Raw genomic sequence first — 55,670 nt, 5'->3', positions numbered from 1 at the left:
GCGGAATTCGTTGAGGTCCTGAAACCGCCGATACACCGAAGCGAAGCGGATGTAGGCGACCTCGTCGAGCTTTTGCAACTCGGCCATTACCAACTCGCCCACGATCAATGATTTGACCTCGCGCTCGCCGGTCGCCCGCAGCTTGCTTTTGATATGCGCCAGTGCAGCTTCCAGACGCTCGACGCTGACAGGGCGCTTCTCCAGCGCACGCTGCATGCCTGCGCGCAGCTTCTCCTCGTCGAAAGGTTGGCGGCTGCCGTCCTGTTTGATCAGACGGGGCAGCACCAGCTCAGCGGTTTCAAAAGTGGTGAAACGCTCACCGCAGGCCACGCACTCGCGACGGCGGCGGACCTGATCGCCTTCGGCAACGAGGCGCGAATCGATGACTTTGGTGTCGTTGGCACCGCAGAAGGGACAGTGCATGGTGGCAGGCAACAAAAAAAGGGAGGGCCATGGTAGCGCATCCCGCTCGCAAGACAAGTATCGACCTTTGAGGTATATAGACGCCCATTCGCGCAGCGAAAGCGCTTCATCTCGGCGATACTGCGCCTGCCCCCCGTTTTTTCGTTTCTTGCCGGAGCCATTCATGACGCTACGTTTGCTTGCCGTATTCAGCCTGGTCGGCCTGCTCGCCGCCTGTAGCACCCCTGAAGCGCCTAAAGCGTCGGCGCCTGCCAAACCCGCGCCCAACGCAATAAAACTGCCCGCCGGCCCGGGCCCTTTGCCTGCTTATCAGCGGGAAATCAGCGGCCAACTGCTCGGTGTGCCTGCGGGTGCGGAAGTGGAGCTGGCCGTGCTGGTGATCGATGAGCGTAATCGTCCTCAGAAACTGCTGAGCAGCACCAAGTTGACGGGCAACAACCAGTCGCTGCCCTTTCAGTTGCGCTTCAATCCCGAAGCATTCCCCGTCGGCGCACGGGTCGAGCTGCGTGGCCGGGCTAGCCAATCCGGCCAGTTGATCCTGCACCTGCCCTCAGTGCTGATTGCCAGCCCCGACACCCAATCCGTCGGGCAGCTACAGTTCGTCGCCGCCCCATGACGCCACCGTCCGCTCTGCAAAGGACACTGAGCGAACTGCTGGGCGATGCGAAACTGGTGGCCGAACCGCTGCCCGGAACCGACCTGAAGCTGTGGTTGATCGATGCGGCGAACATGGACCGCGCGTTCAGCCCCGAAGAAACACGGCGCATCCTCGACGAGCCACCCTACTGGAGCTTTTGCTGGGCCAGCGGCCTGGCGCTGGCGCGATTCCTGGCCGAGCACCCGCAGTGGGTCGAAGGCAAGCGCGTGCTGGATTTCGGTGCCGGTTCCGGCGTCGCAGGCATTGCCGCGTCGAAGGCGGGGGCGTTGGAAGTGGTGGCCTGTGACATTGATCCAGCGGCGCTCGCCTCCTGTGCGGCCAATGCGCAACTCAACGATGTCACGCTCGGCTACTCGACGGACTTCTTCGCCGAACAGGACCGCTTCGATCTGATTTTGGTCGCCGACGTGCTGTACGACCGCGCCAATCTGCCGCTGTTGGATCACTTTCTTACCCGCGGTAAAGAGGCCCTGGTAGCGGATTCGCGGGTACGCGATTTTCAGCACCCGGCCTATCGCCGACTGGGCATTTTCGAAGCGCTGACCCTGCCGGATCTGGCAGAGCCCTGGGAGTTTCGCAACGTCAGCCTGTACCACGCCAAGCGATAGCCCCCCGTACGCCGGGCTCAGCCTCCGATCGCCACGCTTCCGACATTGCCCTCAGCCCTTTATAGTTGGCGCCATTGAGCCTTTTTTCGAGACGTCTGATGAGCCAGGAAACGAAGTACATCTTCGATGCGACCACCGCCACCTTCGATCAGCTGGTCATCGAGAATTCCTTTCACAAACCCGTGCTGGTGGACTTCTGGGCCGAGTGGTGCGCACCGTGCAAGGTGCTGATGCCGCTGCTCAAGCAGATCGCCGAGAGCTACCAAGGTGAGTTGCTGCTGGCCAAGGTCGACTGCGATGCCGAGCAGGAAATCGTGGGGCGCTTCGGAATCCGCAGCCTGCCGACCGTCGTGCTGTTCAAGGACGGTCAGCCGGTCGACGGCTTTGCCGGGGCGCAACCTGAATCAGAAATCCGCAAACTGCTCGAGCCCCACGTGAAGCTGCCGCCACCCGCCGCAGCCGATCCGCTGCAGACCGCTCAGGCGATGTTCGCTGACAGCCATTTCGCGGAAGCTGAGGCCGTCCTGCAGACGATTCTGGCCGAAGACAACACCAATGCCGCCGCCCTGATTCTCTATGCACGGTGCCTGGCCGAACGTGGCGAGTTGACCGAAGCCCGCGCCGTCCTCGACGCCGTGAAAGGCGATGACCATAAGGCCGCGCTGGCAGGTGCCAAGGCGCAGCTGACATTCCTCGGTGAAGCATCGGCACTCCCCGATGCTGCCGAGCTGAAATCGCGCCTGGCGCAAAACCCGCAGGACGACGAAGCAGCCTATCAATTGGCGATACAGCAGTTGTCCCGTCAGCAATACGAAGGCGCGCTGGACGGCTTGCTCAAGCTGTTCACCCGTAACCGCAGCTACAACGAAGGCCTGCCACACAAGACCCTGCTGCAAGTGTTCGACCTGCTGGGCAACGACCATCCGTTGGTCACGACCTACCGGCGCAAACTGTTCGCAGCGCTCTATTGAGTCGCTGTTCTCGGTGGCAGTACGGCCGTATTGCCACCGCATCGTCTTCAGGATTCGACCCAGAAATATTCCGGCGCATCGCCATGGCTTTCGACCCTGACGTTGGCGCTGTGGCGCATGCGCACCATGAGGCGCTTGCCCGCCGCAGTGCTGCCCGCCAGCCCCTCCAGTTGCCCGAGCAATTCCGGGCCGCTCAGATGCCCAGCCTTGCGTAACAGTTCCTGTGCGATGTCCCACACCGCATCATTACGGTTAGGGGGTGGTTTAGAGGCTGCGGCAGGCTGAGCGTCAACGTTTGCGGGCTGGGTGCCCCACTGCATTCCCAGCCTGGCCCAATCGTCCTCATCCATTTCCACAGTGAGGTCCACTGGCAGCGCGCCAATGGTTCCACGGATTCGCAACATAATGTCTTCCTCTAAGCGGCGCGGTTGCAGGGTCCCAACGGCGCCTGGGGGCTGCATCATAACCGCTGCGAGGCAATCGAGGCCGCGCTCATCAGGGCCGACGCGTTCATATCGCACCCTCATGATGGAAAAAGTTAAGAACCGATGCACAACATTGTTATAAGATCACATAACAATTCGTAACCCTGTCGGAGCTCCCCCATGCGTCGTCTGCTACTTGCCTTGCCTTTCGCGCTGCTTCCCCTCGCCATCGCCCATGCCGCCGACGAACATGATCACGATCACGAGCACGGCAGCCTGGGGGCACATGTGCACGGCGTGGCGCGGCTGGACATGGCGCTGGACGGTCATACCCTGGAGCTCGAACTGGACTCGCCGGCCATGAACATCGTCGGTTTCGAGCACGCTGCTACGACCGATGCCGACAAGATGAAACTCGCCCTGGCCCGGGAAACCCTGCTCAAGCCTCACGGCCTGTTCAGCATTCCAGAGGGTGCGGGGTGTTCTGCCGTGAAGGCGAAGCTGGAAAGCCCCCTGTTCGGTGACAAGGATGACGACCATGACGACGGGGACGCGGATGAACACGAACATGAACACAGCGAAATCCATGGCCACTATCAGTTCACCTGCACTTCGCCCGCCGTCCTCAACCAACTGGATCTGACTCAACTGTTCAACAGTTTTCCGGCCACCCAGACGATCCAGGTCCAATTGGTGACGCCGAAACGCCAGATGGGCGCAGAAGTGCGTCCGAGCAACCCCGTCGTCAAATTCTGACCATGACCCAAGCGCTCATCGAACTCTCCGACCTCGGTTTCGCCTGGCCGGGCCATGGGCCGTTGCTGGACATTCCGGCCTTCCGGCTTGAGACAGGCGAAACCCTGTTCCTCAAGGGGCCCAGTGGCAGCGGTAAAACGACCCTGCTGGGGTTGCTGGGCGGTGTGCAAAAACCGGATCGGGGCACCATCCGGCTGCTCGGCCAGGAGCTGACTCAGCTTTCGGCCAGCGCCCGCGACCGCTTTCGAGTCGACCACACGGGCTACATCTTTCAACAATTCAATCTGTTGCCATTTCTGTCGGTGAGAGAAAACGTCGAACTGCCGTGTCACTTCTCGAAGCTGCGCACCGCACGGGCGACGCAGCGCCATGGCAGTGTCGAGCAGGCTGCAGTGACCCTGCTCGCTCACCTTGGGCTCAAAGATTCGCCGTTGCTGGAGCGACGCGCAGATTCGCTCTCCATCGGCCAGCAACAGCGAGTCGCTGCGGCGCGTGCCTTGATCGGTCAGCCTGAGCTCGTGATCGCTGACGAACCGACGTCGGCACTGGACGCCGACGCCCGGGAAGCTTTCATCCGGTTATTGTTCGCCGAATGCAGGGAAGCCGGGGCCAGCCTGCTGTTCGTCAGCCATGATCAGAGCCTGGCACCGCTGTTCGACCGCAATCTGTCATTGGCCGAGCTCAATCGCGCCGCCGTCGTCACCGAGGTTTGACATGTATCTTCTTCGCCTGGCGCTGGCCAGCCTCGCCAATCGCCGTTTCACGGCCTTTTTAACGGCGTTTGCCATCGCCCTCTCCGTTTGCCTGCTGCTGGCGGTGGAGCGGGTGCGTACCGAGGCTCGCGCCAGTTTCGCCAGCACCATCAGCGGTACGGACCTGATCGTCGGTGCCCGCTCGGGTTCGGTGAATCTGCTGCTGTATTCCGTGTTCCGCATCGGTAACGCCACGAACAATATTCGCTGGGACAGTTTCGAGCACTTTGCCAACAGCAAGCAGGTGAAATGGGCCATCCCGATTTCCTTGGGTGACAGTCATCGCGGCTATCGCGTGATGGGCACCAACTCGTCCTATTTCGAGCATTACCAGTACGGTCGGCAGCAGCATCTGGAAATCGCCGATGGCCGCCCCTTCGCCACCGATCCGTTCGAGGTGGTGCTGGGTGCCGAGGTCGCTGAGGCGCTGCATTACACACTCGGCGACAAGCTGGTACTGGCCCATGGCGTGGCGACGGTGAGCTTGGTCAAGCATGACGACAAGCCCTTTACGGTGGTCGGTATCCTCAAGCGCACAGGCACGCCGGTGGACCGCACGCTGCACATCAGCCTGGGCGGCATGGAAGCGATCCATATCGACTGGCACAACGGTGTGCCCGCGCAAGGCGCCGGCCGAATCAGCGCCGATCAGGCGCGTAACATGGACCTGACGCCGACCCAGATCACCGCGTTTCTGCTGGGCCTGAACAGCAAGATTTCCACCTTCGCATTGCAGCGGGAGATCAACGAATTCCGTGGCGAGCCGATGCTGGCGATCCTGCCGGGTGTGGCACTGCAAGAGCTATGGAGCCTGATGGGCACGGCGGAGAAAGCTCTGTTCGTGATCTCGCTGTTCGTGGTGCTGACCGGCCTGATCGGCATGCTGACGGCGATCCTTACCAGCCTCAATGAGCGCCGCCGGGAGATGGCCATCCTGCGTTCGGTGGGCGCGCGGCCGTGGCATGTTGCCAGCCTTCTGGTTCTCGAAGCCTTCGCACTGGCATTGGCTGGAGCAGTCAGCGGCCTGGCGTTGCTGTATGTCGGCATTGCTGCGGCTCAGGGCTACGTCCAGGCCAATTACGGGCTGTACTTGCCCCTGTCGCTGCCGAGCGCTTATGAGTGGACGTTGCTGGGCGGCATCCTCGCCGCGGCTCTGCTGATGGGCACGGTGCCCGCGTGGCGGGCGTACCGTCAGTCGCTGGCCGACGGCCTGTCGATCCGTTTATGAGGGTGTGATGATGCGTAAAGGGTGGCTGGTGTGGTCGTTGTTGTTCGCAAGCGCGTCGTGGGCACAAGACCTGCGGGTGCTGACATGGGAGGAGATGATCCCGCCCGATGCGCCCCCTGTGAAACTGATCACGGCACCGATACACGACCTCTCGAAAATGGCCGACACCCTTTCGGTGGAGTCCGCCCCTGCCGCCCATCAACTCGCGCCAGACGCGCCGGTAGTCAAGGCCCTCGACGGGCAGACGGTCCGCCTGCCCGGCTACATCGTGCCGCTGGAAGTCAGCGAAGAAGGCCGGGTGACGGACTTCCTGCTGGTCCCTTATTTCGGGGCCTGCATCCACGTGCCGCCACCACCGCCCAACCAGATTGTCCACGTCACCAGCGAACTGGGCGTCAAGGTCGACGAGCTGTACCAGCCCTATTGGATCGAAGGCCCCATGCAGGTCAAGTCCACCCGCACTGACCTGGCCGATGCGGGGTACCAAATGGAAGCGGACAAGATTTTGGTCTATGAGCTTCCAGATCAGTAATCGAAGGGCTTATGCCGCGAATGGAGGTGCTCCTGAAGGCGTCCACCCGATGGGATGGCGCTTGAAGACGATAGAAATGGCTGCATCCCCCCCTCGAGTGAGTTTCATCGCAGTCGAATTAAATGACCTTCCATTGAGCTGAATCAAAAAGCCCGCGCCACCCGCTCCGTACCATTAAGGCATCCCTTTCAAACGCCCTTACGGAGCCTTCCATGAACAAATACCTGCTTGGCGCGTCGTGCCTTGCGCTCGCCCTCGGCATTCCCGTTGTCGCCGAAGCCCACCAGGCTGGAGACATCATTGTGCGTGCCGGAGCCGCGACGACCGCTCCGAACGAGGACAGCGGCAACCTCAAGCTCGACGGCGCCAAGGCACCCGGTACCAAAGCCACGCTGGACAGCGACACCCAATTGGGCCTGACCTTCGCCTACATGCTGACTGACCACGTTGGCGTCGAGCTGCTGGCCGCGACGCCCTTTCAGCACACCGTCGGGGTAAAGGGCCTCGGCCCGGGCCTGGATGGCAAGTTGGCGGACGTCAAGCAATTGCCGCCGACGCTGTCCTTGCAGTACTACCCGCTGGACGCCAACTCCAGGCTCCAGCCGTATGCGGGCGTTGGGGTCAACTACACCTGGTTTTATGACGAGAACCTGAGCAGCAACCGTAAAGCCCAGGGGATGAACAACCTGAGCCTGAAAAACTCCTGCGGTTGGGCCGGTCAAGTGGGCATGGATTACATGCTGACCGACAAGATCATGATCAACGCCGCCGTCTGGTATGTCGATATCGACACCCAGGCCACTCTGGACGGCCCATCCGCCTTGGGCGTCGGCCGCACCAAGGTCAGTGTGGACGTGGACCCGTGGGTCTACATGGTCGGTTTCGGCTACAAGTTCTAAACGCTCTTGCCCCCAGCCAGACTGCCTGGGGAGCGTCAGAAAAGGCTCCGCTCACCGGAGCCTTTTTGCGTTTATGGGCTCAGCGCCCCAACAGGCGGGCCAACCCGGCGTTCAGCGGGGTCGGCTCTGGGACCTTGAAGCGCGCGAGCAAGCGGCGGTTGTCGGCTCGCGAATGTTTGATGTCGCCCGACCGCGCGGGCAGATAGGTCACCGGCGGAAGATCGCCCACGACTTGGCCGAACGCAGCCAGCAACTCATTCAACGAAGTGGTGGCATTGAGACCCACATTGACCGCCCCTTCTTCGATGCCCGGCATTTCCAGCCCTTGCACCACGATGTCGACGAGGTCTTCGACGTAGAAAAAGTCCCGAGTCTGTTCGCCATCGCCGAACACCGAAATCGGCAGCCCCTTCTCGGCCCGCTCGGCGAAGATGCTAATCACGCCAGAGTATGGCGAGGAAGGATCCTGCCGGGGCCCGAAAATATTGAAGAAGCGGAAGATCACCGGTTCCAGCGCGTGCTGACGCCGGTAGAAATCCAGATAGTGCTCGCTGGCCAGTTTGTCCGCAGCGTAAGGCGTCAGCGGGGCTTTGGGGGTGTCTTCGGTAATCGCCTCACCTTCGCCATTGTTGCCGTAGACGGCAGCGCTGGAAGCGAAAACGACACGCTGGATCCCGGCCAGGCGCATGGCCTCACAGACATTCAACGTGCCGACGAAATTGCTCTGGTGCGTTCTTACCGGGTCATCCACGGACGCCTGAACCGATGCCACCGCCGCCAGATGCGCCACCGCCCGACAACCTTTGGCAGCGTGCGCGACCAATGCGGCATCGGCAACGTCGCCCTCGATCAATTCGACCCGCGGGTTGTCCAGTGGCAGGTTGCTGCGTTTACCGGCAGACAGGTCATCCAGCACGCGCACCGCGTACCCCTTGGCCAACAAGGCGTCCACCAGATGCGAGCCGATGAAACCGGCGCCGCCGGTGATGAGAACAGGTGCGTCAGACATGACGGTAATAGCGGTCCAATAAGCTGGGCAAACCGGCACGCCATGCGCGGGGCTTGATACCAAAGGTGTGAAGGATTTTCTTGCAGGTGAGCACCGCGTTCTGCGGCTCTTCGGCAGCATCAGGGCTCGCGGCATGGGCTTGAGCGGTGGGTGCTTCGATTGCCAGCTCACGCATCAGTCGCGCTTCGGTCAGCACGGCCTGACCCAACGCCAGCGGCGTGGTGGCTTCGTGACCGGCGTAATGGTAGGTGCCCCACAAAGGCGCTGCGCAGTCGAGCTGTTTGAGCACCGAGATGATCACACGAGCCGCGTCATCGACGGGCGTCGGGTTGCCGCGGCGGTCGTCAGCGAGCAACAACTCGCCCGCCGTCTCGGCCCGGGTCAGGAAGCGACCGAGCACGCCATCGGCGCTGTCGTCCAGCAGCCAGCCGAAACGCACCAGCACATGCTGAGGGCACGCTGCGCGAACGCTCTGTTCGATACGCCACAATGCCTGGCCCCTGACGCCGAGCGGCATGGGTTCGTCTTTTTCACTGTAAGCCGTCGCCCGCGAGCCATCGAACACGCGATAGCTCGACGGCTGGACAAGAATGATATTGTGATGCTGGCACAGCTCGGCCAGACGCTCGACAGCACGCTCCTGGCCCTCCAGGCGTTCAGCACTCACGCTCTGCGACTGAAACCAGTCGTAGTAGTAGGCCAGGTTGATCAAGGCATCCGGGCGGGTGTCATCGAGCAGTTGCGTCAGGCTTGCCGCATCCCATCCGTCTTGCGGTGGACGCGGTGCGAGGAAGCCAATGTCCTCCTCGGCACCCAGACGAATCAACGCCTGCCCAAGGGCATTCCCACCGCCCAACAGCATAAGGCGCATTCGCATAGAGTCAGCAGGCTCGGTCTTGGATTCAATTGAAAAAGAAGTGAAAAACGGTCGCAAACATAACACGTACCAGGGACAAGCCCCAAGAGGTGCACGGGCTGCAATGCAATGGCGCCCCTTCTGTGCAGGCATTTGCCCATCGCTTGCCGTCCACGGCGAGAGGGGTGCAAGCGCCGATCGCCGGGCCTTGCATCTGCGGCCCGGCGCCCGCATAAAGCTCTCATGAATTTTCTCAAGTCCCCGGACCCGGTGCTTGACGCTTTTCACCCGGCGGTCAGCGACTGGTTCACGCACACCTTTGCCGCCGTCACCACGGCGCAGGCCCAGGCGTGGCCGCTGATCAAGCAGCGCCAATCCACCTTGATCGCAGCCCCTACGGGCTCGGGCAAAACCCTGACGGCGTTCCTTGCGGTAATCGACGATTTGGTTCACCAAGGCCTGGCCATGGGCGGGCAATTGCCTGACCAGACCTTCGTCGTGTATGTCTCCCCCCTCAAGGCGCTGTCAAACGACATCCAGATCAACCTTCAGCACCCGCTGGCCGGCATCACGGAGCAGCTCGAAAAGCAGGGCCTGCCGGGATTGCGGATCAGCACTGCCGTGCGCACCGGCGACACCCCGCAGAAAGAGCGCAACGCCATGCGCAAGTCCGCGCCACACATTCTGGTGACCACCCCCGAATCGCTTTACGTGCTGCTGGGTTCTGAATCGGGGCGACGCATGCTGTCGGGTACCCAAACAGTCATCGTCGATGAGATCCACGCGATCGCCGCCAGCAAACGCGGCAGCCACTTGGCACTCAGCCTGGAGCGTCTGCAGGCGCTGTGCGCCGAACCCTTGCTGCGGATCGGACTTTCAGCCACGCAAAAACCCATCGAGCGGGTGTCGCGCTTTCTGGTGGGGGCCGACCCGGTCAGCAGGCCCTGCGCCATTGTCGACATCGGCCATGCTCGCCCTCGCGATCTGGCCATTGAAGTCCCTCCCGTCCCGCTGAGCGCCGTGATGGCCAACGACGTCTGGCAACTGGTGTATGACCGTCTGGCCGAACTGACGCGCGAGCACCGGACCACGCTGATTTTCGTCAACACGCGGCGGCTGGCCGAACGCATGGCACGCCATCTGAGTGAGCGCTTGGGCAAGGAAGCCGTGGCGGCCCACCACGGCAGCCTGGCCAAGGAGCAGCGCCTGGACGCCGAGCAACGGCTCAAGCGCGGTGAATTGCAGGTCCTGATCGCCACGGCTTCACTGGAACTGGGGATCGATATCGGCGATGTCGACCTGGTGTGCCAGATCAGTTCCCCACGTTCCATCGCCGCCTTTCTACAACGCGTCGGACGTTCGGGCCACCATGTCGGCGGAACCCCCAAGGGGCGACTGTTTGCCATCTCTCGCGACGACCTGATCGAGTGCGCGGCCCTGCTGGACTGCGTACGCCGGGGCGAACTTGACACGCTGTCGATTCCGAAGGCTCCGCTGGATGTGCTGGCCCAGCAAATCATCGCCGAGGTCAGCTGCCAGGAGTGGGAAGAGCAGGCGCTGCTGGCGATGTTTCGCAAAGCGTTCCCCTACGCAGAAGTAGACGAAGGCCACTACCAAGCGCTGCTGGCCATGCTCGCCGAAGGCTACAGTGGCCGTCAGGGCGTGCGGGCCGCCTACCTGCACCGTGACGCCGTCACTCGCACGCTGCGGGGGCGCCGAGGCAGCAAGCTCACGGCAGTGACCAGCGGCGGGACGATTCCGGACAATGCCGACTACAGCGTGATCCTTGAGCCACAGGCTTTGAACATCGGCACGGTCAATGAAGATTTCGCAGTGGAAAGCATCGCTGGAGACATCTTCCAGTTGGGCAACACGTCGTACCGGATCTTGCGTGTCGAATCGGGCCGCGTACGGGTCGAAGACGCCCAAGGCGCACCGCCGAACATTCCATTCTGGCTCGGAGAAGCGCCTGGGCGCAGCGATGAACTCTCATTTGCCGTGGCGCGCTTGCAGGCGGCGATCGATCATCGACTCGGCGAGAGTTCCGGCCAGCCCGGCCCCTGCGTCGAATGGCTGATGAGCACCTTGGGCCTGGGCAACGACAGCGCCGAGCAATTGGTGGAGTACCTGGCGCGGGCGTACAACGTTCTGGGCGCGCTGCCCTCCCAGGACACGCTGGTCATGGAGCGCTTTTTCGACGAATCCGGCGGCACTCAACTGGTGATTCATACCCCATTCGGCAGCCGCATCAACCGCGCCTGGGGCCTGGCGCTGCGCAAACGCTTTTGTCGCACCTTCAACTTCGAACTCCAGGCGGCGGCCAGCGAAGACACCATCGTACTGTCGCTGTCTACCACCCACAGTTTTCCGCTGGACGAGGTCTGGCGTTACTTGCATTCCAACACTGCCGAGCACACGCTGACCCAGGCAGTGCTCGATGCACCGTTGTTCGGCGTGCGCTGGCGCTGGAATGCCGGTGTGGCGTTGGCCTTGCCGCGTTACGCAGGCGGGCGCAAGGTCGCACCGCAATTGCAACGGATGAAAAGCGAAGACCTGATCGCGACGGTCTTTCCCGACCAGATCGCCTGCCTGGAAAACCTGGTGGGCGAGCGTGAAGTCCCTGACCATCCCCTTGTCGAGCAGACCCTTGACGATTGCCTTCACGAAGCGATGGACGCCGAAGGCTGGCTGACGGTGTTGCGGCGCATGGAAACGGGTGAGGTCCGGCTGATCAGCCGTGACCTGCCGGCCCCTTCCCCGCTCGCCGCCGAGATCCTGAATGCCAAACCTTACACGTTCCTCGACGACGCACCGTTGGAGGAACGGCGCACCCAAGCCGTCCTCAGCAGACGCTGGAGCGACCCAGAATCGACCGACGACTTGGGCGCGCTGGACGATGAAGCCATACGTGCCGTGGCCGAGGAAGCCTGGCCACAGCCGCAGGGCGCTGATGAGATGCACGAAGCCTTGATGAGCCTGGGCTGTATCAGTGGCACCGAGGCCCGAGATCAAACCGGCTGGATGTCGTGGCTGGAAAGCCTTGCTCGTTCGGGCCACGCGACCCGGTTGCAGGTGACGCCCGATCAGGCCGTGTGGATTGCCTTGGAGCGCCTGGCATGTGTGCAGGCGGTCTATCCCTGCGCGGAAATGCATCCCACACTGGCCGCACTGCCTGGCTTCGATGAAACGTGGAACGAAGACGAAGCCAGGGTCGAACTGGTGCGTGCACGGCTCAGCGGGTTTGGTCCTCTGACGGTCCGCGCCATTGCCGAACCTTTGGCGTTATCGACCAGCGACATTGTTCAGGTGCTGACCCGTCTGGAAAGCGAAGGCTACGTCTTGCGAGGTCGCTTCAGCCCCGGTGCCGACGAAGAGCAATGGTGCGAGCGGCATCTGCTGTCCCGTATCCATCGCTACACCGTCAAGCGGCTGCGCCGGGAAATCGAACCGGTGTCGCTGCAAGACCTCGTGCGTTTCCTTTTCGACTGGCAGCATGTGTCGCGCGCGGCGCAAAGTCAGGGCAAAGCCGCGCTGCCAGAAGTGGTCGGCCAATTGGAAGGGTTTTCCGCAGCCGCCAGCGCATGGGACAGCGACATTCTCCCCGCGCGTCTGAAGGACTACTCCGCCCATTGGCTGGATGAACTGTGCCGCTCCGGCAAAGTGGTATGGATGCGTCTCACCAGCCGCAACAAGGTGAGCAGCGCCGCACTGAAAAGCACGCCTATTGTCCTGCTGCCCCGCCCACAGGTGCGACTGTGGAGCGCTCTTACCGAGCAACCGGCTCCCACCGAGTTGTCCCTGCGGGCACAGCGGGTGCATGAGGTGCTGTCGACTCAGGGCGCCATGTTCTTCGATGAACTCAGTGCCGAGGCGCACTTGCTGCGTACCGAATTGGAGAACGCTTTACAGGAGCTGGTGGGCGCAGGCCTGGTCAACGCTGACAGCTTCGCCGGCTTGCGCGCGCTCATTGCGCCCGCCAGCCGACGTACAGTGCCGTCCCATCGGCGCAATCGAGGGGCATTCATCGGCGGGATGGACGATGCAGGGCGTTGGGCATTGTTGCGGCGCGCGCCCGGTGGTCCGTCTCCGAAACCGGATAGCGATACCCTTGAACACATTGCCATGACGCTGCTGCGACGGTACGGCGTGGTGTTTTGGCGCCTGCTGGAACGCGAAGCGGACTGGCTGCCAAGCTGGCGCGAGCTGCTGCGTACCTTCCATCGCCTGGAGGCTCGTGGCGTGATTCGGGGCGGCCGATTCGTCGCCGGGCTCGCGGGGGAGCAGTTCGCGTTGCCCGAAGCGATTCCGGTGTTGCGAGAAGTGCGCAAACGGCCCTTGGACGGCAGCCTGATCGGTGTGAGTGGCGTCGATCCGCTCAACTTGGCGGGCACGCTGCTGCCAGGCGTCAAGGTCCCCGCGGTGGTCGGAAATCGATTGGTGTACTGCGACGGCGTACCCATTGCCGCCGTGATCGCCGGCAAGCCCCAATATTGGGGCGAGCTAGACGCCGAATTGATGCTGCAGGTGCGGGAACGGCTTTTCAGATGACCTCCACAACGCCTGAGTGATCGCCCCCCGGTTCGGCATCTTCCGGGGAGCGCACTGCCTCTAAGAGGCCATTCACACGAAGGGCCGTCAGATGGGGCTTTCCGAACCATCCTTGTTAACCACCGTGGCTTTGCCGGGCACAAGTGCTTGGCCGCTCCCCTCTTCCTGTGGGGGCTGAGGATTGTGCGGGCTCATCACGAGCTGTGGATAGGTCTGCGCGAAGCGGACGTCAGGCGCCTTGTCCACCAGACGCTTGAGTCGATCGTTGAAGGCACGGCTCACTGCATATTGCCCGCCCGATGAAGTCCGGAACTGGGCCGTGATCACGATACCGTTCATGTCCATGCGGTCCAGACCGAACACCTCCAATGGCCCCTGAAGTTTGCTCGACAGCAGGAAGTCATCGCTGATCGCCTGCCCGGCCTCACGGATGAGCGAGGTGGCCGAATCGATGTCCGAGTCGTACGTGAACTGGAACGAGAAGAAGGCATAGGCAAATTGTCGGGATTGGTTGGTCACTGCCTTGATTTGGCCAAAGGGCACCGAATGAACGAACCCTTTGCCGTCGCGCAACCGCAGCGTGCGGATGGTCAGGCTTTCCACAGTGCCGGCGTGCCCCGAATCCAGCACTACCCAGTCGCCGATAGAAATCGTGTCTTCAATGATGATGAACAGCCCGGTAATCACATCTTGCACCAATTGCTGCGAGCCGAAACCGATGGCCAGACCGACCACCCCTGCACCCGCCAGCAGAGGGGCAACGTTGATGCCGAGGTTGGCCATTGTGGTGATGGTGCAGATCACCACCAAAATGATTTTTATGGCATTGCGCAGCAGCGGCAGGATGGTCTTGACTCGGGTGCTGGGCTGACGCGCGGAACGGCCATTGGTGGGCGGCTTGAGCGCCTCCTGAATGGCCGTGTCCATGACGACCCACAGCAGCCAGGTCACCAGGAGGATCAGGCCGATACTGCTCAGTGAGTCACTGATGACCTTGCCCAAGGCGTTGCGCTGAGCAAACTCGAACAGCGAAAAACCCCAGATCCGTCCCAACAGCTCGATGAAGCCGATGGCCAGTCCGATTCGCAATACCGCATGCAGCAAACTGAGCAGCCGCTCCTTATAGACACGCCCTGTGCGAGCTTCCACCGGCTTGAACATGTGCTGGAAAAGCGTGCTGAGAAACACCGTCCCGATCAGCAGAATCGTAGTGAGGATCGCGCAGCGCAAAGCTTCCTGGCTGTCTTCTCCAGCGCCAATCAGACTTACCGCAGAGACCAGAATCATCAGCAAGATAGGCAAGTGCCACAGGCTCGAAAATATCTTTAGCGTTTGTTGCAATGCCGGCTGAGAAAGGCGGGCGCTCAATGGCCGGTTTCTGATCAGGTGCGCGACGGGGCGACGCATCCGAATCACTACGATGCAGAACATGATCGAGGCCATCAGCCCGGTAAATGCCGCAACACTTGTGGTGACATTGCCGCCAATCTGCCGAGAAATCTGCGGGCTGGTCAGTGCGTCGCTCAGGGCCGCAAAGAACCCGACAATGAATAGCGGGTGCGGCGCGTAGCCTCGAATGACCCGAACCGCCGGACGCTTGTGCCCAGCGTTGAACAGCATGATGACCGACATCAGCACCGACGTTGAGAAGATACCGCTGCTGGTGGAGTAGGCCAGGCACAGCGCCAGCGCGCGCCCGATCGACACTGGCATGAAGTGACTCACATACAGCGTGAGCGGAAGGCAAATCAGTGCCGGGATCATGTACGGCAACACGTAACTCAATACGCCATTGACCCGCTCACGCCTTTGAAGAAACCGATGCCGCGCCAAACGGCTGGCGGCAAACCTGCCGATCCAGTTCAGCAGGAGAAAAGCCCCAATCCAGACCGTCGACAGGATGAGGAAATCCCCCACCATTGCCCAACGTGAACGGGAGGAAGGTTTGTTGACCAGCACGCCCAATTCGTCGGCCGCACGATCGGCCCGCAATCGCCAGGAATCCAGCAGATGCTTGTCCAAATCAAGCTTGTCTTGGACGCTGTCAATGCTCGAACTGAGCGCCCCCAGCAGGCCGCCTTCGACCAGAATCTCCGGTTTTTCGGGCTCGGCCGGGGCATCTGCGGGCGCGCTCGATTGGGCCGTGGCTGCAGCGGGCGGATCTGCCGCCTGCACATTGAAGCTGCCGAAACCGAAGACGAGGAACAGAAACAGAACGGATTTGAAAAGATTCGACAAAACGCAGGTCACTCCCTGTCAGTCATGAGGACGGCAAAATCAAAGCCCTCAGGAACTGATCGAAATTTACCCTGCAAGTTCGGCGGTTTCAGCAAGCTTCATCTGCCGACTTCGGCCAACGATCTTGCAAAGCAGGAAATTTTCAAAAGCCGCTTGACCAAGGAGAACGATCGTTCTACCTTTAATTCCATGAACGCACCCCTGACTGATACACGCGAAAGAATTCTCGCGACGGCGGAACAACTCATTTATCGAAACGGGATTCATGCCACTGGCATGGACCTGCTGGTAAAGACATCCGGCGTGGCCAGAAAAAGTATTTACCGCTACTTCGCAACCAAGGATGAAGTCGCCGCCGCCGCGCTTAATGCCCGCGATGTGCGCTGGATGAACTGGTTCAGGACAGAATCCGATAAGGCCGACACCCCGCAAGGCCGCATCCTCAATATGTTTACGGTGCTCAAAGGCTGGTTCGAATCGGAAGGCTTCCACGGCTGCGCATTCATCAACACCGCGGGGGAAGTGGGCGATCCAAACGACCCAATCCGGCTGATCGCCAAGTTGCACAAGCAGAAACTGCTCGACTACACCCAGGAACTGACCGAGCAACTGAACATCGCGCAACCGGCAGTGCTGGCCAAACAGCTGCTGGTGCTCATGGAGGGCGCGATCACAACCGCCCGCGTCATGGGTGATTACGACGCCGCAGACAGCGCAAGGGATGTTGCGCAGTTATTACTGAAACAGGCCACTCCGCCATAGGGCCTGAGCTCCAAGAACGCTCCAATGACCGCTGTATCCAATTTCCCCTGGAGGCTCTGCCATGTCCAACGCTCAGACTCGCCCGCCACTTCCCCCTTTCACTCGTGAATCGGCCATCGAAAAAGTTCGACTTGCCGAAGACGGCTGGAACAGCCGTGATCCGGAAAAAGTATCGCTGGCCTATACCCTCGACACTCAATGGCGTAACCGCGCCGAGTTCGCCACCAACCGCGAGGAAGCCAAGGCCTTTCTGACGCGTAAATGGAAAAAGGAACTCGACTACCGCCTGATCAAAGAACTCTGGGCATTCACCGACAACCGCATTGCGGTGCGCTACGCCTACGAATGGCACGACGACTCCGGAAACTGGTTCCGCTCTTACGGCAACGAGAACTGGGAGTTCAACGAAGACGGCTTGATGCACCGCCGCTTCGCTTGCATCAACGACATGCCCATCAAAGAATCGGAGCGCAAATTCCATTGGCCACTGGGGCGACGTCCTGACACTCATCCTGGCCTGTCAGAACTGGGGCTGTAACGCCTGCCGCAAGGTTCGAGCACGGCACTTCGGTATGGGTGCCCCATTAAAAAGCCCCCGTGCAGCTAGGCTGTGCGGGGGCTTTTTTGATGCGTCAGCGCCGATAGGACGGTTCCTCAGAACGGAATGTCATCATCGAAACTGTCGAAATCAGGTGCAGGCTGAGGCGCTTGCTGTGGGGCCGGGCGCGACTCACGCTGCGGCTGTGGTGCCGATTGCGGGCGCGATTGCTGCGGACGAGGTGCGGAATTCTGATAGCCACCGCCACCCTGGCCCTGCTGCGCATCACCTTGAGGACGGCCGCCCAGCAGTTGCATGGTGCCCTGCATGTCGACAATGATCTCGGTGGTGTAGCGCTTAATGCCGTCTTTTTCCCACTCACGCGTCTGCAATTTACCTTCGATGTAGACTTGGGAGCCTTTGCGCAGGTACTCACCCGCGATTTCGGCGACCTTGCCGAACATCGAGACGCGATGCCATTCGGTCCGTTCGACTTTCTGGCCCGTCTGTTTGTCGGTCCATTGCTCGCTGGTCGCCAGACTCAGATTCGTCACGGCATTCCCGTTAGGCAGATAGCGAACTTCAGGATCCTGGCCGCATGTACCGACCAATATGACTTTGTTAACCCCACGGGCCATAACGTTCTCCTAGGCTTCACACGTTTCCGACGCTGGATTGACCACTTCGTCGAAAGACGCCCGATCCAACTGTTCTTTGTCAAATTTGATATAGATGGCGCCTTCGTCGACCACCACCACTGCATCTGTTACCCCACGCACCGCCAGTACACGATCGGCAAGCCCTGTATCGCGTTGAGCCTCGGGCGACAACGGCAGGCGAAGGCTGGTGACATAGGGGGGGTCACGCATGGTAACAGCAAATGCCAGCCAAATGGCGGCGAGCGCTGCGCCCCCCAGGAACACCCCATCCAACCCCCCATGCTGAAACAACCACCCGCCGAGAATGCCTCCCGCTGCCGACCCCAGAAACTGGCTAGTGGAGTAAATCCCCATCGCCGTGCCCTTGCCGCCTGCCGGAGAAACTTTGCTGATCAGCGAAGGCAGCGACGCCTCCAGCAGATTGAAGGCGGTGAAGAACACAACCGTACCGATCACCAGGGCCCGAAGGGTATTACCGAACTCCCAGAAAAACAGTTCGGTGAGCATCAGCACCACGACGGCACCGAGCAGGATACGCTTCATTTGGCGCTTCTTTTCGCCGTAGATGATGAACGGAATCATCGCGAAGAAAGAAATCAGCAACGCCGTGAGGTAAACCCACCAATGCTGCTCTTTCGGCAGCCCCGCCTTCTGGACCAATGCGAGCGGTAACGCCACGAAGCTGGACATCAGCATCGCATGCAGCGCGAAAATGCCCAGGTCGAGACGCAGCAAGTCTGGATGACGAAGCGTAGCGCCGAGGGCTTGCCTGGCCAGCCCGGACTCGCGATGTTGCAGCGTAACGGTGGACTTGGGCACCACGAACGCAACAATGAGGATACCGATCAACGCCATGGCGCCGGTGGCCAGAAATAGCCCGGACAAGCCGAATGCGCTGGTCAGGACCGGCCCCACCACCATCGCCACCGCAAACGAAACGCCGATGGTCATGCCGATCATGGCCATGGCTTTTGTCCGGTGCTGTTCGCGGGTCAAGTCGGACAGCAATGCCATGACGGCTGCGGAAATCGCGCCAGCTCCCTGGAGGATGCGCCCGGCGATGACTCCCCAGATCGAGGTCGATTGGGCTGCCAATACACTGCCCAGCGCGAACACCACCAGCCCGAGATAGATGATCGGGCGGCGACCGATACGATCGGAAATGATGCCGAACGGAATTTGCAGAACCGCTTGAGTCAGGCCATAGGCGCCAATCGCCAGGCCAATGAGCGCTGGGCTAGCGCCAGCCAGGTCCATGCCGTAGGTGGCCAGAACCGGCAGCACCATGAACATGCCAAGCATACGGAACGCGAACACCAGTGCCAGCCCGCCCGCCGCGCGGGTTTCGCTGCCACTCATGCGCTCGCTGTGAGAATCGTGCATGGAAGAACCTCATGTGAACCGGCGGCGATTCTACCAGTCCCATCGAGGGACAGCACATACGACGCTTTGCCGCGTATCGCAGGAATCTTCTTTTTTCCCGGTACGGCATCAAGCCCCTCAATAGTGTGCATCCATCCAGTATTTGGCCGTATACTCCTGCGTTTTACGCCCGCCGTGCGAGGCCACCTTGGACAAGATCCTGATTCGTGGGGCTCGAACCCACAACCTGAAGAACATCGACCTGACCCTGCCGCGCGACAAATTGATCGTGATTACCGGGCTTTCTGGATCCGGTAAGTCGTCGCTGGCGTTCGACACCCTGTATGCCGAAGGTCAACGCCGCTACGTCGAATCATTGTCGGCCTATGCGCGGCAATTCCTTTCCATGATGGAGAAACCGGACGTCGACACCATTGAAGGCCTGTCGCCCGCGATTTCCATCGAACAGAAATCAACGTCTCACAACCCACGCTCAACAGTCGGAACGATCACGGAAATTTACGACTACCTGCGCCTGTTGTATGCCCGCGTAGGAACCCCTCGTTGTCCGGATCACGATATCCCGCTCGAAGCCCAGACGGTCAGCCAAATGGTCGATCTCGTGCTGGCGGAGCCCGAGGGCCGCAAGCTGATGCTGTTGGCGCCGGTAGTGCGCGAGCGCAAAGGTGAGCACCTCGCAATTTTCGAAGAACTGCGCGCCCAAGGTTTCGTTCGTGCCCGAGTCGACGGCAAACTCTGCGAACTCGACGAGTTACCAAAGCTGGACAAACAGAAGAAGCATTCCATTGACGTCGTCGTCGACCGGTTCAAGGTTCGCTCAGATCTGCAGCAGCGCTTGGCCGAGTCTTTCGAAACTGCGTTGAAGCTGGCAGATGGCATCGCATTGGTCGCACCGATGGACGACGAGCCGGGTGAAGAGATGATTTTCTCCGCCCGCTTCGCCTGCCCTATCTGCGGTCATGCCATCAGCGAACTTGAACCCAAGCTTTTCTCGTTCAACAACCCAGCGGGCGCCTGTCCGACCTGTGACGGCTTGGGCGTCAAGCAATTCTTCGACGCGAAGCGGCTGGTAAACGGCGATCTGACATTGGCCGAGGGCGCCATTCGCGGGTGGGATCGGCGTAACGTCTATTACTTCCAAATGCTGGGCTCGTTGGCGCAACACTATGGCTTCAGCCTGGAGGTCCCGTTCAAGGAGCTGCCTGCTGACCAGCAGAAAGCCCTTCTGAATGGCAGCGGTACGCAAAACGTCGATTTCCGCTACCTGAACGACCGTGGCGACATCGTGAAGCGTGCGCACCCCTTCGAAGGGATCGTGCCCAATCTCGAACGTCGTTATCGCGAAACAGAATCCGTCACGGTTCGCGAAGAATTGGCAAAATTCCTCAGCACCCAGCCTTGCCCTGACTGCCGTGGCACCCGTCTGCGCCGCGAAGCACGCCATGTTTGGGTTGGCGACAAGACATTGCCCGCAGTAACCAGCTTGCCGATTGGCGACGCCACTGATTATTTCGGCGCGTTGAAACTTACGGGAAGGCGCGGAGAAATCGCCGACAAGATCCTCAAGGAAATCCGTGAGCGGCTGCAGTTCCTGGTAAACGTAGGCCTCGATTACCTGACGCTGGATCGCAGCGCCGATACGCTTTCCGGCGGGGAAGCACAGCGCATCCGCCTGGCGAGTCAGATCGGTGCAGGTCTCGTGGGCGTCATGTACATTCTCGACGAGCCGTCCATCGGCCTGCACCAGCGGGACAACGATCGGCTGCTCGACACCCTTCGTCATCTGCGCGATATCGGTAATACCGTGATCGTCGTCGAGCACGACGAAGATGCGATTCGCCTGGCCGATTACGTAGTGGACATCGGCCCGGGGGCTGGCGTGCACGGTGGCAGCATCGTGGCGGAAGGCACTCCACAGGATGTCATGGCGCACCCGGAATCGCTGACCGGTAAATACCTGTCAGGGCGCGTGAAGATCCAAGTGCCTGCCGAACGTACCCCACGCAACAAGAAACTCTCGCTCAAGATCAAGGGTGCGCGCGGCAACAACCTGCGTAACGTGGATCTCGAGATTCCTATCGGGCTGCTGACGTGCGTGACCGGGGTTTCGGGCTCGGGCAAATCGACGCTGATCAACAACACTCTATTTCCCTTGAGCGCCACGGCGCTGAATGGCGCGACCACGCTTGAAGCCGCAGCGCACGACAGCATCGATGGCTTGCAGCACTTGGACAAGGTCGTGGACATCGACCAGAGCCCAATCGGACGCACGCCACGCTCCAACCCGGCTACCTACACGGGGTTGTTCACGCCTATCCGCGAACTGTTTGCAGGCGTACCGGAATCCCGCTCACGCGGTTATGGCCCAGGCCGGTTCTCCTTCAATGTCAAAGGCGGCCGGTGCGAGGCGTGCCAAGGCGACGGGCTGATCAAGGTGGAAATGCACTTTCTGCCCGACATCTACGTGCCATGCGACGTCTGTAAGAGCAAGCGCTACAACCGCGAGACCCTTGAGATCAAATACAAGGGAAAAAGCATCCATGAAGTGCTCGAAATGACCATCGAAGAAGCTCGAGCGTTCTTTGACGCGGTGCCCGCATTGGCGCGCAAACTACAGACGTTGATGGACGTCGGGCTGTCCTACATCAAACTGGGGCAATCGGCGACGACGCTCTCAGGCGGCGAAGCGCAGCGTGTGAAGTTGTCTCGAGAGCTATCTAAGCGGGACACAGGGAAAACGCTGTACATCCTCGACGAGCCGACAACCGGGTTGCACTTCGCCGACATCCAGCAATTGCTCGACGTGTTGCACCGTTTACGTGATCACGGGAATACCGTGGTGGTGATCGAACACAACCTGGACGTGATCAAGACGGCGGACTGGCTGGTGGATCTGGGTCCCGAAGGCGGGTCGAAAGGCGGGCAAATCATCGCCACCGGCACACCGGAACAAGTGGCGGCAATGAAACAATCCTATACGGGGCACTACCTGAAACCGCTACTTGAGCGTGACCGCGCTTGATGGCGTGATTCGGAGGGAAACGAAAAAGCCCCTGCCAATGATTACCATGGCAGGGGCTTTTTTTTTTGCACAAATCAGAACTGGGATTGCAGGTAATTTTCCAGGCCAATGGATTTGATGAGGCCCAGCTGCTTTTCGAGCCAGTAGGTGTGATCTTCTTCAGTGTCGGCCAACTGCAGGCGAAGGATGTCGCGGCTGACATAGTCCTTATGCTGCTCGCACAGCGCGATGCCTTTACAAAGCGCAGCGCGCACCTTGTATTCCAGGCGAAGGTCGCTGGCAAGCATCTCAGGCACCGTCGTACCCACATCCAGATCATCAGGGCGCATCCGCGGCGTGCCCTCGAGCATCAGGATTCGGCGCATTAGCGCATCAGCGTGTTGCGCCTCTTCCTCCATCTCGTGATTGATGCGCTCATACAACTTGCTGAAACCCCAATCCTCGTACATCCGAGAATGAATGAAATACTGGTCGCGCGCAGCCAATTCGCCGGTCAGCAGCGTGTTGAGGTAGTCGATGACGTCCGGGTGGCCTTGCATCGCCGAGGATCTCCTTCATGAAAGACCATAGTGTGAACCAACATCCGTGCGAGGTCATCTCTCCATGGGCGAGAAAATGAAGAAAAATCGCGAATATTTGATATTTAGTGCCGAAAATGCCGATAAATGAGGAGAGTTCTCTTTATCACTAGCGATTAGCGCAATAACCTTTCTGCCAGAAGATAATGCGTTGTGTTTAACCCTAAACGCTGAAAACAAAAAACCGGGCACTGGGCCCGGTTTTTAGTAACGACTGACGTCTTACTCAGCAGCTTCTACAACGCCACCGACTGGACGATCGACCAGCTCGACATAGGCCATAGGCGCATTGTCGCCAGCGCGGAAACCGCACTTCAGGATACGCAGATAGCCACCTTCACGGCTCGCATAGCGCTTGCCCAGATCGTTGAACAGCTTACCAACGGCTTCTTTCGAACGAGTACGGTCGAAAGCCAGACGACGGTTAGCAACGCTGTCGTTCTTGGCCAAAGTGATCAGCGGCTCGGCAACGCGACGCAGCTCTTTGGCTTTTGGCAGAGTAGTTTTGATCAGCTCGTGCTCGAACAGCGACACCGCCATGTTTTGAAACATGGCTTTGCGGTGAGAGCTGGTACGGCTCAGGTGACGTCCACTTTTACGATGACGCATGGTTCATTCCTTACCAAACACAACGTTCGGTGATTACGACGATCAGGCAGTCGCCTTGTCGTCCTTCTTAAGACTTGCAGGCGGCCAGTTGTCGAGGCGCATGCCGAGGGAGAGACCACGAGAAGCCAGGACGTCCTTGATTTCAGTCAAGGACTTCTTGCCCAGGTTCGGAGTCTTCAACAGCTCTACTTCAGTGCGCTGAATCAGGTCACCGATGTAATAGATGTTCTCCGCCTTAAGGCAGTTGGCCGAACGTACGGTCAGTTCCAAATCGTCAACCGGACGAAGCAGGATTGGATCAATCTCGTCTTCCTGCTCGACTACAACCGGTTCGCTGTCACCTTTGAGGTCGACGAAGGCAGCCAACTGCTGTTGCAGGATGGTGGCTGCGCGACGGATGGCCTCTTCAGGGTCCAGGGTACCGTTGGTTTCCAGATCAATAACCAGTTTGTCCAGGTTGGTCCGCTGCTCGACACGGGCGTTTTCCACCACGTATGCGATGCGACGAACCGGGCTGAACGAAGAATCGAGCTGCAAGCGACCGATGCTGCGGCTTTCATCCTCATCGCTTTGACGCGAGTCTGCTGGCTCATAACCGCGACCACGAGCTACCACGAGCTTCATGTTCAGGGCGCCGTTGGACGCCAGGTTAGCGATTACGTGATCGGGGTTAACGATCTCGACATCATGATCCAGCTGAATATCGGCAGCGGTAACCACCCCCGAACCCTTCTTCGACAAGGTCAGCGTAACTTCGTCTCGACCGTGCAGCTTGATAGCCAGACCTTTCAGGTTCAACAGGATTTCAATGACGTCTTCCTGTACACCTTCGATCGCGCTGTACTCATGGAGTACACCGTCAATCTCGGCCTCGACTACTGCACAGCCGGGCATGGAGGACAACAGGATGCGGCGCAGCGCGTTGCCCAGGGTATGGCCGAAACCACGCTCGAGAGGCTCGAGCGTGATCTTGGCGCGGGTTGGACTGACAACCTGCACATCGATGTGGCGGGGTGTCAGAAACTCATTTACCGAAATCTGCATGGATGCACCTATTTTCTAGCCCTTACTTGGAGTAGAGCTCGACAATCAGGCTTTCGTTGATGTCGGCGGACAGATCACTGCGAGCTGGAACGTTTTTGAAGACGCCCGATTTCTTCTCAGTGTCTACTTCTACCCATTCTACGCGGCCACGTTGGGCACACAGATCGAGAGCCTGGACAATACGCAGTTGGTTCTTCGCCTTTTCGCGAATCGCCACGACGTCACCAGCACGAACCTGGTAGGAAGGAACGTTAACGGTTTTGCCGTTTACGCTAACCGACTTGTGCGATACCAGCTGACGCGATTCGGCACGAGTCGAACCAAAGCCCATACGGTATACAACGTTGTCCAGACGGCATTCGAGTAGTTGCAGCAGGTTCTCACCAGTAGCGCCTTTCTTGCTGGCAGCTTGCTTGTAGTAACCGCTGAACTGACGCTCGAGAACGCCATAAATACGACGGACCTTTTGCTTTTCACGCAATTGGGTACCGTAGTCGGACTGGCGACCGCGGCGTTGGCCGTGGATACCAGGTGCTGCTTCAATGTTGCACTTCGATTCGATAGCGCGCACGCCGCTCTTCAGGAAGAGATCGGTGCCTTCGCGACGAGCGAGTTTGCATTTTGGACCAATGTAACGAGCCATTCTTTACAATCTCCTGGATTACACGCGGCGCTTCTTCGGCGGACGGCACCCGTTATGCGGGATTGGCGTCACGTCGGTGATGCTGGCGATCTTGTAGCCACAGCCGTTCAAAGCACGGACAGCGGATTCACGACCTGGACCTGGGCCCTTGACGTTGACGTCGAGGTTCTTCAGGCCATATTCCAGCGCAGCTTGACCAGCACGCTCTGCAGCAACTTGAGCTGCGAACGGGGTGGACTTACGGGAACCGCGGAAACCCGAACCACCGGAGGTTGCCCAGGAAAGAGCGTTACCTTGACGGTCGGTAATGGTCACGATGGTGTTGTTAAAAGATGCATGGATGTGGGCGATGCCATCAACCACTGTCTTTTTAACTTTTTTACGAGGACGAGCAGCAGGTTTTGCCATGATTTAATTCCTGTCGATTCGCTGGCGCGATTACTTGCGGATCGGCTTACGCGGACCTTTACGGGTACGCGCGTTGGTCTTGGTACGCTGACCGCGTACTGGCAGACCACGACGATGACGCAGACCGCGATAGCAACCGAGGTCCATCAAGCGCTTGATTTTCATGTTGATTTCGCGACGCAGGTCACCTTCAGTGGTGAACTTCGCGACTTCGCCACGCAGCTGTTCAATTTGCTCGTCGCTCAGATCTTTGATCTTTGCTGCCGGGTTTACCCCGGTCACGGCACAGATTTTCTGTGCAGTCGTGCGACCAACACCATAGATGTAGGTCAGCGAGATAACAGTATGCTTGTTATCTGGAATGTTAACGCCTGCAATACGGGCCATTCAGTGGGACTCCAATTGACAGCTACCTACGCCCCGGAAGCCAAGAAATAGGGCGCGAGATAATATCGCTGTAATAACAAATAATCAACCCAGCAGCGCACTAGCTGCTGGGCTTATAGCACAGATCACAATCAGCCTTGGCGCTGCTTGTGACGTGGTTCCGCGCTGCAAATTACTCGAACGACACCTTCGCGGCGAATAATCTTGCAGTTACGGCACAGTTTTTTCACCGATGCACGAACTTTCATCACCAACTCCTCGAACCTTATGGGTGCTTCAGCGCAGCATTCCGCTGCCGTAGCCCTTCAGGTTGGCTTTCTTCATCAGGGATTCATACTGGTGCGAAACGAGGTGAGATTGCACTTGGGACATGAAGTCCATCACAACCACGACCACGATCAGCAACGAAGTCCCGCCAAGGTAGAACGGCACGTTTGCAGCCACGACCAGGAACTGGGGCAACAAGCATACGGCCATCATATAGAGAGCACCGAACATGGTCAGACGGGTCAGAACGCCATCGATATAGCGCGCAGACTGCTCACCAGGACGAATGCCCGGAATAAAGGCACCGGACTTCTTCAGGTTTTCCGCTACGTCTTTCGGATTGAACATCAACGCCGTGTAGAAGAAGCAGAAGAAAATGATCCCTGCACTAAACAGCAGAATATTCAACGGCTGACCAGGAGCGATCGACTGCGAGATATCCTGAAGCCAGCCCATACCCTCGGACTGACCAAACCAGGCACCCAGCGAAGCCGGGAACAGCAGAATGCTGCTTGCGAAAATGGCTGGAATAACACCAGCCATGTTCACCTTCAACGGCAGGTGGCTCGTCTGCGCCGCAAAGACCTTGCGGCCTTGCTGACGCTTGGCGTAATGGACAGCGATACGACGCTGACCACGCTCGATGAACACCACGAAACCGATGATCGCTACTGCCAACAAACCGATTGCGACCAAAGCGAAAATGTTGATATCACCCTGACGGGCAGACTCGAAAGACTGTCCGATCGCTCTCGGAAGACCGGCGACGATACCCGAAAAAATCAACATCGAGATACCGTTACCAACACCGCGCTCGGTAATCTGCTCGCCAAGCCACATCATGAAGAGTGCACCGGCCACAAAGGTGGTGACTGCCACGAAGTGGAAGCCGATATCAGCAGAGAAAGCAACGCCCTGACCGGCCAAGCCAATGGACATGCCAATAGCTTGAACCAGCGCCAGGACGACGGTGCCATAGCGGGTGTACTGGCTGATCTTGCGACGACCAGCCTCACCTTCCTTCTTCAACTGCTCCAGTTGCGGGCTGACAGCGGTCATGAGCTGCATGATGATCGATGCCGAGATGTACGGCATGATCCCCAGTGCAAAGATGCTCATGCGCTCCAGCGCACCACCGGAAAACATGTTGAACAGGCTAAGAATAGTCCCCTCATTCTGTCGAAACAGGTCAGCCAAGCGGTCAGGATTGATACCTGGAACTGGGATATGCGCACCGATCCGATAGACGATAATCGCCAGGAACAGGAAACGCAGACGAGCCCAGAGTTCGGACAACCCGCCGCTTTTGCTGAGCGCTGAGAGAGCACCTTGCTTAGCCATTTATTCCTCGAATTTGCCGCCAGCTGCTTCGATAGCCGCACGCGCACCTTTGGTGGCTGCGATACCTTTGAGGGTGACCGCGCGAGTAACCTCACCGGACAGCATGATTTTCACACGCTGTACGTTTTGGTTGATCACGTTGGCATCCTTCAGGGACTGCAAAGTGACGACGCCTTCAACCTTGGCCAGCTCGGAGGTGCGGACTTCTGCACGATCCATCGCTTTCAAGGAGACGAAGCCAAACTTAGGCAGACGACGATGCAAAGGCTGTTGACCGCCTTCGAAACCCGGAGCAATGGTGCCACCGGAGCGGGAGGTTTGACCTTTGTGGCCACGGCCACCGGTCTTACCCAAACCGCTACCGATACCACGGCCCGGACGATGCTTCTCGCGGCGGGAACCCGGCGCAGGACTCAGATCATTGAGTTTCATCGATTAACCCTCGACGCGCAGCATGTAGTAAGCCTTATTGATCATCCCTCGATTTTCCGGGGTGTCAGCGACTTCTACAGTGTGACCGATGCGACGCAGACCCAGACCCTTAACGCACAATTTGTGGCTAGGGATGCGGCCGCTGACGCTCTTGACCAGCGTTACTTTTACGGTAGCCATGATCAGATGATCTCCTCAACGTTCAGGCCGCGCTTGGCAGCGATGGACTCAGGAGACTGCATGGACTTCAAACCCTTGAACGTTGCGTGAACAACGTTGACCGGATTGGTCGAACCGTAGCACTTAGCCAGGACGTTCTGAACACCTGCCACTTCCAGAACAGCACGCATGGCGCCGCCGGCGATGATACCGGTACCTTCAGAAGCAGGCTGCATGTAAACCTTCGAAGCACCGTGAGCGGACTTCATGGCGTACTGCAGCGTGGTACCGTTCAGATCGACTTGGATCATGTTGCGGCGGGCAGCTTCCATGGCCTTCTGAATTGCAGCAGGCACTTCACGGGATTTGCCACGGCCGAAGCCAACACGACCTTTACCATCACCCACCACGGTCAACGCGGTGAAAGTGAAGATACGGCCGCCTTTTACGGTTTTTGCTACGCGATTAACCTGAACCAGCTTCTCGATGTAGCCTTCGTCGCGTTTTTGGTCGTTATTTGCCATAACTTAGAACTCCAGCCCGCCTTCACGAGCAGCATCAGCCAGCGCCTTGACGCGACCGTGGTACTTGAAGCCAGAACGATCAAAAGCCACTTGAGATACACCAGCGGCTTTCGCGCGCTCAGCGATCAGCTGGCCAACTTTAGTGGCCGCGTCGATGTTGCCAGTGGCCCCATCACGCAGTTCTTTGTCCAAAGTCGAAGCGTTTGCCAGGACTTTGCTGCCGTCGGCCGAGATGACCTGGGCATAAATGTGCTGCGAAGAGCGGTACACGCAGAGACGCACGACTTCGAGTTCGTGCATTTTCAGGCGTGCTTTGCGAGCGCGACGCAGTCGGGTAACTTTTTTGACGGTCATTTGCTATGCCCTACTTCTTCTTGGCTTCTTTACGACGGACAACTTCGTCCGCGTAACGCACGCCTTTGCCTTTGTACGGCTCTGGACGACGGAAATCGCGGATTTCCGCGGCCACTTGACCAACCAGTTGCTTGTCGATGCCCTTGATCAGGATATCGGTCTGGCTTGGAGTCTCAGCGGTAACGCCTTCCGGCAGTTCGTAATCCACTGGGTGCGAGAAGCCGAGAGCCAGGTTCAGGATTTTGCCTTTAGCCTGGGCCTTGTAACCAACACCGACCAGCTGGAGCTTACGCTCAAAGCCTTGGCTTACGCCCTGGACCATGTTGTTGACCAATGCACGAGTGGTACCGGCCATTGCGCGAGTCTGTTGATCGCCGTTGCGAGCAGCAAAACGCAGCTCACCGGACTCTTCAACGATTTCGACGGACGAATGAACGTTCAGGTCGAGAGTGCCCTTGGCACCCTTCACCGACAGTTGCTGGCCGACGAGCTTGACTTCGACGCCTGCTGGCAACTTAACGGGGTTCTTAGCTACGCGTGACATGCTTATCCCCCCTTAGAACACAGTGCAAAGCACTTCGCCGCCAACACCGGCAGCGCGCGCAGCACGATCAGTCATCACACCTTTGTTGGTGGAGACGATAGACACACCGAGACCGCCACGAACTTTTGGCAGATCATCGACGGACTTGTACTGGCGCAGGCCTGGACGGCTGACGCGCTTGACTTCTTCGATGACTGGACGGCCTTCGAAGTATTTCAGCTCGATGGACAGCAGTGGCTTGGTTTCGCTGCTGATCTGATAACCCGCAATGTAACCTTCGTCTTTCAAGACTTTGGCCACAGCCACCTTCAACGAGGAGGATGGCATGCTTACGACGGACTTTTCAGCCATCTGGGCATTACGGATACGAGTTAGCATGTCCGCTAACGGGTCCTGCATACTCATGGGCTAGACGCTCCTGATACAAAAAAATTGAGCCTTGCGGCTACAGCTATCGCCTCAATATTCCGGGCACGTAAAAAACACGGACTCTGGCGAGCCGGCAATTCTAGACGTACCCCAGAAACGAATCAAGCCCCAAAAGGGGCTTGATCAGCTTCAAGTGTCGCGCTGGTCGGAAACAAATGCCCCTCGCAGCGTGAAACGAGAAATGCGAATTACCAGCTGGCTTTAACCAGGCCTGGTACGTCACCGCGCATGGCAGCTTCACGCAGCTTGTTACGGGCGAGGCCGAACTTGCGGTAAACACCGTGCGGACGACCAGTCAGGCGGCAACGGTTACGCATGCGCGAAGCGCTTGCGTCACGTGGTTGCTTCTGCAGCGCAACGGTGGCTTCCCAACGTGCTTCTGGACTTGCGTTCAGATCCACGATGATAGCTTTCAGTGCTGCACGCTTGGTGGCGTACTTGGCAACGGTGAGCTGACGCTTCAGCTCACGATTTTTCATGCTCTTCTTGGCCATGGTCCTACTCCAATCAGTTGCGGAACGGGAACTTGAAAGCACGCAGCAGTGCGCGACCTTCGTCGTCCGAACGAGCAGTGGTGGTCAGGGTAATATCCAGACCGCGCAGGGCATCGATCTTGTCGTAATCGATTTCCGGGAAGATGATCTGCTCTTTCACGCCCATGCTGTAGTTGCCACGACCATCGAAGGACTTGGCATTCAGGCCGCGGAAGTCGCGAACCCGAGGCAGGGAGATCGACAGCAGACGGTCCAGGAACTCGTACATACGGTCGCGGCGCAGGGTCACTTTGACACCGATCGGCCAACCTTCGCGGACTTTGAAGCCTGCGATGGATTTGCGAGCGTGAGTCACAACGACTTTCTGGCCGGTGATCTTTTCAAGGTCAGCAACTGCGTGCTCGATGACTTTTTTGTCGCCGATCGCTTCGCCCAGACCCATGTTCAGGGTGATCTTGGTAATGCGTGGAACTTCCATCACGTTCGACAGCTTAAGTTCGTCCTTAAGCTTCGGTGCGATTTCCTTCCAGTAAAGCTCTTTCAGTCGTGCCATGGTCTTCTACCTAGCAGTGTTCAAGCATCAACCGCTTTTTGGGTCGACTTGAAGACACGAATTTTTTTGCCGTCTTCAACTTTGAAACCAACACGGTCAGCCTTGTTGGTTGCGCTGTTGAAAATGGCGACGTTGGAAGCGTGCAGTGGCGCTTCTTTCTCGACGATACCGCCCTGTACGCCCGACATCGGGTTAGGCTTGGTATGACGCTTCACCAGGTTGATCCCACCAACGACCAGACGGTCGTCAGCGAGAACCTTGAGCACCTTACCGCGCTTACCTTTGTCTTTGCCGGCGATCACGATGATCTCGTCGTCACGACGAATCTTTTGCATGTCGGATCTCCTTACAGCACTTCTGGGGCGAGCGAGACGATCTTCATGAACTTCTCAGAACGAAGTTCACGGGTCACTGGCCCAAAGATACGGGTGCCGATCGGCTCTTGCTTGTTGTTCAACAGAACAGCAGCGTTGCCGTCAAAGCGGATGATGGAGCCGTCTGCACGACGAACACCGTGGCGAGTGCGGACTACAACAGCAGTCATCACCTGGCCTTTTTTCACCTTACCGCGCGGAATCGCTTCCTTGACGGTCACTTTGATGATGTCACCGATACCAGCGTAACGACGATGAGAGCCACCAAGCACCTTGATGCACATAACGCGGCGAGCGCCGCTGTTATCGGCCACATCGAGCATGGATTGAGTCTGAATCATATAATTTCTCCGACCCCTAGCCCTTAGACTTCCACAGCGCGTTCGATAACATCAACCAGCGCCCAAGACTTGGTCTTGGCCATCGGACGAGTTTCACGAATAGTGACCTTGTCGCCGATGTGGCACTGATTGGTTTCGTCGTGCGCGTGCAGCTTAGTCGAACGCTTAACGTATTTACCGTAGATAGGGTGCTTGACGCGACGCTCGATCAATACGGTGATGGTCTTGTCCATCTTGTCGCTGACAACACGGCCAGTCAGCGTACGGACGGTTTTTTCGGCTTCAGCCATGATTACTTACCTGCCTGCTGGTTGAGCACAGTCTTCACGCGAGCGATGTCACGCTTAACTTGCGAGAGCAGGTGAGACTGCCCCAACTGGCCAGTTGCCTTCTGCATACGCAGATTGAACTGGTCGCGCAGCAAGCCGAGCAGTTGCTCGTTCAGTTGCTGTGCTGATTTTTCACGAAGTTCATTCGCTTTCATCACATCACCGTCCGCTTAACAAAGGAGGTGGCGAGCGGCAGCTTTGCAGCAGCCAGGGCGAAAGCCTCGCGCGCCAACTCTTCGGAAACACCCTCGATCTCGTACAGGACTTTGCCTGGTTGGATCTGGGCAACCCAGTATTCCACGTTACCCTTACCTTTACCCATCCGAACCTCGAGAGGCTTTTTGGAAATCGGCTTGTCCGGGAATACACGGATCCAGATCTTGCCGCCACGTTTTACGTGACGGGTCAGAGCACGACGCGCTGACTCGATCTGACGAGCGGTGAGACGACCACGAGCAACAGACTTCAGCGCGAACTCGCCGAAGCTGACTTTGCTACCGCGCAATGCCAAGCCACGGTTGTGGCCAGTCATCTGCTTGCGGAACTTCGTACGCTTTGGTTGCAACATTTGGCGTACCCCTTACTTGGCAGCTTTTTTACGAGGCGCTGGTGCTTGAGGCTTCAGCTCTTCTTGGCGACCACCAATTACTTCGCCTTTGAAGATCCAAACCTTGACACCGATCACACCGTATGTGGTGTGCGCTTCGTAGGTGGCATAGTCGATATCGGCACGCAGGGTGTGCAGTGGCACACGACCTTCGCGATACCATTCAGTCCGTGCGATTTCAGCACCGCCGAGACGACCGCTCACTTGGATTTTGATGCCTTTGGCACCAATGCGCATGGCGTTCTGTACGGCGCGCTTCATGGCGCGACGGAACATCACACGACGCTCCAGCTGCTGAGCTACGCTCTGAGCAACCAGCATACCGTCAAGCTCCGGCTTGCGGATCTCTTCGATATTGATGTGCACAGGCACACCCATTTGCTTGGTCAGGTCCTGACGCAGTTTCTCAACATCTTCACCCTTCTTCCCGATAACGATACCTGGACGAGCGGTGTGGATGGTGATGCGTGCAGTTTGAGCCGGACGATGAATATCGATACGGCTAACGGACGCGCTTTTTAATTTGTCTTGGAGATACTCACGCACATTCAGATCTGCGAGCAAATAGTCCGCATAAGTCCGACCGTCTGCGTACCAGACGGAGGTGTGCTCCTTGACGATTCCCAGGCGAATGCCAATGGGATGTACTTTCTGACCCATCTCTTCGACTCCGTTACTTGTCAGCAACCTTGACAGTGATATGGCAAGACCGCTTGACGATGCGATCAGCACGGCCTTTGGCACGTGGCATGATGCGCTTCAGCGAACGCCCTTCGTTGACGAAAACAGTAGAGACTTTCAGGTCATCTACGTCTGCGCCTTCGTTGTGCTCGGCGTTGGCTACGGCCGACTCCAGCACTTTTTTCATGATCTCGGCGGCTTTCTTACTGCTGAAAGCCAGCAGGTTGAGCGCTTCGCCCACCTTCTTCCCGCGGATCTGGTCGGCGACCAAGCGGGCTTTCTGGGCGGAGATTCGAGCGCCCGACAACTTAGCGGCTACTTCCATTTCCTTACCCCTTAACGCTTGGCTTTCTTGTCAGCCACGTGCCCACGATAAGTGCGGGTACCGGCGAACTCGCCCAGTTTGTGGCCGACCATGTCTTCGTTCACGAGAACGGGAACATGCTGACGACCGTTATGCACAGCAATGGTCAGACCGACCATTTGTGGCAGGATCATCGAACGGCGCGACCAGGTCTTAACTGGTTTGCGATCGTTCTTTTCCGCCGCCACTTCGATCTTCTTCAGTAGGTGAAGATCAATAAAAGGACCTTTTTTCAGAGAACGTGGCACTGTCGTATCCCTCTATTTACTTGCGACGACGGACGATCATTTTGTCGGTACGCTTATTACCACGGGTCTTCGCGCCCTTAGTCGGGAAGCCCCACGGCGATACCGGATGACGACCACCAGAGGTACGACCTTCACCACCACCGTGTGGGTGATCAACCGGGTTCATGGCAACACCACGAACGGTTGGGCGAACGCCACGCCAGCGCTTGGCACCAGCTTTACCCAGCGAGCGCAGACTGTGCTCGGAGTTCGAAACCTCACCCAGAGTTGCGCGGCACTCTGCCAGAACTTTACGCATCTCACCCGAACGAAGGCGCAAGGTAACGTAGACACCCTCACGAGCGACCAACTGAGCCGAGGCACCAGCCGAACGTGCGATCTGGGCACCCTTACCTGGCTTAAGCTCGATGCCGTGAACGGTGCTACCAACTGGAATGTTGCGCAGTTGCAGCGAGTTACCCGGCTTGATTGGAGCCAGCGCACCAGAGATCAACTGATCGCCCGCGCTCACACCTTTCGGCGCAATGATGTAACGGCGCTCGCCGTCGACATACAGCAACAGTGCGATGTGAGCGGTACGGTTTGGATCGTATTCGATACGCTCGACGGTAGCAGCGATGCCATCTTTGTCGTTGCGACGGAAATCAACCAAACGGTAATGCTGCTTATGACCACCACCAACGTGACGTGTAGTGATGCGGCCATTGTTGTTACGACCACCAGACTTCGATTTTTTCTCGAGCAGCGGTGCGTGAGGAGCGCCTTTGTGCAGCTCCTGGTTGACCACCTTGACCACGAAACGGCGGCCTGCGGAGGTCGGTTTGCATTTAACGATTGCCATGATGCACCCCTTCCTTACTCAGCACTGCTGCTGAAATCGAGATCTTGGCCTGGCTGAAGGGAGATAACTGCCTTCTTCCAGTCATTACGCTTGCCCAGACCGCGAGCAGTGCGCTTGGATTTACCCAGAACGTTCAGGGTAGTCACGCGCTCAACTTTCACGCTGAACAGGCTTTCGACGGCCTTCTTGATTTCCAGCTTGGTCGCATCGGTTGCAACCTTGAAAACGAACTGACCTTTTTTGTCTGCCAGAACCGTAGCCTTCTCGGAAACGTGCGGGCCAAGCAGAACTTTAAATACGCGTTCCTGGTTCATCCCAGCAGCTCCTCGAATTTCTTCACGGCCGACACAGTGATCAACACTTTGTCGTATGCGATCAGACTGACCGGATCGGAACCCTGCACGTCACGAACATCGACGTGTGGCAGGTTACGAGCAGCCAGGTACAGGTTCTGGTCAACAGCGTCCGACACGATCAAAACGTCGGTCAGGCTCATGTTGTTCAGTTTGCCCAGCAGATCTTTGGTTTTCGGAGTTTCAACAGCAAAGTCCTGAACCACGACCAGACGGTCGGTGCGAACGAGCTCGGCGAGGATGGAGCGCAACGCTGCGCGATACATCTTCTTGTTGAGCTTCTGCGAGTGGTCCTGAGGACGCGCTGCGAAAGTGGTGCCGCCGCCGCGCCAGATTGGGCTACGGATAGTACCGGCACGAGCACGACCAGTACCCTTCTGACGCCATGGGCGCTTACCGCCGCCTGCCACGTCGGAACGGGTCTTCTGCTGCTTGGTGCCTTGACGGCCGCCAGCCATGTAGGCCACGACTGCTTGGTGAACCAGCGTCTCGTTGAATTCGCCGCCGAAAGTCAGTTCGGAAACTTCGATCGCTTGAGCGCCATTTACGTTTAATTGCATGTCAGCTTCCCCTTAACCGCGAGCCTTGGCTGCTGGACGTACAACCACGTTGCCGCCAGTAGCGCCAGGAACAGCGCCCTTGACCAACAACAGATTGCGTTCAGCGTCCACGCGCACTACTTCCAAGGACTGCACGGTCACGCGCTCAGCGCCCATATGACCGGACATTTTCTTGCCCTTGAATACACGACCAGGAGTCTGGCACTGGCCGATAGAGCCTGGGACGCGGTGGGAAACGGAGTTACCGTGGGTATTATCTTGACCGCGGAAATTCCAACGCTTGATGGTACCGGCGAAGCCTTTACCTTTCGACTGACCGGTAACGTCTACCAGTTGGCCAGCAGCGAAGATTTCTGCATTGATCAGATCACCAGCCTTGTACTCGCCTTCTTCAAGACGGAATTCCAGCACGGTGCGACCAGCGGCAACGTTCGCCTTGGCGAAGTGACCTGCCTGAGCAGCGGTTACGCGCGAAGCACGACGCTCACCGACAGTGACTTGCACCGCACGATAGCCATCGCTTTCTTCGGTTTTGAACTGGGTGACGCGATTCGGCTCGATCTCGATGACCGTGACCGGAATGGAGACACCTTCTTCGGTGAAAATACGGGTCATGCCCGCTTTTCGACCGACTACACCAATAGTCATGTTATAAACCTCATGAGTGTACGGGGCTTTCACCCGCTATGGCCGCCCATTTCAGAGCGTTACACGACCAAGACCCGAGTCTTAGCCGAGGCTGATCTGCACTTCCACACCTGCCGCAAGATCAAGCTTCATAAGCGCATCAACGGTTTTATCCGTCGGCTGGACGATGTCCAGTACACGCTTGTGAGTACGGATCTCGTACTGGTCGCGCGCGTCTTTGTTGACGTGCGGAGAAACCAGAACAGTGAACCGCTCTTTACGAGTAGGCAGTGGAATAGGACCACGCACTTGAGCACCAGTACGTTTCGCGGTTTCCACGATTTCCTGGGTGGATTGGTCGATCAGGCGATGGTCAAAAGCCTTCAACCTGATACGGATTTGCTGATTTTGCATTGGATTTCAGACTCCAGGCTACTTCCCACCGAGCGCAATACGCCCGTTAAAAGGAGGCGCAATTCTATAGACGGGTCAACAGGGTGTCAACCCAATAAAAAAGCCCCCGCTAGGCGGGGGCTTTTTCAATCTACCGAGGATTACTCGATGATTTTGGCTACGACGCCAGCGCCGACGGTACGACCGCCTTCACGGATAGCGAAACGCAGGCCGTCTTCCATTGCGATGGTCTTGATCAGAGTGACTTCCATCTGGATGTTGTCACCTGGCATTACCATTTCAACGCCTTCTGGCAGTTCGCAGGAACCAGTCACGTCAGTAGTACGGAAGTAGAACTGTGGACGGTAGCCTTTGAAGAAAGGAGTGTGGCGACCGCCTTCTTCTTTCGACAGAACGTAAACTTCTGCGGTGAACTTGGTGTGCGGCTTAACAGACCCTGGCTTGGCCAGAACCTGACCACGCTCAACGTCATCACGCTTGGTGCCACGCAGCAGAACGCCGCAGTTCTCACCGGCACGGCCTTCGTCCAGCAGTTTGCGGAACATTTCAACGCCGGTGCAGGTAGTTTTGGTGGTTGGACGCAGGCCAACGATCTCAACTTCTTCTTGGATGCGAACGATGCCACGCTCAACACGGCCAGTCACAACAGTACCGCGACCCGAGATCGAGAATACGTCTTCGATTGGCATCAGGAACGGCTTGTCGATAGCGCGCTCCGGCTCTGGAATGTAGCTGTCCAGAGTTTCAACCAGCTTCTTGACAGCGCTGGTACCCATTTCGTTGTCGTCTTGACCGTTCAGGGCCATCAGAGCCGAACCAATGATGATCGGTGTGTCATCACCTGGGAAGTCGTAGGTGCTCAGCAGGTCGCGAACTTCCATCTCAACCAGTTCCAGCAGCTCAGCATCATCCACCATGTCAGCCTTGTTCAGGAAGACAACGATGTATGGAACGCCAACCTGGCGGGACAGCAGGATGTGCTCACGAGTCTGAGGCATCGGACCATCGGCAGCCGAGCAAACCAGGATCGCGCCGTCCATCTGGGCAGCACCAGTGATCATGTTTTTGACGTAGTCGGCGTGACCTGGGCAGTCAACGTGCGCGTAGTGACGTACAGACGAGTCATACTCAACGTGCGCAGTGTTGATGGTGATACCACGAGCCTTTTCTTCTGGCGCGCTGTCGATTTTGTCGAAGTCGACTTTGGCCGAACCGAAAACTTCGGAGCAAACGCGAGTCAGAGCAGCGGTCAGAGTGGTTTTACCGTGGTCAACGTGACCGATGGTGCCAACGTTGACGTGCGGTTTGTTACGTTCAAATTTTTCTTTAGCCACGACAGTGAACTCCTAGCCTAAAGGGGCTGAATCAGCCTTGTTTTTTAACGAGAGCTTCGACGATATTCGACGGAGCTTCGGAGTATTTGGAGAATTCCATAGAGTAGCTCGCGCGACCCTGAGACATGGAACGAACGTCGGTTGCATAACCAAACATCTCGCCCAACGGAACCTCAGCACGAATGACCTTGCCGGAAACCGTATCCTCCATACCCTGGATCAGACCACGACGACGGTTCAGGTCACCCATCACGTCACCCATGTAGTCCTCAGGTGTTACAACTTCTACCTTCATGATCGGCTCAAGCACCACACCGCCGCCTTTGGAGGCCAGTTGCTTGGTCGCCATGGAGGCAGCCACCTTGAACGCCATCTCGTTGGAGTCGACGTCGTGGTAAGAACCGTCAAAGACGGTTGCTTTCAGACCGATGAGCGGATAGCCAGCAACAACGCCGTTCTTCATCTGCTCTTCGATACCTTTCTGGATAGCTGGGATGTATTCCTTCGGAACCACACCACCCACTACTTCGTTCACGAACTGCAGACCTTCCTGACCTTCGTCAGCAGGTGCAAAACGGATCCAGCAATGGCCGAACTGGCCACGACCGCCGGACTGACGAACGAACTTGCCTTCGATTTCGCAGTTCTTGGTGATCTTCTCACGATAAGAAACTTGCGGTTTACCGATGTTGGCTTCGACGTTGAACTCACGACGCATCCGGTCAACCAGGATGTCCAGGTGCAATTCGCCCATGCCAGAGATGATCGTTTGACCAGTCTCTTCATCGGTCTTGACGCGGAAAGACGGGTCTTCTTGAGCCAGCTTGCTCAGAGCGATACCCATTTTTTCCTGGTCATCTTTGGTTTTCGGCTCAACAGCAACCGAAATCACCGGCTCAGGGAAGTCCATACGCTCAAGGATAATCGGCTTATCCAGTGCGCACAGAGTTTCACCAGTGGTCACATCTTTCATGCCGATCAGGGCGGCGATGTCACCTGCCAGTACTTCCTTGATTTCTTCGCGGCTGTTGGCATGCATCTGAACCATACGGCCCACACGCTCTTTCTTGCCTTTAACCGAGTTCAGAACCGAGTCACCAGAGTTCAGCGCGCCCGAATAGACGCGAACAAAGGTAATCGAGCCCACGAACGGGTCGGTCGCAATCTTGAATGCCAGCGCAGAGAACGGCTCGTTGTCGTCAGCGTGACGCTCGTCGTGACGAACAGCCGGGTCATCTTTGTCCAGCTCCTTGTCATCAGGGTTGATACCCTTGATGGCAGGAATCTCGACTGGCGCAGGCAGGAAGTCGATAACGGCATCGAGAACCAAGGGAACCCCTTTGTTCTTGAACGACGAACCGCAGACAGCCAGAACGATTTCGCCGGCAATAGTACGCTGACGCAGTGCAGCCTTGATCTCTTCGATCGACAGCTCTTCACCTTCCAAGTACTTGTTCATCAGCTCTTCGTTGGCTTCAGCCGCAGCTTCAACCATATTGCTGCGCCATTCCTCAGCCAGCTCCTGCATATCAGCAGGGATGGCTTCGCGGCGTGGCTCCATGCCTTTGTCGGCATCGTTCCAGTACACGGCTTCCATGGTCATCAGGTCGATCTGGCCCTGGAAGTTATCTTCCGAACCGATTGCCAGCTGAATTGGAACCGGTGTATGGCCCAAGCGCTTTTTGATCTGATCAACGACGCGCAGGAAGTTCGCACCAGCACGGTCCATCTTGTTGACGTAAACAAGACGAGGTACACCGTATTTGTTGGCTTGACGCCATACGGTTTCCGACTGAGGCTCAACGCCCGAAGTACCGCAGAACACAACGACAGCGCCGTCGAGTACGCGCAGCGAACGCTCTACTTCAATGGTGAAGTCAACGTGGCCGGGGGTATCGATGATGTTGAAGCGATACTTGTCTTTGTGCTGCTTGACAGAGCCCTGCCAGAAAGCAGTGGTCGCAGCAGAAGTGATGGTAATACCACGCTCCTGCTCCTGAACCATCCAGTCCATGGTCGCGGCGCCATCATGCACCTCGCCCATTTTGTGGTTTACGCCGGTGTAAAAAAGGACGCGCTCGGTGGTGGTGGTTTTACCAGCATCCACGTGAGCAACGATACCGATGTTACGGTAGCGGTTAATCGGAGTAGTACGAGCCATAAAGCCCTCGCAAATTGAGTGACGCTGAAATTAGAAGCGGTAGTGCGAGAAAGCCTTGTTGGCCTCAGCCATACGGTGCACGTCTTCACGCTTCTTGACTGCAGCACCTTTACCTTCGGCGGCGTCCAGCAGTTCGCCAGCCAAGCGCAGAGCCATGGACTTCTCACCGCGCTTGCGCGCGAAGTCTACCAACCAACGCATTGCCAGAGCATTACGACGGGAAGGACGTACTTCAACCGGAACCTGGTAAGTAGCACCACCAACGCGGCGCGACTTCACTTCGACCAGCGGAGCGATGGCGTCGAGTGCTTTTTCGAAGAGTTCCAGGGGGTCAGTACCCGCTTTGCGCGCTTTTACGGTATCCAGAGCACCGTAAACGATACGCTCGGCAACGGCCTTCTTGCCGCTCTCCATTACGTGGTTCATGAACTTGGCAAGAATCTGGGATCCGTACTTCGGATCGTCAAGAATCTCACGCTTTGCTGCTACGCGACGTCTTGGCATGATAAGCCCTCAAACGGTCTTCAGGTTCGTCCGGGACAGCGCATGCCTTATGCAATGCCCGACCTTACTCTTATCGACTCAATAAATTTAAAAAACGATTGCAAAAACGACCGAATTACTTCGGACGCTTGGTACCGTACTTGGAACGACCCTGGTTCCGGCCTTTAACGCCCGATGTATCCAGAGAACCGCGAACGGTGTGGTAACGAACACCTGGCAAGTCCTTTACACGGCCGCCGCGAATCAGGACGACGCTGTGCTCTTGCAGGTTGTGGCCTTCACCACCGATGTACGAGGAAACCTCGAAACCGTTGGTCAGACGCACGCGGCACACTTTACGCAGTGCCGAGTTAGGTTTTTTCGGCGTGGTGGTGTACACACGGGTGCACACGCCACGACGTTGCGGGCAGTTCTGCAGCGCAGGAACGTCGGATTTCTCGACGATACGCTTGCGCGGCTGACGTACCAGCTGGTTGATAGTTGCCATCTACTAGCTCCACTGTTGTCTTGCGACGCTATTGTCTTGCAAGAAAAGCAAAATGGCAGGACGAAGTCCCGCCAGATTTTGGGGTACAAGAGTCTAAAGAGGATCCTGCCCCCAGTCAAGGCAGCGCCCCAACCTCCCTATCCTCTTGAATACCAGGTGAACTGGTCTCCAAGCGGATAATGGTTGAGGCACTACGCTCAATTGCTGCTTGAATTCAGCGCCTCAGTCAGCGCTGCTTCCACTTCACTCGCGCTAACGCGCAGTGGTTTCTCAGCATCACGGCGACGCTTACGCTCGCTGTGATAGGCCAACCCGGTACCCGCAGGAATCAGACGACCTACGACCACGTTCTCTTTCAATCCACGCAGGTAGTCGCGCTTGCCAGTTACCGCCGCTTCGGTCAGAACGCGAGTGGTTTCCTGGAAAGAAGCCGCCGAGATGAACGATTCGGTCGACAGCGAAGCCTTGGTGATACCGAGCAGTACACGAGTGAACTTCGCAACGAACTTCTCTTCCTGTACGAGGCGCTCGTTCTCTACCAGAACATGCGTCAGCTCCATCTGGTCACCCTTGATGAAGCTCGAGTCGCCCGACTCACTGATCTCGACCTTGCGCAGCATCTGACGAAGAATCGTCTCGATGTGCTTATCGTTGATTTTTACGCCCTGCAGACGGTAAACGTCCTGAATCTCATTGACGATGTACTTCGCCAGCGCGCTGACACCCAGCAGACGCAGGATGTCATGCGGATCGCTAGGACCGTCCGAAATAACCTCACCGCGGTTGACCTGCTCGCCTTCGAACACGTTCAGATGACGCCACTTTGGAATCAGCTCTTCGTACGGATCGCTGCCGTCGTTCGGCGTGATGACCAAGCGACGCTTGCCCTTGGTTTCTTTACCGAATGCGATCGTACCGCTGACCTCAGCAAGGATCGACGCCTCTTTCGGACGACGAGCTTCGAACAAGTCAGCAACGCGCGGCAGACCACCGGTGATGTCACGGGTTTTCGACGTTTCTTGCGGAATACGGGCCAGAACATCACCCACACCCACTTGCGCGCCGTCCGCGATACCAACCAAGGCGTTCGCTGGCAGGAAGTATTGAGCCGGTACATCAGTACCAGGCAGCAACAGATCCTTCCCGTCCGCACCCACCATCTTCACCGCTGGGCGAATGTCTTTGCCCGCTGCCGGACGATCTTTAGGGTCAAGTACCTCAATGTTGGTCAGACCGGTCAGTTCGTCAGTTTGACGCTTGATCGTAATACCTTCTTCCATGCCGACATAGGTCACAGTACCTTTCAGCTCGGTCACGATCGGGTGAGTATGCGGGTCCCACTTGGCCACAATGGCACCAGCGTCAACCTTGTCGCCTTCCTTCACCGAAATGACCGCACCATACGGCAACTTGTAGCGCTCACGCTCACGACCAAACTCGTCAGCGATCGCCAACTCACCGGAACGAGAGACAGCGACGAGGTTACCGTCAGCACGCTCGACGTGTTTCAGGTTGTGCAAGCGCACCACACCGCCGTTCTTGACCTGAACGCTGTCCGCTGCGGAAGTACGGCTGGCCGCACCACCGATGTGGAACGTACGCATGGTCAGCTGTGTACCCGGCTCGCCGATCGATTGGGCCGCGATGACACCGACGGCTTCACCAATGTTGACTTGGTGACCGCGGGCCAGGTCGCGACCGTAGCACTTGGCGCAGATACCGTAGCGGGTTTCACAACTGATCGGCGAACGCACCACAACTTCGTCGATACTGTTGAGCTCGATAAACTCGACCCACTTCTCGTCGACCAGTGTACCGGCAGGAACGATAACGTCCTCGGTACCCGGCTTGAACACGTCACGCGCAATCACACGACCCAGCACACGCTCACCCAGTGGCTCTACAACGTCGCCACCTTCAATGTGCGGCGTCATCAGCAGGCCTTGCTCGGTTCCGCAGTCGACCTCGGTCACGACCAAGTCTTGCGCCACGTCTACCAGACGACGAGTCAGGTAACCGGAGTTCGCAGTTTTCAACGCGGTGTCCGCAAGACCTTTACGCGCACCGTGGGTCGAGATGAAGTACTGGAGTACGCTCAAACCTTCGCGGAAGTTCGCCGTAATCGGGGTCTCGATGATCGAACCGTCCGGCTTGGCCATCAGGCCACGCATACCAGCCAACTGACGAATCTGTGCCGCAGAACCACGCGCACCGGAGTCGGCCATCATGTACATCGAGTTGAACGATTCCTGATCCACGGTCTCACCGTGACGGTCAACGACCTTCTCTTTCGAGAGGTTGGCCATCATTGCCTTGGATACTTCGTCGTTCGCCTTGGACCAGAGGTCGATGACCTTGTTGTACTTCTCGCCCTGAGTGACCAGGCCGGAGGCATACTGGCTCTCGATCTCTTTAACTTCTTCGGTTGCAGTGTCGATGATGCGAGCTTTTTCATCGGGGATAACGAAGTCGTTAACGCCAATGGAGACACCCGAAATCGTCGAGTACGCGAAGCCGGTGTACATCAACTGGTCAGCGAAGATTACAGTCTCCTTCAGACCAACCACGCGATAGCACTGGTTGATCAGCTTGGAGATCGCCTTCTTCTTCATCGGCTGGTTGACCACGTCATACGACAGCCCTGGCGGTACTACCTGGAACAGCAGCGCACGGCCAACGGTAGTGTCGACGATGCGGGTGTTCTTGACGCTGCCGCCGTCACGGTCGTTCACGGTTTCGTGAATACGAACCTTGATTTTCGCGTGCAGAGCCGCTTCACCGGCCCGGAAGACCCGATCGACTTCTTGCAGATCCGCAAATACACGGCCCTCGCCCTTGGCGTTGATCGCTTCACGGGTCATGTAGTACAGGCCCAGTACAACGTCCTGCGATGGAACGATGATCGGCTCGCCGTTCGCTGGAGACAGAATGTTGTTGGTCGACATCATCAACGCACGCGCCTCGAGCTGGGCTTCCAGCGTCAGCGGTACGTGAACAGCCATCTGGTCACCGTCGAAGTCGGCGTTGTATGCCGCACATACCAACGGGTGCAGTTGGATTGCCTTACCTTCGATCAGAACCGGCTCAAACGCCTGAATACCCAGACGGTGAAGGGTCGGAGCACGGTTGAGCAGCACGGGGTGTTCGCGAATCACTTCAGCGAGAACGTCCCAGACCTCTGGCAACTCGCGCTCGACCATCTTCTTGGCAGCCTTGATGGTGGTCGCCAGACCACGCATTTCCAGCTTTCCGAAGATGAACGGCTTGAACAGCTCAAGCGCCATTTTCTTCGGCAGACCACACTGGTGCAGACGCAGGGTCGGACCGACGGTAATTACCGAACGGCCCGAGTAGTCAACACGCTTACCGAGCAAGTTCTGACGGAAACGACCTTGTTTACCCTTGATCATGTCAGCCAAGGATTTCAAAGGACGCTTGTTGGAACCGGTGATGGCGCGACCGCGACGACCGTTATCGAGCAGCGCATCCACAGCTTCCTGCAACATGCGTTTCTCGTTGCGCACGATGATGTCCGGAGCGGACAGATCCAGCAGGCGCTTCAAACGGTTGTTACGGTTGATCACGCGACGATACAGATCGTTGAGATCAGAAGTCGCGAAGCGACCGCCATCCAGCGGGACCAGTGGACGCAGATCTGGCGGCAGAACCGGCAGAACGGTCAACACCATCCACTCAGGCAGGTTGCCGGAGCCCTGGAAGGCTTCCATCAATTTCAGACGCTTGGACAGCTTCTTGATCTTGGTTTCAGAGTTGGTTTGCGGAATTTCTTCACGCAGGCGGCCAATCTCGTGCTCCAGATCGATAGCGTGCAGCAGCTCACGGACAGCTTCAGCCCCCATGCGGGCGTCGAAGTCGTCACCAAACTCTTCGAGAGCTTCGAAGTACTGCTCGTCGTTCAACAGCTGACCTTTTTCAAGGGTCGTCATGCCTGGATCGATAACGACGTAGCTCTCGAAGTAGAGAACGCGTTCGATATCACGCAGGGTCATGTCCATCAGCAAGCCGATACGGGACGGCAGGGACTTCAGGAACCAAATGTGCGCCACTGGCGAAGCCAATTCGATGTGAGCCATACGCTCGCGACGGACTTTAGCCAGTGCAACTTCAACGCCGCACTTCTCACAGATGACACCGCGATGCTTCAAGCGCTTGTACTTGCCGCACAGGCACTCGTAATCTTTGACGGGGCCGAAAATCTTGGCGCAGAACAGGCCGTCACGCTCAGGTTTGAACGTACGGTAGTTGATGGTTTCCGGCTTTTTAACTTCACCGAACGACCACGAACGGATCATCTCAGGCGAGGCCAATCCAATACGGATGGCGTCGAACTCTTCGACTTGACCCTGGTTTTTCAGCAAATTCAGTAGGTCTTTCAAGGCCTTTCCTCCTGGCGGAGCAGAGAGTGGTCATTCCGACCCACTCTCGATCGCGTCACGTGTTATTCGGTTTCCAGATCGATATCGATACCGAGCGAACGGATTTCTTTGATCAACACGTTGAAGGACTCGGGCATGCCCGGCTCCATACGGTGATCGCCGTCCACGATGTTTTTGTACATCTTGGTACGACCGTTCACATCGTCCGACTTCACTGTGAGCATTTCTTGCAGGGTGTAAGCAGCGCCGTAGGCTTCCAGCGCCCAGACCTCCATTTCCCCGAAACGCTGACCACCGAACTGCGCCTTACCGCCCAGCGGCTGCTGGGTGACCAGGCTGTAAGAACCAGTGGAACGCGCGTGCATCTTGTCGTCCACCAAGTGGTTCAGCTTCAGCATGTACATATAGCCGACGGTGACCGGACGCTCGAACTTGTTGCCGGTGCGGCCGTCGAACAACTGCATCTGGCCGCTGTCTGGCATGTCCGCCAAGCGCAACATCGCCTTGATCTCGCGCTCTTTCGCACCGTCGAAAACTGGTGTCGCCATCGGCACACCACCACGCAAGTTCTTCGCCAGATCCAAGATCTCTTGATCAGAAAGGTCATCCAGATTCTCTTGGCGACCACCGATCTCGTTGTAGATCTCGCTCAGGAACTTGCGCAACTCAACGACCTTGCGCTGCTCTTCCAGCATGCGGTTGATCTTCTCGCCCAATCCTTTGGCCGCGAGGCCAAGGTGAGTTTCGAGAATCTGACCGACGTTCATACGCGAAGGTACACCCAACGGGTTGAGTACGATATCCACAGGCGTGCCGTTGGCGTCATGCGGCATGTCTTCAACTGGCATGATCACGGAAACCACACCCTTGTTACCGTGGCGTCCAGCCATTTTGTCGCCCGGCTGGATGCGACGACGAATGGCCAGATAAACCTTGACGATTTTCAGGACGCCTGGCGCCAGATCATCACCTTGCTGCAGCTTGCGCTTCTTGTCTTCGAACTTGTCGTCCAACAGACGGCGACGATCAACGATGTAGGCCTGAGCCTTCTCAAGTTGTTCGTTCAGTGCGTCTTCGACCATGCGTAGTTTGAACCACTGACCGTGTTCGAGGCTGTCCAAGAGCTCGCTGGTAATCTCCTGGCCTTTTTTCAGGCCAGCACCACCCTCAACCACTTGACCAACCAACGCGCTGCGCAGACGTTCGAAGGTCGCGCCCTCGACGATACGGAACTCTTCGTTCAGATCCTTGCGAATCTCATCCAGTTGGCTCTTCTCGATCGACAGCGCACGCGAGTCACGCTCCACACCATCACGGGTGAAAACCTGAACGTCAATCACAGTACCTTTGGTACCGGTCGGCACACGCAGGGAAGTGTCTTTAACGTCGCTTGCCTTCTCACCAAAGATTGCGCGAAGCAACTTTTCTTCAGGCGTCAGCTGAGTCTCACCTTTCGGAGTGACCTTACCGACCAGAATGTCACCTGGACCGACTTCGGCGCCCACATAGACGATGCCAGCTTCGTCCAGCTTGTTAAGTGCAGCCTCACCGACGTTCGGGATGTCAGCAGTGATCTCTTCCGGGCCAAGCTTGGTGTCACGCGCCACACAGGTCAGTTCCTGAATGTGGATCGTGGTGAAACGATCTTCCTGAACAACGCGCTCAGACAGGCAGATGGAGTCTTCGAAGTTGAAGCCGTTCCACGCCATGAACGCGATGCGCATGTTCTGACCCAGTGCCAGTTCACCCATGTCGGTGGACGGGCCGTCGGCCATGATGTCGCTACGCTGCACGCGATCACCCTTGCTCACCAGCGGACGCTGATTGATACAGGTGTTCTGGTTAGAGCGGGTGTATTTGGTCAAGTTGTAGATGTCTACACCGGCTTCACCTGGTTCGACTTCGTCATCTGCAACACGAACGACGATACGGCTGGCATCGACTGAGTCGATCACACCGCCGCGGCGTGCCACGACGCAAACGCCGGAGTCGCGGGCAACGTTACGCTCCATCCCGGTACCCACGAGCGGCTTGTCGGCGCGCAGAGTCGGAACAGCTTGACGCTGCATGTTCGAACCCATCAATGCGCGGTTGGCGTCGTCGTGCTCGAGGAACGGGATCAGCGACGCGGCAACCGAAACGACCTGCTTCGGCGAGACGTCCATCAACGTGACGTCTTCCGGCGCCTTGACGGTGAATTCGTTCAGGTGACGTACGGCAACCAATTCATCGATCAATTGACCTTTGTCGTTCATTGCTGCCGAAGCCTGCGCGATCACATGGTCGGCTTCTTCAATAGCTGACAGGAACACGATCTCGTCGGTGACCAAACCTTCCTTGACCACTCGGTACGGGCTTTCCAGGAAGCCGTACTGGTTAGTCCGTGCATAGGCAGCCAACGAGTTGATCAGGCCGATGTTCGGGCCTTCCGGTGTTTCGATCGGGCATACGCGACCGTAATGCGTCGGGTGCACGTCACGAACTTCGAAGCCTGCGCGCTCGCGGGTCAGACCACCCGGGCCGAGAGCGGAGACACGACGCTTGTGCGTAATCTCCGACAGCGGGTTGTTCTGGTCCATGAACTGCGACAGTTGGCTGGAGCCGAAGAATTCCTTGACGGCAGCAGCAACTGGCTTGGCGTTGATCAGATCCTGAGGCATCAGGCCTTCACTCTCAGCCATCGACAGGCGCTCTTTGACCGCACGCTCAACGCGAACCAGACCCACGCGGAACTGGTTTTCGGCCATCTCGCCTACGCAACGAACACGACGGTTACCCAAGTGGTCGATATCGTCGACGATGCCTTTACCGTTACGGATATCGACCAAGGTCTTGAGAACCTCAACGATATCTTCTTTGCACAGTACGCCCGAACCTTCGATCTCGGTACGACCGATACGACGGTTGAACTTCATGCGCCCTACAGCCGACAGGTCGTAACGTTCTGGGCTGAAGAACAGATTGTTGAACAGGGTTTCGGCAGCATCCTTGGTCGGAGGCTCGCCTGGACGCATCATCCGATAGATTTCGACCAGCGCTTCCAACTGGTTGCCGGTCGAATCGATTTTCAGCGTGTCGGAGATGAACGGACCGCAGTCGATATCGTTGGTGTACAACGTCTCGATACGGACAACCTGGGCTTTGGCAATTTTGGCCAAAAGCTCGGTGTTCAGTTCAGTATTGCACTCGGCAATGATCTCACCAGTGGCCGGATGTACGATTGCCTTGGCAGTCGTACGGCCAAGCACGTAATCCAGTGGAACGTCGAGCGCTTTGATGCCCGCTTTTTCCAACTGGTTGATGTGGCGCGCAGTGATACGGCGACCTTGTTCGACGATGACCTTGCCCTTGTCGTCCTGGATATCCAGTACGGCAACCTCACCACGCAGTCGCTGCGGTACCAACTCCAGGCTGAGGGTCTCTCCCTGAACATGGAAAACGTTGGTGGTGTAGAACGCATCGAGCACTTCTTCAGTGGTGTAGCCCAGCGCACGCAGCAGAACGGACGCCGGCAGCTTGCGACGACGGTCGATACGGACGAATACACAGTCCTTTGGATCGAACTCGAAGTCCAACCAGGAGCCACGGTAAGGAATCACGCGAGCGGAGTACAGCAACTTTCCGGAGCTGTGCGTCTTGCCGCGGTCGTGGTCAAAAAACACGCCCGGGGAACGGTGCAACTGGGAAACGATAACGCGCTCGGTACCGTTGATAACGAAGGTACCGTTTTCAGTCATCAAGGGAATTTCACCCATGTAGACTTCTTGCTCTTTGATGTCCTTGATCGCTTTGTTCGACGACTCTTTGTCGAAAATGATCAAGCGGACTTTTACTCGCAAAGGTACGGCGTATGTCACGCCGCGCAACACGCACTCCTTGACATCAAAAGCCGGTTCGCCCAGACGATAACCGACGTACTCCAAAGCGGCGTTGCCGGAGTAGCTGATGATCGGGAAAACGGATTTGAAGGCCGCATGCAGGCCCACGTCGCGGAACTGATCTTTAGTCGCTCCCGCTTGCAAGAATTCACGATACGAATCCAGCTGGATGGCCAGGAGGTAAGGCACATCCATGACGTCCGGCAACTTGCTAAAGTCCTTGCGGATACGTTTTTTCTCAGTATATGAGTAAGCCATCAGCGTTCCCCAGCTTGGTCACCTGCTTGTTTGGCCTCCCCCGGCGGGAGCGACCAGAAAATCTTGCAAACCCCATGGTTTGCGCCACCTCTCTCGGTGGGTGAAGCGCGCTACGGCGTCGACCTGATCGACTGCCAATAACGGAAAAAGGCCGGTGGCAAAAGCCACCAGCCATCAGCCTTTCGCTCAACGCTTGGGCTGGAGATGCAAGGTCGAAATTACTTGATTTCGACTTTAGCGCCAGCTTCTTCCAGCTTCTTCTTAGCGTCTTCAGCAGCTTCTTTCGAAACGCCTTCAGCGATAACCTGAGGAGCGCCGTCGACTTTCTCTTTGGCTTCTTTCAGGCCCAGACCAGTCAGCTCACGAACAGCCTTGATCACGTTGACTTTCTTCTCGCCAGCTTCGGCCAGAACAACGTTGAACTCAGTTTGCTCTTCAACCACAGCGGCGGCAGCAGCTGGACCAGCAGCAGCTACAGCAGCGGTCACGCCGAAGGTTTCTTCCATCGCTTTGATCAGCTCGACAACTTCCAGAACGGTTTTCTGGCCGATTGCTTCGATGATTTGCTCGTTAGTCAGAGACATGACTATATATCCTGTATTGGGGGTGACGGCCTACGCGACCATCAAATTAAACATATGATTTCGAAAGCGCTTGTGTCGCCTTAGGCGGCAGAAGCTTCTTTCTGGTCGCGAATAGCTGCCAGAGTACGAGCCAGCTTGCTGGTTGCGCCTTGGATCACGCTCATCAGCTTCGCAATAGCTTCGTCGCGAGTTGGCAGGGTAGCCAACACATCGATCTGATTGGCGGCAAGGAACTTGCCATCAAACGCAGCTGCCTTGATCTCGAACTTGTCCTGACCTTTCGCAAATTCCTTGAACAGACGGGCAGCAGCGCCAGGATGTTCGTTGGAGAAAGCGATCAAGGTAGGGCCGGTGAAGGCGTCGTTGAGAACACTGAATTCAGTGTCAGCAACAGCACGCTTGAGCAGAGTGTTACGCACCACACGTACGTAAACGCCAGCTTCACGAGCCTCTTTACGGAGTCCAGTCATCGCGCCTACTGTCACGCCACGGGCATCAGCCACGACAGCGGACAGAGCGACTTTGGCAGCCTCGTTGACTTCAGCGACGATGGCCTTCTTGTCTTCGAGTTTAATTGCCACGGGTTTAACTCCTGCTTGTTACCGTTTCATCTGGCCTAGGCCGGATGTCGTTTTGGTGTCTGATTCGGTAAGGAACCGGGAGCACCATCTGCGTAGGCTTGTGGTTTAAGACTTTCGCCGCCTACGGTCTTGGATAGCCCCCGCCAGGCAGGGACCCCAATCTTTTGTCGACGCAACCGTAGTCACGTCGGCTTGTCTTACGCGTTCAGCGAGCTCTGATCGATGACCAGGCCTGGGCCCATGGTGGTGCTCAGGGTAACGCGCTTGACGTAGATACCTTTCGAAGAAGCTGGCTTGATGCGCTTCAGATCAGCGATCAGAGCTTCGACGTTCTCGCGCAGCTTGTCAGCCTCAAAGCCAACTTTGCCAACGGAGGTGTGGATAATGCCGTTTTTGTCAGTGCGGTAACGAACCTGACCAGCCTTTGCGTTCTTCACCGCGCCGGCAACGTCTGGCGTCACAGTCCCGACTTTCGGGTTAGGCATCAGGCCACGTGGACCCAGAACCTGACCCAGCTGACCTACAACACGCATCGCGTCCGGAGAAGCGATAACAACGTCATAGTTCAGATCGCCACCCTTCATCTCGGCAGCCAGATCGTCCATACCCACGCGATCAGCGCCCGCGGCCAAAGCGGCTTCAGCGGCTGGACCTTGGGTGAAAACAGCTACGCGAACAGTCTTACCAGTGCCATGCGGCAGCACGGTAGCGCTACGAACGACCTGGTCGGATTTACGTGGGTCAACGCCCAGATTCACAGCGACGTCGAAGGACTCGCTGAATTTTACGGTCGACAATTCAGCCAGCAGCACAGCCGCGTCGTTGAAGCTGTAAGATTTGCCCGCTTCAACTTTCGAAGCGATAGCTTTCTGGCGCTTGGTCAGCTTAGCCATTACACACCCTCCACGTTGAGGCCCATGCTACGTGCGGAACCGGCGATGGTACGCACGGCCGCATCCATGTCAGCTGCAGTCAGATCCGCTTTTTTGGTCTTGGCGATTTCTTCCAGCTGAGCACGGGTAACAGTGCCAACCTTGACGGTGTTAGGACGAGCAGAACCACTGGTCAGGCCAGCAGCTTTTTTCAGCAGGACCGACGCAGGGGTACTTTTGGTTTCAAAAGTGAAGCTACGATCGCTATAAACAGTGATGATCACTGGAGTCGGCAGGCCTGGCTCCATACCTTGGGTACGGGCGTTGAAAGCCTTACAGAATTCCATGATGTTCACGCCGTGCTGACCCAGAGCAGGACCGACGGGCGGGCTCGGGTTAGCCTGAGCGGCTTTCACTTGAAGCTTGATATAAGCGGTAATTTTCTTGGCCATGAGGCACTCCAATTACGGGTTCAAACGCCTCGAAAGGCTCCCCGGCTACTTGCGCGTTTATCCCAGTGACGACAAAACCCCACAGCCTTCGACTGTGGGGTATGGGATTCCCAGCCCAGTCAGACCTTCTCGACCTGACTGAACTCAAGCTCTACCGGAGTAGAGCGACCGAAAATAAGCACGGCAACCTGAATCCGGCTCTTTTCGTAGTTAACCTCTTCAACGGTGCCGTTAAAGTCAGCAAACGGCCCATCAGTAACTCGAACAACCTCGCCAGGCTCGAACAGAGTCTTCGGCTTCGGCTTATCGCTACCATCTGCTACACGACGCAGAATGGCTTCGGCCTCTTTATCAGTAATGGGCGCCGGCTTGTCAGCGGTACCCCCGATGAAGCCCATAACACGCGGGGTATCCTTGACCAGGTGCCAAGTACCCTCATTCATTTCCATCTGAACCAGCACATAGCCAGGGAAGAACTTACGCTCACTTTTGCGCTTTTGACCATTCCGCATCTCTACCACTTCTTCGGTAGGAACCAGAATCTCGCCAAAGCCATCTTCCATGCCTGCAAGCTTTACACGCTCAATCAAGGAGCGCATGACATGCTTCTCGTAACCCGAGTATGCATGCACGACGTACCAACGCTTAGCCACGGGACACCCTTAGCCGACAATCAGGGAAACAAGCCAGCCGAGCAGGGAATCAAGCCCCCACAACAGCAGCGCCATAACCAGAACCACAGCAACCACGATCAGGGTAGTCTGGGTGGTCTCTTGACGAGTAGGCCATACGACCTTGCGAATCTCTGCGCGAGCTTCCTTGGCCAACACGAAGAAAGCCTTGCCCTTGCCCGTCTGCAGCGCCACGTAAGCCGCTACGGCGGCAATGACAAGCAGGGCAAGCACGCGATACAGGATTGGCTGCGCCGAGTAGTATTGATTTCCGACAACGCCCACTACGACCAGAAGCACTACAACAAGCCACTTCACAAAATCTAAACGGGAGTCTGGGGCTTCAGCCTTTGGATTCATCTACTAAAATCCTGTGAAAAGAAAGCCAGATACGTGATGCGAATCTGGCAGGTCAGGAGGGAATCGAACCCCCAACCTACGGTTTTGGAGACCGTCGCTCTGCCAATTGAGCTACTGACCTAAAAGCTACATCAGGCCGACCATTATGCGGACCCGACAGGAAGATTTCAACAGCCTTTTAACCAAGCTCCAAAGCTTGATCAAACGCCGCAAGGAATCGCCTTGACCAGACCCGAAGCCAAAATCCGGACCAATCACGACACCTAAAACAAAGGCAGATACTTGCATATCTGCCTTAGTCATGGAGCTCTTGAGCGGATTTGAACCGCTGACCTCACCCTTACCAAGGGTGTGCTCTACCAACTGAGCTACAAGAGCGAAACACTTTGCACAACCAGAAAACTTGGAGCGGGTAGCGGGAATCGAACCCGCATCATCAGCTTGGAAGGCTGAGGTTCTACCACTAAACTATACCCGCAGAGCTTGCTGCTTACGCTCAAAATTATGGTGGAGGGGGAAGGATTCGAACCTTCGAAGTCGTAGACGTCAGATTTACAGTCTGATCCCTTTGGCCGCTCGGGAACCCCTCCTAAGCGAGGCGACATATTAACCTATGACGCCCTTCTGTCAACCTTTTTCTCAATAAAATCTTGAGGTTACGAAAGTTAACGCTTGCTTTGCCCGTGCCGGGCGTTGCCTTGCACTGCGAAGCGGGCGCCATTCTATGCAAACTACTCAGCAGTTGCAATGCTTTGGCATGACATAATTTTACTTTTTATCTGAGGGAAGTCCTGGCGCAGTCTCGATACAACCGCATCATCCACAAGGCGTCGACTTTCGGGCGCAATTTTGACCCAGTAGGATGCAGTCGATGCTTCATCTGCATGATCTAACGCTTGAGCCTGGATATCCAAACTGACTAGGCGCTGCTCGATCATTTGTGCCACTGCCCTCGAAATATCACCACCCAAATAAATACACTGCGACCCTGCCTCTGCTGATTCGTTGACTGACGAGGCATCAGCGCCCTCGCTCAGCAGTCGGATGTTTTGCCGCGCCCCCTTGAAGAGCGAAAGCGACGCAACCTCTTTGGGCCTCAACGGAGCCTCTTGCTGGTGCCATACGTAATAAAAGACATTGAGCATCAACAACAGCAAGAACACCCACCGCATAGCAACCTCATGACATCCGTTTAGTTGCGCAATCTTAGACTCAGCTCACCGCCGCTGAACGTTCGAACCTCGCCCTCAACCTCCAGACGGAGTGCACCCACCGCATCTACCCCTACTACCATCCCATCCACCGCGGTCGATCCAGCCAGGAGCGTGACCGGGCAGCCCTGCCAAAGATGATGACGCTCCCATTCGTCTTTGAAGGCCGCAAACCCCGACCTGCCGTGGACCTCGAGGTATGGATTCAACACAGAGCTCAGTCGACTGGAGACCTCGTTCCGATCTATATCAATCCCCGTTTCAAGCCTCATAGATGTCCAGGCCTGGTCAACTTCTTGGGCAGTGCGCATGTTCACATTGATGCCTATACCAATGACGACATGGCACACATCGGCGGGATCGCCAGTCAATTCTAACAAGATACCCGCGAGCTTCTTACCGCCTGCGAGTATGTCGTTAGGCCACTTAAGCCCTGCGCGCTCGACGCCCATCTCGCGCAATGTATTAACGACCGCAAGCCCAACCAGCAGACTGAGCCCTTCCAGCTGACGCATGCCACCGTCGATCCGCAGGGCGAGGCTGTAATAGAGATTCTCTGCGTAAGGACTGATCCACTTGCGGCCGCGCCGCCCTCTACCAGCCGTTTGCTGCTCCGATAATACAAGCGCAGGCAGCGGCGCACCTGCGGCTACCAGACGCATGGCTTCGGCATTCGTTGAATCGATGACATCATGCACGTGTACGGTCCAACCCCATCCTCTGTGGGCTGCACTCAACCGCTGGAGATCCAATACGTGCAGAGGACTGGCGAGGCGATAACCTCGGCCCCGCACCTTATGAATCTCAAGACCCGTTTCGTCTTGCAATTGTTGCAGCCTCTTCCAGACAGCACTGCGACTGACACCCAAGGTTCGTCCCAGATCTTCGCCTGAATGAAACTCTCCATCACTCAGAAGCCTTAACAACCGTTGCATCAGCGAACCGCCCTTAAATGAGGGACGCATCATAGCCATGGCGTGTGCTATTGCAAAGCATTGACCTGGGAGGGACGGGAAAGGAGATAGACGCTGGTGGACAACGGACAGCTTCACACCACCGGGCGAACAACGAGTATCCATCAGACCGCACAGCCACCAAGTGACGCGTTTTTCAGATCCGAAAAAGACAAAACCCCGTCTGCTTTCGCA

62 protein-coding genes and 4 tRNA genes (1 of these 66 running past the window's edge) are annotated in these 55,670 nt (G+C 57.4%); 12 read left to right on the top strand and 54 right to left on the bottom strand.

What is annotated here, in order from left to right; genetic code table 11:
• Window positions 1-423, bottom strand: partial view of a transcriptional regulator NrdR gene (gene nrdR, locus N5D61_RS22345; protein WP_167362104.1) — the 5' portion only. 42 nt of this gene lie to the left of the window's left edge; the window shows 423 of its 465 coding nt (coding positions 1-423); its start codon is at window positions 421-423; its stop codon lies off the left edge, out of view.
• Between the two features lie 163 nt (window positions 424-586).
• Here nrdR and N5D61_RS22340 point away from each other — a divergent pair, with 163 nt between their 5' ends.
• The 3 genes from N5D61_RS22340 (at window position 587) to trxA (ending at window position 2,660) form a co-directional block, all read left to right on the top strand.
• Window positions 587-1,039, top strand: coding sequence for a YbaY family lipoprotein (locus tag N5D61_RS22340; protein ID WP_108239520.1), 453 nt, complete (start codon window positions 587-589; stop codon window positions 1,037-1,039).
• The gene (locus N5D61_RS22335) at window positions 1,036-1,689 is read left to right on the top strand and encodes a 50S ribosomal protein L11 methyltransferase (protein ID WP_108239519.1); all 654 of its coding nucleotides are present in this window, start codon (window positions 1,036-1,038) and stop codon (window positions 1,687-1,689) included. The genes N5D61_RS22340 and N5D61_RS22335 overlap by 4 nt, the downstream gene beginning before the upstream one ends.
• Before the next feature lie 98 nt (window positions 1,690-1,787).
• The gene (gene trxA, locus N5D61_RS22330; protein WP_279894247.1) at window positions 1,788-2,660 is read left to right on the top strand and encodes a thioredoxin; all 873 of its coding nucleotides are present in this window, start codon (window positions 1,788-1,790) and stop codon (window positions 2,658-2,660) included.
• Window positions 2,661-2,707: 47 nt separating this feature from the next.
• Here trxA and N5D61_RS22325 read toward each other — a convergent pair whose 3' ends face one another.
• Window positions 2,708-3,064 (bottom strand): hypothetical protein, encoded by a 357-nt coding sequence (locus N5D61_RS22325; RefSeq protein WP_108239598.1) that lies wholly within the window; start codon window positions 3,062-3,064, stop codon window positions 2,708-2,710.
• Between the two features lie 201 nt (window positions 3,065-3,265).
• Between N5D61_RS22325 and N5D61_RS22320 the strand changes: the two genes are divergently transcribed.
• The 5 genes from N5D61_RS22320 to N5D61_RS22300 all read left to right on the top strand — a co-directional run bounded on the left by N5D61_RS22320 (window position 3,266) and on the right by N5D61_RS22300 (window position 7,252).
• On the top strand, window positions 3,266-3,841 hold the full coding sequence (locus N5D61_RS22320; protein ID WP_108239517.1) for a DUF2796 domain-containing protein: 576 nt from the start codon (window positions 3,266-3,268) through the stop codon (window positions 3,839-3,841).
• Between the two features lie 2 nt (window positions 3,842-3,843).
• Window positions 3,844-4,554: an ABC transporter ATP-binding protein gene (locus tag N5D61_RS22315; protein ID WP_108239516.1), complete on the top strand. Its 711-nt coding sequence runs from the start codon at window positions 3,844-3,846 to the stop codon at window positions 4,552-4,554.
• Window position 4,555: 1 nt separating this feature from the next.
• Window positions 4,556-5,821 carry an ABC transporter permease gene (locus N5D61_RS22310; RefSeq protein WP_108239515.1) on the top strand — a complete coding sequence of 422 codons (1,266 nt, stop codon included), beginning with the start codon at window positions 4,556-4,558 and terminating at the stop codon, window positions 5,819-5,821.
• Window positions 5,822-5,831: 10 nt separating this feature from the next.
• Window positions 5,832-6,353: a DUF3299 domain-containing protein gene (locus N5D61_RS22305; RefSeq protein WP_177411112.1), complete on the top strand. Its 522-nt coding sequence runs from the start codon at window positions 5,832-5,834 to the stop codon at window positions 6,351-6,353.
• 212 nt (window positions 6,354-6,565) lie between these two features.
• A complete protein-coding gene (locus N5D61_RS22300; protein ID WP_279894246.1) occupies window positions 6,566-7,252 on the top strand; it encodes an OmpW family outer membrane protein in 687 nt (228 codons plus the stop codon).
• A gap of 79 nt (window positions 7,253-7,331) precedes the next feature.
• Here the strand turns inward: N5D61_RS22300 and N5D61_RS22295 are convergent, their stop codons facing one another.
• The gene (locus N5D61_RS22295; protein ID WP_108239512.1) at window positions 7,332-8,261 is read right to left on the bottom strand and encodes an NAD-dependent epimerase/dehydratase family protein; all 930 of its coding nucleotides are present in this window, start codon (window positions 8,259-8,261) and stop codon (window positions 7,332-7,334) included.
• Window positions 8,254-9,138, bottom strand: a complete 885-nt coding sequence (locus N5D61_RS22290; protein ID WP_108239511.1) for a sugar nucleotide-binding protein — start codon at window positions 9,136-9,138, stop codon at window positions 8,254-8,256. The genes N5D61_RS22295 and N5D61_RS22290 overlap by 8 nt, the downstream gene beginning before the upstream one ends.
• 222 nt (window positions 9,139-9,360) lie before the next feature.
• Between N5D61_RS22290 and N5D61_RS22285 the strand changes: the two genes are divergently transcribed.
• Window positions 9,361-13,665, top strand: a complete 4,305-nt coding sequence (locus N5D61_RS22285) for a DEAD/DEAH box helicase (protein WP_279894245.1) — start codon at window positions 9,361-9,363, stop codon at window positions 13,663-13,665.
• A gap of 87 nt (window positions 13,666-13,752) precedes the next feature.
• On the opposite strand, the gene N5D61_RS22280 is transcribed toward N5D61_RS22285, so the two are convergent.
• On the bottom strand, window positions 13,753-15,903 hold the full coding sequence (locus N5D61_RS22280; protein WP_347881584.1) for a mechanosensitive ion channel domain-containing protein: 2,151 nt from the start codon (window positions 15,901-15,903) through the stop codon (window positions 13,753-13,755).
• 189 nt (window positions 15,904-16,092) lie between these two features.
• On the opposite strand from N5D61_RS22280, the gene N5D61_RS22275 reads away from it, so the two are divergent.
• Together N5D61_RS22275 and N5D61_RS22270 are read left to right on the top strand one after the other, a co-directional pair.
• On the top strand, window positions 16,093-16,665 hold the full coding sequence (locus N5D61_RS22275) for a TetR family transcriptional regulator (RefSeq protein WP_279894274.1): 573 nt from the start codon (window positions 16,093-16,095) through the stop codon (window positions 16,663-16,665).
• Between the two features lie 61 nt (window positions 16,666-16,726).
• Window positions 16,727-17,203 (top strand): nuclear transport factor 2 family protein, encoded by a 477-nt coding sequence (locus N5D61_RS22270; protein ID WP_108239509.1) that lies wholly within the window; start codon window positions 16,727-16,729, stop codon window positions 17,201-17,203.
• Window positions 17,204-17,319: 116 nt separating this feature from the next.
• Here the strand turns inward: N5D61_RS22270 and N5D61_RS22265 are convergent, their stop codons facing one another.
• Both N5D61_RS22265 and N5D61_RS22260 read right to left on the bottom strand, forming a co-directional pair.
• Window positions 17,320-17,841 (bottom strand): single-stranded DNA-binding protein, encoded by a 522-nt coding sequence (locus N5D61_RS22265; protein WP_108239508.1) that lies wholly within the window; start codon window positions 17,839-17,841, stop codon window positions 17,320-17,322.
• A gap of 9 nt (window positions 17,842-17,850) precedes the next feature.
• Window positions 17,851-19,245 carry an MFS transporter gene (locus tag N5D61_RS22260; RefSeq protein ID WP_279894243.1) on the bottom strand — a complete coding sequence of 465 codons (1,395 nt, stop codon included), beginning with the start codon at window positions 19,243-19,245 and terminating at the stop codon, window positions 17,851-17,853.
• Between the two features lie 187 nt (window positions 19,246-19,432).
• Here N5D61_RS22260 and uvrA point away from each other — a divergent pair, with 187 nt between their 5' ends.
• Window positions 19,433-22,267, top strand: a complete 2,835-nt coding sequence (gene uvrA / locus N5D61_RS22255; RefSeq protein ID WP_279894242.1) for an excinuclease ABC subunit UvrA — start codon at window positions 19,433-19,435, stop codon at window positions 22,265-22,267.
• 74 nt (window positions 22,268-22,341) lie between these two features.
• On the opposite strand, the gene bfr is transcribed toward uvrA, so the two are convergent.
• The 47 genes from bfr to birA form a co-directional block, all read right to left on the bottom strand.
• A complete protein-coding gene (bfr, locus tag N5D61_RS22250; RefSeq protein WP_108240395.1) occupies window positions 22,342-22,806 on the bottom strand; it encodes a bacterioferritin in 465 nt (154 codons plus the stop codon).
• 261 nt (window positions 22,807-23,067) lie between these two features.
• On the bottom strand, window positions 23,068-23,454 hold the full coding sequence (gene rplQ / locus N5D61_RS22245; protein ID WP_279894241.1) for a 50S ribosomal protein L17: 387 nt from the start codon (window positions 23,452-23,454) through the stop codon (window positions 23,068-23,070).
• Window positions 23,455-23,496: 42 nt separating this feature from the next.
• Window positions 23,497-24,498 (bottom strand): DNA-directed RNA polymerase subunit alpha, encoded by a 1,002-nt coding sequence (gene rpoA / locus N5D61_RS22240; RefSeq protein WP_007970428.1) that lies wholly within the window; start codon window positions 24,496-24,498, stop codon window positions 23,497-23,499.
• Window positions 24,499-24,520: 22 nt separating this feature from the next.
• The gene (rpsD, locus tag N5D61_RS22235; protein ID WP_108240397.1) at window positions 24,521-25,141 is read right to left on the bottom strand and encodes a 30S ribosomal protein S4; all 621 of its coding nucleotides are present in this window, start codon (window positions 25,139-25,141) and stop codon (window positions 24,521-24,523) included.
• Between the two features lie 18 nt (window positions 25,142-25,159).
• A complete protein-coding gene (rpsK, locus tag N5D61_RS22230; protein WP_002555466.1) occupies window positions 25,160-25,549 on the bottom strand; it encodes a 30S ribosomal protein S11 in 390 nt (129 codons plus the stop codon).
• Between the two features lie 30 nt (window positions 25,550-25,579).
• On the bottom strand, window positions 25,580-25,936 hold the full coding sequence (gene rpsM, locus N5D61_RS22225; protein WP_003186020.1) for a 30S ribosomal protein S13: 357 nt from the start codon (window positions 25,934-25,936) through the stop codon (window positions 25,580-25,582).
• A 131-nt stretch (window positions 25,937-26,067) separates the two neighbouring features.
• Window positions 26,068-26,184 carry a 50S ribosomal protein L36 gene (gene rpmJ / locus N5D61_RS22220; protein WP_002555468.1) on the bottom strand — a complete coding sequence of 39 codons (117 nt, stop codon included), beginning with the start codon at window positions 26,182-26,184 and terminating at the stop codon, window positions 26,068-26,070.
• Window positions 26,185-26,212: 28 nt separating this feature from the next.
• Window positions 26,213-27,544, bottom strand: coding sequence for a preprotein translocase subunit SecY (secY, locus tag N5D61_RS22215; protein ID WP_062384496.1), 1,332 nt, complete (start codon window positions 27,542-27,544; stop codon window positions 26,213-26,215).
• Window positions 27,545-27,976: a 50S ribosomal protein L15 gene (rplO, locus tag N5D61_RS22210; RefSeq protein ID WP_108240398.1), complete on the bottom strand. Its 432-nt coding sequence runs from the start codon at window positions 27,974-27,976 to the stop codon at window positions 27,545-27,547. It lies immediately after the preceding gene.
• A 3-nt stretch (window positions 27,977-27,979) separates the two neighbouring features.
• Window positions 27,980-28,156, bottom strand: coding sequence for a 50S ribosomal protein L30 (rpmD, locus tag N5D61_RS22205; RefSeq protein ID WP_108240399.1), 177 nt, complete (start codon window positions 28,154-28,156; stop codon window positions 27,980-27,982).
• A gap of 2 nt (window positions 28,157-28,158) precedes the next feature.
• Window positions 28,159-28,659: a 30S ribosomal protein S5 gene (gene rpsE / locus N5D61_RS22200; RefSeq protein WP_108240400.1), complete on the bottom strand. Its 501-nt coding sequence runs from the start codon at window positions 28,657-28,659 to the stop codon at window positions 28,159-28,161.
• Between the two features lie 3 nt (window positions 28,660-28,662).
• Window positions 28,663-29,013, bottom strand: coding sequence for a 50S ribosomal protein L18 (gene rplR / locus N5D61_RS22195; protein WP_037017727.1), 351 nt, complete (start codon window positions 29,011-29,013; stop codon window positions 28,663-28,665).
• Between the two features lie 10 nt (window positions 29,014-29,023).
• A complete protein-coding gene (rplF, locus tag N5D61_RS22190; protein WP_108240401.1) occupies window positions 29,024-29,557 on the bottom strand; it encodes a 50S ribosomal protein L6 in 534 nt (177 codons plus the stop codon).
• Between the two features lie 12 nt (window positions 29,558-29,569).
• Window positions 29,570-29,962, bottom strand: coding sequence for a 30S ribosomal protein S8 (gene rpsH, locus N5D61_RS22185; RefSeq protein ID WP_108240402.1), 393 nt, complete (start codon window positions 29,960-29,962; stop codon window positions 29,570-29,572).
• A gap of 212 nt (window positions 29,963-30,174) precedes the next feature.
• Window positions 30,175-30,480 (bottom strand): 30S ribosomal protein S14, encoded by a 306-nt coding sequence (gene rpsN, locus N5D61_RS22180; RefSeq protein ID WP_108240403.1) that lies wholly within the window; start codon window positions 30,478-30,480, stop codon window positions 30,175-30,177.
• A gap of 13 nt (window positions 30,481-30,493) precedes the next feature.
• On the bottom strand, window positions 30,494-31,033 hold the full coding sequence (rplE, locus tag N5D61_RS22175) for a 50S ribosomal protein L5 (protein WP_108240404.1): 540 nt from the start codon (window positions 31,031-31,033) through the stop codon (window positions 30,494-30,496).
• A gap of 20 nt (window positions 31,034-31,053) precedes the next feature.
• Window positions 31,054-31,368, bottom strand: a complete 315-nt coding sequence (rplX, locus tag N5D61_RS22170) for a 50S ribosomal protein L24 (RefSeq protein WP_108240405.1) — start codon at window positions 31,366-31,368, stop codon at window positions 31,054-31,056.
• An 11-nt stretch (window positions 31,369-31,379) separates the two neighbouring features.
• Window positions 31,380-31,748: a 50S ribosomal protein L14 gene (gene rplN / locus N5D61_RS22165; RefSeq protein ID WP_003243907.1), complete on the bottom strand. Its 369-nt coding sequence runs from the start codon at window positions 31,746-31,748 to the stop codon at window positions 31,380-31,382.
• Window positions 31,749-31,771: 23 nt separating this feature from the next.
• A complete protein-coding gene (gene rpsQ / locus N5D61_RS22160) occupies window positions 31,772-32,038 on the bottom strand; it encodes a 30S ribosomal protein S17 (protein WP_108240406.1) in 267 nt (88 codons plus the stop codon).
• 2 nt (window positions 32,039-32,040) lie between these two features.
• Window positions 32,041-32,232, bottom strand: coding sequence for a 50S ribosomal protein L29 (gene rpmC, locus N5D61_RS22155; protein WP_002555481.1), 192 nt, complete (start codon window positions 32,230-32,232; stop codon window positions 32,041-32,043).
• Window positions 32,232-32,645 carry a 50S ribosomal protein L16 gene (gene rplP, locus N5D61_RS22150; protein WP_003228729.1) on the bottom strand — a complete coding sequence of 138 codons (414 nt, stop codon included), beginning with the start codon at window positions 32,643-32,645 and terminating at the stop codon, window positions 32,232-32,234. Before rplP ends, rpmC begins: the two co-directional genes overlap by 1 nt.
• 12 nt (window positions 32,646-32,657) lie before the next feature.
• The gene (gene rpsC / locus N5D61_RS22145) at window positions 32,658-33,344 is read right to left on the bottom strand and encodes a 30S ribosomal protein S3 (RefSeq protein WP_007924192.1); all 687 of its coding nucleotides are present in this window, start codon (window positions 33,342-33,344) and stop codon (window positions 32,658-32,660) included.
• Between the two features lie 13 nt (window positions 33,345-33,357).
• Window positions 33,358-33,690 carry a 50S ribosomal protein L22 gene (gene rplV, locus N5D61_RS22140; protein ID WP_003103908.1) on the bottom strand — a complete coding sequence of 111 codons (333 nt, stop codon included), beginning with the start codon at window positions 33,688-33,690 and terminating at the stop codon, window positions 33,358-33,360.
• An 11-nt stretch (window positions 33,691-33,701) separates the two neighbouring features.
• Entirely contained in the window at window positions 33,702-33,977 is a 276-nt protein-coding gene (gene rpsS, locus N5D61_RS22135; protein WP_002555486.1) for a 30S ribosomal protein S19, read from the bottom strand.
• Between the two features lie 16 nt (window positions 33,978-33,993).
• Entirely contained in the window at window positions 33,994-34,818 is an 825-nt protein-coding gene (gene rplB, locus N5D61_RS22130; protein WP_108240407.1) for a 50S ribosomal protein L2, read from the bottom strand.
• 14 nt (window positions 34,819-34,832) lie between these two features.
• A complete protein-coding gene (rplW, locus tag N5D61_RS22125) occupies window positions 34,833-35,132 on the bottom strand; it encodes a 50S ribosomal protein L23 (RefSeq protein ID WP_002555488.1) in 300 nt (99 codons plus the stop codon).
• Entirely contained in the window at window positions 35,129-35,731 is a 603-nt protein-coding gene (rplD, locus tag N5D61_RS22120) for a 50S ribosomal protein L4 (protein ID WP_108240408.1), read from the bottom strand. Before rplD ends, rplW begins: the two co-directional genes overlap by 4 nt.
• Before the next feature lie 12 nt (window positions 35,732-35,743).
• Window positions 35,744-36,379 (bottom strand): 50S ribosomal protein L3, encoded by a 636-nt coding sequence (rplC, locus tag N5D61_RS22115; protein ID WP_108240409.1) that lies wholly within the window; start codon window positions 36,377-36,379, stop codon window positions 35,744-35,746.
• Between the two features lie 81 nt (window positions 36,380-36,460).
• Complete coding sequence (gene rpsJ / locus N5D61_RS22110) at window positions 36,461-36,772, bottom strand: 30S ribosomal protein S10 (RefSeq protein WP_003186070.1); 312 nt, start codon at window positions 36,770-36,772, stop codon at window positions 36,461-36,463.
• A 140-nt stretch (window positions 36,773-36,912) separates the two neighbouring features.
• Window positions 36,913-38,106, bottom strand: a complete 1,194-nt coding sequence (gene tuf, locus N5D61_RS22105) for an elongation factor Tu (protein WP_108240410.1) — start codon at window positions 38,104-38,106, stop codon at window positions 36,913-36,915.
• Window positions 38,107-38,137: 31 nt separating this feature from the next.
• Window positions 38,138-40,267, bottom strand: a complete 2,130-nt coding sequence (gene fusA / locus N5D61_RS22100; protein ID WP_108240411.1) for an elongation factor G — start codon at window positions 40,265-40,267, stop codon at window positions 38,138-38,140.
• A 30-nt stretch (window positions 40,268-40,297) separates the two neighbouring features.
• The gene (gene rpsG / locus N5D61_RS22095; protein WP_007970418.1) at window positions 40,298-40,771 is read right to left on the bottom strand and encodes a 30S ribosomal protein S7; all 474 of its coding nucleotides are present in this window, start codon (window positions 40,769-40,771) and stop codon (window positions 40,298-40,300) included.
• A gap of 115 nt (window positions 40,772-40,886) precedes the next feature.
• Complete coding sequence (rpsL, locus tag N5D61_RS22090) at window positions 40,887-41,258, bottom strand: 30S ribosomal protein S12 (protein WP_003186084.1); 372 nt, start codon at window positions 41,256-41,258, stop codon at window positions 40,887-40,889.
• A gap of 197 nt (window positions 41,259-41,455) precedes the next feature.
• Window positions 41,456-45,655, bottom strand: coding sequence for a DNA-directed RNA polymerase subunit beta' (gene rpoC / locus N5D61_RS22085; RefSeq protein WP_108240412.1), 4,200 nt, complete (start codon window positions 45,653-45,655; stop codon window positions 41,456-41,458).
• 62 nt (window positions 45,656-45,717) lie between these two features.
• A complete protein-coding gene (rpoB, locus tag N5D61_RS22080; protein WP_108240413.1) occupies window positions 45,718-49,791 on the bottom strand; it encodes a DNA-directed RNA polymerase subunit beta in 4,074 nt (1,357 codons plus the stop codon).
• A 218-nt stretch (window positions 49,792-50,009) separates the two neighbouring features.
• Window positions 50,010-50,375 carry a 50S ribosomal protein L7/L12 gene (gene rplL, locus N5D61_RS22075; protein WP_108240414.1) on the bottom strand — a complete coding sequence of 122 codons (366 nt, stop codon included), beginning with the start codon at window positions 50,373-50,375 and terminating at the stop codon, window positions 50,010-50,012.
• Between the two features lie 80 nt (window positions 50,376-50,455).
• Complete coding sequence (rplJ, locus tag N5D61_RS22070; protein ID WP_108240415.1) at window positions 50,456-50,956, bottom strand: 50S ribosomal protein L10; 501 nt, start codon at window positions 50,954-50,956, stop codon at window positions 50,456-50,458.
• Window positions 50,957-51,153: 197 nt separating this feature from the next.
• Entirely contained in the window at window positions 51,154-51,849 is a 696-nt protein-coding gene (gene rplA / locus N5D61_RS22065; protein WP_108240416.1) for a 50S ribosomal protein L1, read from the bottom strand.
• On the bottom strand, window positions 51,849-52,280 hold the full coding sequence (gene rplK, locus N5D61_RS22060) for a 50S ribosomal protein L11 (RefSeq protein WP_108240417.1): 432 nt from the start codon (window positions 52,278-52,280) through the stop codon (window positions 51,849-51,851). The genes rplA and rplK overlap by 1 nt, the downstream gene beginning before the upstream one ends.
• Before the next feature lie 119 nt (window positions 52,281-52,399).
• Window positions 52,400-52,933, bottom strand: a complete 534-nt coding sequence (gene nusG / locus N5D61_RS22055) for a transcription termination/antitermination protein NusG (protein WP_108240418.1) — start codon at window positions 52,931-52,933, stop codon at window positions 52,400-52,402.
• A 9-nt stretch (window positions 52,934-52,942) separates the two neighbouring features.
• The gene (gene secE / locus N5D61_RS22050; RefSeq protein WP_108240419.1) at window positions 52,943-53,311 is read right to left on the bottom strand and encodes a preprotein translocase subunit SecE; all 369 of its coding nucleotides are present in this window, start codon (window positions 53,309-53,311) and stop codon (window positions 52,943-52,945) included.
• Window positions 53,312-53,356: 45 nt separating this feature from the next.
• Window positions 53,357-53,432: transfer RNA gene (locus N5D61_RS22045), tRNA-Trp, on the bottom strand.
• A 181-nt stretch (window positions 53,433-53,613) separates the two neighbouring features.
• Window positions 53,614-53,689 (bottom strand) — tRNA-Thr (locus N5D61_RS22040).
• A gap of 26 nt (window positions 53,690-53,715) precedes the next feature.
• A tRNA-Gly gene (locus N5D61_RS22035) sits at window positions 53,716-53,789 on the bottom strand.
• Between the two features lie 27 nt (window positions 53,790-53,816).
• Window positions 53,817-53,901 (bottom strand) — tRNA-Tyr (locus N5D61_RS22030).
• A gap of 141 nt (window positions 53,902-54,042) precedes the next feature.
• Window positions 54,043-54,483 carry a hypothetical protein gene (locus tag N5D61_RS22025; protein WP_108240420.1) on the bottom strand — a complete coding sequence of 147 codons (441 nt, stop codon included), beginning with the start codon at window positions 54,481-54,483 and terminating at the stop codon, window positions 54,043-54,045.
• Window positions 54,484-54,503: 20 nt separating this feature from the next.
• Complete coding sequence (gene birA / locus N5D61_RS22020; protein WP_108240421.1) at window positions 54,504-55,457, bottom strand: bifunctional biotin--[acetyl-CoA-carboxylase] ligase/biotin operon repressor BirA; 954 nt, start codon at window positions 55,455-55,457, stop codon at window positions 54,504-54,506.
• Window positions 55,458-55,670: the final 213 nt, after the last annotated feature.

It is taken from the genome of Pseudomonas sp. GD03842, from assembly GCF_029841165.1.
Lineage (GTDB): Bacteria > Pseudomonadota > Gammaproteobacteria > Pseudomonadales > Pseudomonadaceae > Aquipseudomonas.
This window is presented reverse-complemented; position numbering and strand designations above follow the sequence as displayed.

Excerpts from the sequence above, each read along its gene's own strand:
- N5D61_RS22260 (WP_279894243.1), bottom strand. The coding sequence starts at position 19,245 with ATGCACGATTCTCACAGCGAGCGCATGAGTGGCAGCGAAACCCGCGCG.
- N5D61_RS22290 (WP_108239511.1), bottom strand. The coding sequence starts at position 9,138 with ATGCGAATGCGCCTTATGCTGTTGGGCGGTGGGAATGCCCTTGGGCAG.
- rplB (WP_108240407.1), bottom strand. The coding sequence starts at position 34,818 with ATGGCAATCGTTAAATGCAAACCGACCTCCGCAGGCCGCCGTTTCGTG.
- N5D61_RS22315 (WP_108239516.1), top strand. The coding sequence starts at position 3,844 with ATGACCCAAGCGCTCATCGAACTCTCCGACCTCGGTTTCGCCTGGCCG.
- rpsH (WP_108240402.1), bottom strand. The coding sequence starts at position 29,962 with ATGAGTATGCAGGACCCGTTAGCGGACATGCTAACTCGTATCCGTAAT.
- N5D61_RS22265 (WP_108239508.1), bottom strand. The coding sequence starts at position 17,841 with ATGGCCCGTGGGGTTAACAAAGTCATATTGGTCGGTACATGCGGCCAG.
- rpsL (WP_003186084.1), bottom strand. The coding sequence starts at position 41,258 with ATGGCAACTATCAACCAGCTGGTACGTCAGCCGCGCAAGCGTATCGTC.
- secE (WP_108240419.1), bottom strand. The coding sequence starts at position 53,311 with ATGAATCCAAAGGCTGAAGCCCCAGACTCCCGTTTAGATTTTGTGAAG.
- rplQ (WP_279894241.1), bottom strand. The coding sequence starts at position 23,454 with ATGCGTCATCGTAAAAGTGGACGTCACCTGAGCCGTACCAGCTCTCAC.
- rplN (WP_003243907.1), bottom strand. The coding sequence starts at position 31,748 with ATGATTCAGACTCAATCCATGCTCGATGTGGCCGATAACAGCGGCGCT.
- rpsE (WP_108240400.1), bottom strand. The coding sequence starts at position 28,659 with ATGGCAAATAACGACCAAAAACGCGACGAAGGCTACATCGAGAAGCTG.
- rplR (WP_037017727.1), bottom strand. The coding sequence starts at position 29,013 with ATGACCGTCAAAAAAGTTACCCGACTGCGTCGCGCTCGCAAAGCACGC.
- N5D61_RS22300 (WP_279894246.1), top strand. The coding sequence starts at position 6,566 with ATGAACAAATACCTGCTTGGCGCGTCGTGCCTTGCGCTCGCCCTCGGC.
- rpsK (WP_002555466.1), bottom strand. The coding sequence starts at position 25,549 with ATGGCAAAACCTGCTGCTCGTCCTCGTAAAAAAGTTAAAAAGACAGTG.
- N5D61_RS22270 (WP_108239509.1), top strand. The coding sequence starts at position 16,727 with ATGTCCAACGCTCAGACTCGCCCGCCACTTCCCCCTTTCACTCGTGAA.
- rpoA (WP_007970428.1), bottom strand. The coding sequence starts at position 24,498 with ATGCAGATTTCGGTAAATGAGTTTCTGACACCCCGCCACATCGATGTG.
- rpsQ (WP_108240406.1), bottom strand. The coding sequence starts at position 32,038 with ATGGCTGAAGCCGAAAAAACCGTCCGTACGCTGACTGGCCGTGTTGTC.
- rpoB (WP_108240413.1), bottom strand. The coding sequence starts at position 49,791 with ATGGCTTACTCATATACTGAGAAAAAACGTATCCGCAAGGACTTTAGC.
- rplV (WP_003103908.1), bottom strand. The coding sequence starts at position 33,690 with ATGGAAGTAGCCGCTAAGTTGTCGGGCGCTCGAATCTCCGCCCAGAAA.
- N5D61_RS22025 (WP_108240420.1), bottom strand. The coding sequence starts at position 54,483 with ATGCGGTGGGTGTTCTTGCTGTTGTTGATGCTCAATGTCTTTTATTAC.
- N5D61_RS22310 (WP_108239515.1), top strand. The coding sequence starts at position 4,556 with ATGTATCTTCTTCGCCTGGCGCTGGCCAGCCTCGCCAATCGCCGTTTC.
- rpmD (WP_108240399.1), bottom strand. The coding sequence starts at position 28,156 with ATGGCTACCGTAAAAGTAACGCTGGTCAAGAGCGTCAGCGGCCGCATC.
- N5D61_RS22275 (WP_279894274.1), top strand. The coding sequence starts at position 16,093 with ATGAACGCACCCCTGACTGATACACGCGAAAGAATTCTCGCGACGGCG.
- rpsC (WP_007924192.1), bottom strand. The coding sequence starts at position 33,344 with ATGGGTCAGAAAGTACATCCCATTGGCATTCGCCTGGGAATCGTCAAG.
- rpmC (WP_002555481.1), bottom strand. The coding sequence starts at position 32,232 with ATGAAAGCGAATGAACTTCGTGAAAAATCAGCACAGCAACTGAACGAG.
- rpsN (WP_108240403.1), bottom strand. The coding sequence starts at position 30,480 with ATGGCCAAGAAGAGCATGAAAAATCGTGAGCTGAAGCGTCAGCTCACC.
- rpsJ (WP_003186070.1), bottom strand. The coding sequence starts at position 36,772 with ATGCAAAATCAGCAAATCCGTATCAGGTTGAAGGCTTTTGACCATCGC.
- rplK (WP_108240417.1), bottom strand. The coding sequence starts at position 52,280 with ATGGCCAAGAAAATTACCGCTTATATCAAGCTTCAAGTGAAAGCCGCT.
- rplA (WP_108240416.1), bottom strand. The coding sequence starts at position 51,849 with ATGGCTAAGCTGACCAAGCGCCAGAAAGCTATCGCTTCGAAAGTTGAA.
- secY (WP_062384496.1), bottom strand. The coding sequence starts at position 27,544 with ATGGCTAAGCAAGGTGCTCTCTCAGCGCTCAGCAAAAGCGGCGGGTTG.
- N5D61_RS22295 (WP_108239512.1), bottom strand. The coding sequence starts at position 8,261 with ATGTCTGACGCACCTGTTCTCATCACCGGCGGCGCCGGTTTCATCGGC.
- rplX (WP_108240405.1), bottom strand. The coding sequence starts at position 31,368 with ATGCAAAAGATTCGTCGTGACGACGAGATCATCGTGATCGCCGGCAAA.
- rplO (WP_108240398.1), bottom strand. The coding sequence starts at position 27,976 with ATGAAACTCAATGATCTGAGTCCTGCGCCGGGTTCCCGCCGCGAGAAG.
- N5D61_RS22285 (WP_279894245.1), top strand. The coding sequence starts at position 9,361 with ATGAATTTTCTCAAGTCCCCGGACCCGGTGCTTGACGCTTTTCACCCG.
- N5D61_RS22320 (WP_108239517.1), top strand. The coding sequence starts at position 3,266 with ATGCGTCGTCTGCTACTTGCCTTGCCTTTCGCGCTGCTTCCCCTCGCC.
- rpsD (WP_108240397.1), bottom strand. The coding sequence starts at position 25,141 with ATGGCTCGTTACATTGGTCCAAAATGCAAACTCGCTCGTCGCGAAGGC.
- N5D61_RS22325 (WP_108239598.1), bottom strand. The coding sequence starts at position 3,064 with ATGTTGCGAATCCGTGGAACCATTGGCGCGCTGCCAGTGGACCTCACT.
- N5D61_RS22305 (WP_177411112.1), top strand. The coding sequence starts at position 5,832 with ATGCGTAAAGGGTGGCTGGTGTGGTCGTTGTTGTTCGCAAGCGCGTCG.
- rplC (WP_108240409.1), bottom strand. The coding sequence starts at position 36,379 with ATGACTATTGGTGTAGTCGGTCGAAAAGCGGGCATGACCCGTATTTTC.
- rpsG (WP_007970418.1), bottom strand. The coding sequence starts at position 40,771 with ATGCCAAGACGTCGCGTAGCAGCAAAGCGTGAGATTCTTGACGATCCG.
- rplE (WP_108240404.1), bottom strand. The coding sequence starts at position 31,033 with ATGGCACGACTGAAAGAGCTTTACTGGAAGGAAATCGCACCGAAGCTT.
- trxA (WP_279894247.1), top strand. The coding sequence starts at position 1,788 with ATGAGCCAGGAAACGAAGTACATCTTCGATGCGACCACCGCCACCTTC.
- fusA (WP_108240411.1), bottom strand. The coding sequence starts at position 40,267 with ATGGCTCGTACTACTCCGATTAACCGCTACCGTAACATCGGTATCGTT.
- rpsM (WP_003186020.1), bottom strand. The coding sequence starts at position 25,936 with ATGGCCCGTATTGCAGGCGTTAACATTCCAGATAACAAGCATACTGTT.
- rplL (WP_108240414.1), bottom strand. The coding sequence starts at position 50,375 with ATGTCTCTGACTAACGAGCAAATCATCGAAGCAATCGGCCAGAAAACC.
- rpmJ (WP_002555468.1), bottom strand. The coding sequence starts at position 26,184 with ATGAAAGTTCGTGCATCGGTGAAAAAACTGTGCCGTAACTGCAAGATT.
- N5D61_RS22340 (WP_108239520.1), top strand. The coding sequence starts at position 587 with ATGACGCTACGTTTGCTTGCCGTATTCAGCCTGGTCGGCCTGCTCGCC.
- rplF (WP_108240401.1), bottom strand. The coding sequence starts at position 29,557 with ATGTCACGCGTAGCTAAGAACCCCGTTAAGTTGCCAGCAGGCGTCGAA.
- birA (WP_108240421.1), bottom strand. The coding sequence starts at position 55,457 with ATGCAACGGTTGTTAAGGCTTCTGAGTGATGGAGAGTTTCATTCAGGC.
- rplP (WP_003228729.1), bottom strand. The coding sequence starts at position 32,645 with ATGTTGCAACCAAAGCGTACGAAGTTCCGCAAGCAGATGACTGGCCAC.
- bfr (WP_108240395.1), bottom strand. The coding sequence starts at position 22,806 with ATGCAAGGCCACCCGGACGTCATCGACTACCTCAACACGCTGCTGACC.
- N5D61_RS22335 (WP_108239519.1), top strand. The coding sequence starts at position 1,036 with ATGACGCCACCGTCCGCTCTGCAAAGGACACTGAGCGAACTGCTGGGC.
- rplW (WP_002555488.1), bottom strand. The coding sequence starts at position 35,132 with ATGAACCAGGAACGCGTATTTAAAGTTCTGCTTGGCCCGCACGTTTCC.
- rplD (WP_108240408.1), bottom strand. The coding sequence starts at position 35,731 with ATGCAATTAAACGTAAATGGCGCTCAAGCGATCGAAGTTTCCGAACTG.